Annotated in this window: 32 protein-coding genes, 1 tRNA gene and 1 riboswitch (1 of these 34 running past the window's edge); of the genes, 27 read left to right on the top strand and 6 right to left on the bottom strand. The window is 45.1% G+C overall.

Going from position 1 to position 40,768, the window contains the following annotated elements; all coding sequences use genetic code 11:
* Nucleotides 1-133 precede the first annotated feature (133 nt).
* Nucleotides 134-210, top strand: a tRNA-Asp gene (locus tag VCHENC03_RS02880).
* Nucleotides 211-1,103: 893 nt separating this feature from the next.
* On the opposite strand, the gene VCHENC03_RS02885 is transcribed toward VCHENC03_RS02880, so the two are convergent.
* Nucleotides 1,104-2,429, bottom strand: coding sequence for a cation:proton antiporter (locus VCHENC03_RS02885; RefSeq protein WP_009707674.1), 1,326 nt, complete (start codon nt 2,427-2,429; stop codon nt 1,104-1,106).
* A gap of 189 nt (nt 2,430-2,618) precedes the next feature.
* Here VCHENC03_RS02885 and metH point away from each other — a divergent pair, with 189 nt between their 5' ends.
* Nucleotides 2,619-6,299 (top strand): methionine synthase, encoded by a 3,681-nt coding sequence (gene metH / locus VCHENC03_RS02890; protein ID WP_009707673.1) that lies wholly within the window; start codon nt 2,619-2,621, stop codon nt 6,297-6,299.
* A gap of 69 nt (nt 6,300-6,368) precedes the next feature.
* On the opposite strand, the gene lysC is transcribed toward metH, so the two are convergent.
* A complete protein-coding gene (gene lysC / locus VCHENC03_RS02895) occupies nt 6,369-7,718 on the bottom strand; it encodes a lysine-sensitive aspartokinase 3 (RefSeq protein WP_009707672.1) in 1,350 nt (449 codons plus the stop codon).
* Nucleotides 7,719-7,842: 124 nt separating this feature from the next.
* A riboswitch (Lysine riboswitch) is annotated at nt 7,843-8,021 on the bottom strand.
* 223 nt (nt 8,022-8,244) lie between these two features.
* Between lysC and VCHENC03_RS02900 the strand changes: the two genes are divergently transcribed.
* Nucleotides 8,245-9,366, top strand: coding sequence for a pyridoxal-phosphate-dependent aminotransferase family protein (locus VCHENC03_RS02900; protein WP_009707671.1), 1,122 nt, complete (start codon nt 8,245-8,247; stop codon nt 9,364-9,366).
* 56 nt (nt 9,367-9,422) lie between these two features.
* Here the strand turns inward: VCHENC03_RS02900 and VCHENC03_RS02905 are convergent, their stop codons facing one another.
* The 4 genes from VCHENC03_RS02905 to VCHENC03_RS02920 all read right to left on the bottom strand — a co-directional run bounded on the left by VCHENC03_RS02905 (nt 9,423) and on the right by VCHENC03_RS02920 (nt 15,915).
* Complete coding sequence (locus VCHENC03_RS02905; RefSeq protein ID WP_032803066.1) at nt 9,423-11,207, bottom strand: PglL family O-oligosaccharyltransferase; 1,785 nt, start codon at nt 11,205-11,207, stop codon at nt 9,423-9,425.
* 67 nt (nt 11,208-11,274) lie between these two features.
* Complete coding sequence (uvrA, locus tag VCHENC03_RS02910) at nt 11,275-14,097, bottom strand: excinuclease ABC subunit UvrA (RefSeq protein ID WP_009707669.1); 2,823 nt, start codon at nt 14,095-14,097, stop codon at nt 11,275-11,277.
* A 138-nt stretch (nt 14,098-14,235) separates the two neighbouring features.
* Nucleotides 14,236-15,108, bottom strand: a complete 873-nt coding sequence (gene galU, locus VCHENC03_RS02915; protein ID WP_009707668.1) for a UTP--glucose-1-phosphate uridylyltransferase GalU — start codon at nt 15,106-15,108, stop codon at nt 14,236-14,238.
* A 162-nt stretch (nt 15,109-15,270) separates the two neighbouring features.
* On the bottom strand, nt 15,271-15,915 hold the full coding sequence (locus VCHENC03_RS02920; protein ID WP_009707667.1) for a LuxR C-terminal-related transcriptional regulator: 645 nt from the start codon (nt 15,913-15,915) through the stop codon (nt 15,271-15,273).
* Nucleotides 15,916-16,208: 293 nt separating this feature from the next.
* Between VCHENC03_RS02920 and VCHENC03_RS02925 the strand changes: the two genes are divergently transcribed.
* The 24 genes from VCHENC03_RS02925 to VCHENC03_RS03040 all read left to right on the top strand — a co-directional run.
* Nucleotides 16,209-16,751, top strand: a complete 543-nt coding sequence (locus VCHENC03_RS02925) for a single-stranded DNA-binding protein (RefSeq protein WP_009707666.1) — start codon at nt 16,209-16,211, stop codon at nt 16,749-16,751.
* A gap of 247 nt (nt 16,752-16,998) precedes the next feature.
* Nucleotides 16,999-19,008, top strand: a complete 2,010-nt coding sequence (gene csrD, locus VCHENC03_RS02930) for an RNase E specificity factor CsrD (RefSeq protein ID WP_032803065.1) — start codon at nt 16,999-17,001, stop codon at nt 19,006-19,008.
* 11 nt (nt 19,009-19,019) lie between these two features.
* Nucleotides 19,020-20,468 carry an MSHA biogenesis protein MshI gene (locus tag VCHENC03_RS02935; RefSeq protein WP_009707664.1) on the top strand — a complete coding sequence of 483 codons (1,449 nt, stop codon included), beginning with the start codon at nt 19,020-19,022 and terminating at the stop codon, nt 20,466-20,468.
* The gene (gene gspM, locus VCHENC03_RS02940; protein ID WP_009707663.1) at nt 20,465-21,115 is read left to right on the top strand and encodes a type II secretion system protein GspM; all 651 of its coding nucleotides are present in this window, start codon (nt 20,465-20,467) and stop codon (nt 21,113-21,115) included. The genes VCHENC03_RS02935 and gspM overlap by 4 nt, the downstream gene beginning before the upstream one ends.
* Complete coding sequence (locus VCHENC03_RS02945) at nt 21,108-21,437, top strand: hypothetical protein (protein ID WP_009707662.1); 330 nt, start codon at nt 21,108-21,110, stop codon at nt 21,435-21,437. The genes gspM and VCHENC03_RS02945 overlap by 8 nt, the downstream gene beginning before the upstream one ends.
* 20 nt (nt 21,438-21,457) lie before the next feature.
* Nucleotides 21,458-23,092: a pilus (MSHA type) biogenesis protein MshL gene (gene mshL, locus VCHENC03_RS02950; RefSeq protein ID WP_032803064.1), complete on the top strand. Its 1,635-nt coding sequence runs from the start codon at nt 21,458-21,460 to the stop codon at nt 23,090-23,092.
* Nucleotides 23,093-23,135: 43 nt separating this feature from the next.
* Nucleotides 23,136-23,981 carry an ExeA family protein gene (locus VCHENC03_RS02955; protein WP_032803062.1) on the top strand — a complete coding sequence of 282 codons (846 nt, stop codon included), beginning with the start codon at nt 23,136-23,138 and terminating at the stop codon, nt 23,979-23,981.
* Complete coding sequence (locus VCHENC03_RS02960) at nt 23,966-25,063, top strand: tetratricopeptide repeat protein (protein ID WP_032803060.1); 1,098 nt, start codon at nt 23,966-23,968, stop codon at nt 25,061-25,063. The genes VCHENC03_RS02955 and VCHENC03_RS02960 overlap by 16 nt, the downstream gene beginning before the upstream one ends.
* Nucleotides 25,060-26,784, top strand: coding sequence for a GspE/PulE family protein (locus VCHENC03_RS02965; protein ID WP_009707658.1), 1,725 nt, complete (start codon nt 25,060-25,062; stop codon nt 26,782-26,784). Before VCHENC03_RS02960 ends, VCHENC03_RS02965 begins: the two co-directional genes overlap by 4 nt.
* An 8-nt stretch (nt 26,785-26,792) precedes the next feature.
* Nucleotides 26,793-28,016, top strand: coding sequence for a type II secretion system F family protein (locus tag VCHENC03_RS02970; protein ID WP_009707657.1), 1,224 nt, complete (start codon nt 26,793-26,795; stop codon nt 28,014-28,016).
* 4 nt (nt 28,017-28,020) lie between these two features.
* A complete protein-coding gene (locus tag VCHENC03_RS02975; protein ID WP_009707656.1) occupies nt 28,021-28,482 on the top strand; it encodes a hypothetical protein in 462 nt (153 codons plus the stop codon).
* 289 nt (nt 28,483-28,771) lie between these two features.
* Nucleotides 28,772-29,278 carry a type II secretion system protein gene (locus VCHENC03_RS02980; protein ID WP_009707654.1) on the top strand — a complete coding sequence of 169 codons (507 nt, stop codon included), beginning with the start codon at nt 28,772-28,774 and terminating at the stop codon, nt 29,276-29,278.
* 66 nt (nt 29,279-29,344) lie between these two features.
* A complete protein-coding gene (locus VCHENC03_RS02985; protein ID WP_009707653.1) occupies nt 29,345-29,575 on the top strand; it encodes a pilus assembly FimT family protein in 231 nt (76 codons plus the stop codon).
* 119 nt (nt 29,576-29,694) lie between these two features.
* Nucleotides 29,695-30,180: a type II secretion system protein gene (locus tag VCHENC03_RS02990; RefSeq protein ID WP_032803059.1), complete on the top strand. Its 486-nt coding sequence runs from the start codon at nt 29,695-29,697 to the stop codon at nt 30,178-30,180.
* A complete protein-coding gene (locus tag VCHENC03_RS02995; protein WP_032803069.1) occupies nt 30,177-30,743 on the top strand; it encodes a type IV pilus modification PilV family protein in 567 nt (188 codons plus the stop codon). Before VCHENC03_RS02990 ends, VCHENC03_RS02995 begins: the two co-directional genes overlap by 4 nt.
* On the top strand, nt 30,743-31,456 hold the full coding sequence (locus tag VCHENC03_RS03000) for a PilW family protein (RefSeq protein WP_009707650.1): 714 nt from the start codon (nt 30,743-30,745) through the stop codon (nt 31,454-31,456). Before VCHENC03_RS02995 ends, VCHENC03_RS03000 begins: the two co-directional genes overlap by 1 nt.
* On the top strand, nt 31,446-31,880 hold the full coding sequence (locus tag VCHENC03_RS03005) for a hypothetical protein (protein ID WP_009707649.1): 435 nt from the start codon (nt 31,446-31,448) through the stop codon (nt 31,878-31,880). Before VCHENC03_RS03000 ends, VCHENC03_RS03005 begins: the two co-directional genes overlap by 11 nt.
* Before the next feature lie 6 nt (nt 31,881-31,886).
* Nucleotides 31,887-35,789, top strand: a complete 3,903-nt coding sequence (locus tag VCHENC03_RS03010) for a DUF6701 domain-containing protein (RefSeq protein WP_009707648.1) — start codon at nt 31,887-31,889, stop codon at nt 35,787-35,789.
* 152 nt (nt 35,790-35,941) lie between these two features.
* Nucleotides 35,942-36,985 (top strand): rod shape-determining protein, encoded by a 1,044-nt coding sequence (locus tag VCHENC03_RS03015; protein ID WP_005381144.1) that lies wholly within the window; start codon nt 35,942-35,944, stop codon nt 36,983-36,985.
* A 147-nt stretch (nt 36,986-37,132) separates the two neighbouring features.
* Nucleotides 37,133-38,023, top strand: a complete 891-nt coding sequence (gene mreC / locus VCHENC03_RS03020; protein ID WP_009707647.1) for a rod shape-determining protein MreC — start codon at nt 37,133-37,135, stop codon at nt 38,021-38,023.
* Nucleotides 38,013-38,501 carry a rod shape-determining protein MreD gene (gene mreD, locus VCHENC03_RS03025; protein ID WP_020195896.1) on the top strand — a complete coding sequence of 163 codons (489 nt, stop codon included), beginning with the start codon at nt 38,013-38,015 and terminating at the stop codon, nt 38,499-38,501. Before mreC ends, mreD begins: the two co-directional genes overlap by 11 nt.
* 4 nt (nt 38,502-38,505) lie before the next feature.
* Nucleotides 38,506-39,075: a Maf family protein gene (locus VCHENC03_RS03030; RefSeq protein ID WP_009707646.1), complete on the top strand. Its 570-nt coding sequence runs from the start codon at nt 38,506-38,508 to the stop codon at nt 39,073-39,075.
* 18 nt (nt 39,076-39,093) lie between these two features.
* Nucleotides 39,094-40,563 carry a ribonuclease G gene (gene rng / locus VCHENC03_RS03035; protein ID WP_005438152.1) on the top strand — a complete coding sequence of 490 codons (1,470 nt, stop codon included), beginning with the start codon at nt 39,094-39,096 and terminating at the stop codon, nt 40,561-40,563.
* 11 nt (nt 40,564-40,574) lie between these two features.
* Nucleotides 40,575-40,768: the start of a YhdP family protein gene (locus VCHENC03_RS03040; protein ID WP_009707645.1), read on the top strand. The gene runs 3,685 nt beyond the window's last position; the window shows 194 of its 3,879 coding nt (coding positions 1-194); the start codon lies at nt 40,575-40,577; its stop codon lies beyond the right edge, outside the window.

The raw sequence follows: 40,768 nt of genomic DNA, 5'->3' as shown, positions 1-40,768 counted from the left end.
TGAAACGAATTAGCGTCGATGGTAGTGTGGGGCTTCCCCATGTGAGAGTAGAACATCGCCAGGCTTGTATTTTATTTTCACTTTTTATGAAAAAGTGAAGACAAAAACTTAGACTTAAATGTCTAACCAGTGCGGAGCGGTAGTTCAGTTGGTTAGAATACCGGCCTGTCACGCCGGGGGTCGCGGGTTCGAGTCCCGTCCGCTCCGCCACTTATTTAGAAACCCAGTCTTCGGACTGGGTTTTGTCGTTTAAGAGCAAAGAAATTTTCCCTTTCAGGAAACTAGTCCCATAGCCACAACCTCGAACTAGACGTCCCCGCCGACTCTCCTATTTACTCCAGACCCCAGCAGAAGTGCTGGGGTCTTTCCGTATTTGCGATATTATTCTGGTCTACGAGTAGTGAGTATTAATTGAGTGCAAGTTCAGTCGCTCTGCTACTTATTTAGATTATTTAGAAACCCAGCCTTTGGACTGGCTTTTGTTCTTTCTAGAGTATAATGACATCCCCTTTTAGGAAGCATATCCCCAAAAAACGTTCTCTTAGTCGAGTGCTCCTTCAAGCGTTTCCGATTTAATTTCTCTTATTCAGAAAAACACAAAATAACGAAGTGAAAGAGCGCCTTGGACTTTTCGTATCTATGGGCCTGTTAATTCTCTAATAAAGCTTAGTTAGCATGTAATCTACGTTTCGGACTTATCAACTCATTTAGAATACCCTACCTTAATCTAGTAATGATTTTGATGTTTGAGTCGATAAGCTCCATAGCTCTCGCTAGTCTCGTCTTCACTTATTCCTTAAAGTTGGTCTTAATCAGAAGACCCTATCTTCCATCATTCATTAACGGCTCAGCTTTGGAGTTGTTTTTATAGTATGGTGAGGGGAAACTTCTTCTTTTCAATTTGGCAAGCTACTGTCGACTCTCCTCTTAGTGTTACATCGGTCTGTGTACATGATTATGGATTAAGAAGCGCTGTATGAAGTTACTAGAGGTAGGGAGGAAGGGAAATAGGCTTTATTCATTGTTTTGGCTTTAGATTCCCTAGATTTTAGGCATAAAAAAGGCAGCTAAATGGCTGCCTAGTTTGATAACTGTAGAAGTACTTACTCTTGAGAAGCTTTTGCTTCTTGTGGTTCAACTGAGCCTTCTGCTTCCATTTCTTTCTCGGCTTGTTTCGCTTTCTCGATCATTGGCGTAATGGTGGAGCCTTGAATCAGGATTGAGAACACAACCACCGAGTAGGTCATCACCATTATGATCTCTTTCACATCAATCAATTTCTCTGGAATAACCAAGATACCCGATGGGATTGATAGTGCCATAGCTAGAGCCAGGCCGCCGCGCAAGCCACCCCAAGTTAAGATCTTGATAGACCAAGGATTATATTTTCTATAGCGCTTAAATCCGATGTAAGAAATGAACACGCTTAGATAGCGAGCAGCCAGCACTAGTGGTACTGAAATTGCCATCATGATCCAGTCTTCTTTGTGGAATTCGAACAGCAGCATCGACATACCAATAAGAAGGAATAGCACGCCATTTAAAAACTCATCGACCAATTCCCAAAAGTGGTCTAGATGATCTTCACTCTCTTTAGAGAAGCCAATAAAGCGTGTCCAGTTACCAATCATGATGCCCGATACTACCATTGCAAGCGGACCCGAAACATGAAGGTATTCAGCAAATGCGTAACCAGCGGTTGGCACACCAATAGTAAGCAATAGCTCCATTGAGTGGTCATCAGTAGCGCTGATTAAATAGTGGAAAATAAGACCTAGTACGAAGCCATAAACGATGCCACCAATCGCTTCTTGAACAAATAGGAGTGTCACACTGCCAACGGTAGGAGCTTCAGTACCGAAGGCGATGGTGAATAGTGTTACGAAAATTACCAGACCAAAGCCGTCGTTAAACAGAGATTCACCTTCGATCTGTGTAGAGATTCGTTTTGGTGCATTAAGCTTTTTAACAATGGCGAGTACTGCAATCGGATCGGTTGGGGAGATAAGCGCACCGAAGAGCAGACAGTAGACGAGGTCAAATTGAATGCCGATAACTTGGCAGAAGCCGTAAAGTACAAAACCGATAAAGAAGGTTGAGAAGAGTGTTGCACCTAAAGCGAGTACGGTGATTTCCCATTTTTGATCTTTGAGGTTAGGGAGTTTGATACCCAAACCACCGGCAAAAAGTAGGAATCCGAGGATACCTTTAAGAAGAAAATCCTCGAAGTTAATGCTGGTAACAGTTTCGGTCGCTATCTCGGTGAGATGAAACCAATCATTTTGACCTGCGATTAGAATGAGGAGTGAAAGAATCATCGAACCGGCAGTGATTGCGATGGTGGTTTGCATCTTTCCTATCTTACTGTTTACAAAGGCAATAACCATTGCCGCTGCAGATAGAAAACATAAAGTATGATAGACCGACATAGAGCTCTCTATTTGTAACATTTTATGAATGGAATTCTCGGACGATGTTGACTAAATAGCAAACATTTTTTCGAGATTATTTTGTAACTCGACGGAGACAAAATAATCAGTAATTCGTATTTTAGACGTCTAGACTCCTTTAATTTGTGTGATAGGATGGAGAAATAACTAAAGGAATGAGGCTGTACTGTGGGAAGTAATGTAAGACAACAGATTGAAGCTCAATTAAAGCAACGTATCTTGCTGATCGATGGTGGTATGGGCACCATGATTCAGGGATACAAACTTGAAGAGCAAGACTATCGAGGAGAGCGCTTTGCGGATTGGCATTGTGATCTAAAAGGCAACAACGATTTGTTGGTGCTCACTCAGCCTCAATTGATTAAGGAAATTCACAGCGCTTACTTAGAAGCTGGCGCTGATATTCTTGAAACCAACACCTTTAACGCGACGACGATTGCGATGGCTGACTATGAAATGGAAAGCCTGAGTGAGGAAATCAACTTTGCCGCTGCAAAGCTTGCGCGTGAAGCCGCTGATGAGTGGACGGCAAAAACGCCAGAGCGCCCACGTTATGTCGCGGGTGTGCTTGGTCCAACAAACCGTACTTGTTCTATCTCCCCTGATGTAAACGATCCGGGCTATCGTAACGTCAGCTTCGATGAGCTTGTTGAAGCTTATTCAGAATCAACTCGAGCGCTGATCAAAGGTGGCTCTGACCTTATTCTGATCGAGACTATCTTCGATACACTTAACGCGAAAGCTTGTGCCTTCGCGGTTGATAGCGTCTTCGAAGAACTAGGCATCGAGTTGCCAGTTATGATCTCCGGTACCATTACCGATGCTTCTGGACGTACGCTTTCTGGTCAAACAACGGAAGCCTTCTATAACTCTCTTCGTCATGTTAACCCTATTTCATTTGGTTTGAACTGTGCGCTTGGTCCTGATGAACTGCGCCCGTACGTAGAAGAGCTTTCTCGTATTTCGGAATCTTTTGTTTCTACTCACCCAAATGCGGGTCTACCTAATGCATTTGGTGAATATGACCTTTCGCCAGAAGATATGGCGGAACACGTTAAAGAGTGGGCGGAGAGTGGTTTCCTCAACCTAATTGGTGGTTGTTGTGGTACCACGCCAGAGCATATTCGCCATATGGCAATGGCAGTTGAAGGTGTGAAACCTCGTGATTTGCCTGAGCTTACGGTTGCTTGTCGTTTATCCGGTCTTGAGCCTCTTACTATTGAAAAAGAGACACTGTTTATTAACGTAGGTGAGCGTACTAACGTTACTGGTTCTGCTCGATTTAAACGTCTCATCAAAGAAGAACTCTATGATGAAGCACTAGAGGTTGCCCGACAACAAGTTGAGAACGGCGCTCAGATCATCGACATCAACATGGATGAAGGCATGTTGGATGCAGAAGCTTGTATGGTTCGCTTCCTAAACCTATGCGCATCTGAGCCTGAGATCTCTAAAGTGCCTATCATGGTCGACTCTTCTAAATGGGAGGTTATCGAGGCGGGTCTGAAGTGTATTCAGGGCAAGGGCATCGTAAACTCCATCTCTTTGAAAGAAGGTAAAGAGAAGTTTGTTGAGCAAGCAAAACTGATTCGTCGCTATGGTGCTGCAGTTATCGTTATGGCGTTTGACGAAGTTGGTCAGGCAGAAACACGTGAGCGTAAGTTAGAAATCTGTACTAACGCTTATCGTATCTTGGTTGATGAAGTCGGTTTCCCACCAGAAGATATCATCTTTGATCCGAACATCTTTGCAGTTGCGACGGGTATCGAAGAGCACAACAACTACGCCGTGGATTTCATCGAAGCGGTTGCAGACATCAAGCGCGACTTACCTCACGCGATGATCTCGGGTGGTGTTTCTAACGTTTCCTTCTCATTCCGCGGTAATAACTACGTTCGTGAAGCGATTCATGCGGTGTTCCTATACCACTGTTTTAAAAACGGTATGGACATGGGCATCGTGAACGCGGGTCAATTAGAGATCTACGATAACGTTCCAGACAAACTGCGTGAAGCGGTAGAAGATGTGGTTCTTAACCGTCGTGATGACTCGACCGAGAGGCTACTAGATATTGCAGCAGAATACGCAGGTAAAGGTGTTGGCAAAGAAGAAGATGCTTCTGCACTAGAGTGGCGCACTTGGGCGGTAGAAAAACGTCTGGAGCATGCGCTGGTTAAAGGCATAACTGAGTTCATCGTTGAAGATACCGAAGAAGCTCGCCTTAAGGCCTCTAAGCCACTTGAGGTCATTGAAGGTCCATTGATGGATGGCATGAACGTGGTGGGTGATCTATTTGGTGAAGGTAAGATGTTCCTTCCTCAGGTAGTGAAATCTGCGCGTGTTATGAAGCAGGCAGTAGCGCACTTAGAGCCTTTCATTAATAAAGAGAAGCAAGCGGGCTCTTCCAACGGTAAGATTTTATTGGCTACGGTAAAAGGTGACGTTCACGATATCGGTAAAAACATTGTTGGCGTGGTTCTGCAATGTAACAACTACGAGATCATCGATCTTGGCGTAATGGTGCCATGTGAGAAGATTCTCAAGGTAGCCAAAGAAGAAAACGTCGACATCATTGGTCTTTCTGGTTTGATTACTCCGTCCCTCGATGAAATGGTGCATGTAGCCAAAGAAATGGAGCGTCTTGACTTCGATCTTCCACTTCTGATTGGTGGTGCAACAACATCCAAAGCGCATACGGCGGTTAAGATTGAGCAGAACTACAAACATCCAGTGGTTTACGTCAATAACGCTTCTCGTGCGGTTGGTGTATGTACATCATTACTTTCAGACGAACTTCGTCCTGGCTTTGTTGAGAAGCTGGACGTGGACTATGAACGCGTACGTGATCAGCATAACCGCAAGAAGCCGCGCACCAAGCCTGTTACTTTAGAAGAAGCGAGAGCGAACAAAGTCGCGATTGATTGGGATAAGTATACGCCTCCTGCCCCTGTGAAGCCGGGCATCCACATTTTTGATGACTTTGAAGTGTCTACTTTGCGTAAGTACATCGACTGGACGCCTTTCTTTATGACTTGGTCGTTAGTCGGCAAGTATCCAACAATCTTTGACCATGAAGAAGTGGGTGAAGAGGCTCAACGCCTATACAAAGATGCTAACGAACTACTAGATCGTGTTGAGCGTGAAGGGTTACTCAAAGCGCGTGGCATGTGTGGTCTGTTCCCTGCAGCAAGCGTGGGTGATGATATCGAAGTCTACACCGACGAATCGCGTACAGAAGTGGCGAAAGTCCTGCATAACTTACGCCAGCAGACGGAGAAACCAAAAGGCTTCAACTACTGTCTATCTGATTATGTTGCACCTAAAGAGTCCGGTAAGCGAGATTGGGTTGGTGCTTTTGCGGTAACTGGTGGTATCGGTGAGCGTGAACTTGCTGACGAATACAAAGCACAGGGTGATGATTACAATGCCATCATGATTCAAGCGGTGGCGGACCGTCTGGCGGAAGCATTTGCTGAGTATCTACATGAACGTGTGCGTAAAGAGATTTGGGGTTACGCTGCGGATGAAGCTCTGTCGAATGAAGAACTGATTCGTGAGAAATACCAAGGTATTCGTCCTGCTCCTGGCTACCCAGCATGTCCAGAGCATACTGAGAAAGGACCGCTTTGGGAGCTAATGAATGTTGAAGAAAACATTGGCATGTCACTGACATCGAGCTATGCGATGTACCCAGGAGCATCCGTATCGGGTTGGTACTTCTCGCATCCTGATTCTCGTTACTTTGCGATCGCTCAGATCCAAGAAGATCAGCTGCAAAGCTATGCTGATCGTAAAGGCTGGGATAAGATCGAAGCGGAAAAATGGTTAGGTCCCAACATTAACGGTTAACCAAACCGTCTTGAAACTTAAAGGGCTGCAATTTGCAGCCCTTGTTTATTAGTGATTGAAAATACTTTATTACTCAAACAACTCGGTGTGTAATTTTTGGATTGCTTGTCGAGATACGGATTCGTGAACAAGGAAGCACAGGTTATGCGGGCTTGCTCCGTAACAGATCATACGTAGGTTGAAGTCTTCTAGCGTGCCAAATACTTGCTTCGCGTAGCCTTTGCTTTCACTCATATTGTTACCAATCAGAGCGACGAGACATAGGTCGTGTTCCACCTCTACCTTACACAGCTCTTCAAGCTCTTCACGCGCGGCTTGTGGCAATTGAGGAGCGCCGCCAGACGTGTCTGTTTGATCAAGAGTGAGTGACACACTGATTTCAGATGTGGTGATCAGGTCAACAGAGATTTTGTGCTTCGCTAGGATCTCAAATACTTTCGCTAAGAAGCCGTATGCGTGGAACATGTTAGCACTGCGTAATGTCACCATGGTTTGGTTGCAGCGCAGAGCAAGTGCTCGAAATAAAGGTGAGCTCTCTACTTGGTGGCGGATCCATGTACCACCTTTTTCCGGTTCTTTAGACGAGCCTACAAATACTGGAATGTCATGACGAAGTGCCGGAACCAATGTTGAAGGGTGCAGGATTTTTGCGCCAAAGTTTGCCATCTCTGATGCTTCGCTAAAGCTGATCTCTGGGATTGGCGCTGCTTTTGAGGCGATACGTGGATCAGTGGTGTAGATGCCCGGAACATCGGTCCAAATCTCTAGACCTGCAGCTTTCACGCCTTCTGCAATGAGTGCTGCACTGTAGTCACTGCCGCCACGGCCAAGCGTAGTAGTATTTCCTTCTTCATCTGAACCAATAAAACCTTGGGTGATAACCACGTATTTTTGGCAAAGTGGGACTAACTTTTCTTGTGCTAGTTGTGAAATGGACTCGACACTAGGCTCAGCTCGACCAAAGTTTCCATCGGTTTTTAGTACGTCGCGAATATCAAAACGAACTGCGTTCATACCACGCTCTCGCATTAGTTGAGCAAGAATATGAGTCGACATTAATTCACCACAAGCGACTAAATGATCGGTCAGTTTAGTGCTTGCTTGGATTGAAGCGGCCTCTGCCAAACTGGTGACGGTATCAAGAATCGAATAAACCTCTGCCGCAGCTTTGGTTGCGTCCTCAAGTTGCGATAGAATCGATTCGTGGATGCTTGCTAGTTTCTGAAGTACTTCCGCACGATGTTCTTGGTCTTGAACACCATTTGCCAGTTCAACCAATAGGTTAGTGACACCTGAGCAAGCGCTGCTAACCACAAGGCGAGTATTTGGGTTGTTTTCTATGATAGTGGAGCAACGACTCATTGCCTCAAAGTTGGCAACACTGGTTCCACCGAATTTTGCTACGTTAAATGCGCTCACTGCGTTCTCCCACGACTTCCTGAAAAAATAACAACAAATTAATAGGTTGCCTAATACATCCAATGTTTGGTGAGGAAAGGAACAGAGCAAATAGAGAGGTAGTTAGAATGTAATTTGAAAATTTACCCCCAGAAGCTCTTCATCATACGGCGCTGATGACAGTTGATGGGATTCAACCCAAGTCAACCGACAAGTCAAATCCTGCAACTTTGACTTACCTCGGCACTACTCCCCCTGAGTGATTGGTATTGGAATTGCGGCTCCACAAATCACCTGCCTGGGCAGTGCTCCTCTTCTGCATAAAGCTTAAACATTGAACGGTTTTGCTGTCACATTGTCAACCAATATCTCAACCAGAATGAAAGTTTTTATTAACGAATTTGTGACAGTGGTTTGACCTCTATACTTAGGGCTAATTGCCGATAGAGGAAAAATCTATTAGGGTGAAAACTTCGATACCTGAGCCAACCTTTTGAATAGAACTTTTATAACGCTCAGGATGAATGACTGCAATCAAGGAGCTGACATGCCGATCCAAAGCTTTATTCCCCCACACCGTATTTTGATGGGACCTGGTCCATCTGATATTTCCCCTCAGGTTTTACAAGCGCTTAGCCGTCCAACAGTTGGTCACTTAGACCCGCTTTTCATTGCCATGATGGATGAGCTAAAACAGCTGCTTAAATACGCTTTCCAAACGGAAAATGAATTTACTATCGCAGTTTCTGCACCGGGCAGTGCGGGTATGGAAACGTGCTTCGTTAACCTGATAGAAAAAGGCGACAAGGTCATCGTCTGCCGCAATGGTGTTTTCGGTGAGCGTATGCGTGAAAACGTGGTTCGTGCTGGTGGTGAAGCGGTTGTCGTCGATGATGAATGGGGAACCCCTGTATCGGTCGATAAAGTTGAAGAAGCGTTAAAGCAGCACCCTGATGCTAAGATTCTTGCTTTTGTTCATGCTGAAACATCGACGGGGGCGGTAAGTGATGCTCAAGCTCTGGGTCTACTCGCGAAGCAATACGGTCTGTTATCGATTGTTGATGCTGTGACCTCGCTTGGTGGTGTACCTCTTAAAGTTGACGAGTGGCAGTTAGATGCGGTGTATTCCGGTAGCCAAAAATGTCTTTCGTGTGTTCCAGGTTTATCGCCTGTGACGCTTTCTCCGGCAGCTATTGAGAAGATTCAATCAAGAACGACACCGGTTCAAAGCTGGTTCTTGGATCAAAGTTTAGTATTAGGTTACTGGAGTGGAGAAGGCAAACGCAGCTATCACCACACTGCGCCCGTGAACAGCTTGTATGCGCTGCATGAAGCTCTACTTATTCTTAAGAATGAAGGTTTAGAAAATGCGTGGGCACGTCACCAGTTAATGCACGAGAAGCTCAAAGCAGGTCTGCAAAAACTAGGTTTCGAATTTGTGGTAGAAGAAGAGTATCGACTACCGCAATTGAATGCGATTTATGTCCCTGAAGGAATTGATGAAGCAAAAGTGCGTAATCACTTACTTGAAACCTACAACCTAGAGATTGGTGCAGGTCTTGGTGCACTGGCTGGTAAAGCATGGCGAATTGGTTTGATGGGCTATGGTGCTCGACCTGAAAATGTAGCTTTGTGTTTGCGAGCTTTAGAAGAGTCACTGACTGAATAAATCGATTCGGTAATGAGGTAAAGAAAAGCGAAGATTATTCCTTCGCTTTTTTGTATTTATTGCTCAGCACCTGAAGTCGGTGTTGGTGAAGCAGAGATGGCTTGAGAAGGTGGCTGATAGTTGACGCCACTGAAATCAATTTTAGGGAACAGGAACTGTGCCTCAGCGCGAATTTGCTCTGCCTTGCTTGTGTCATCCAACCCTTGATATGCCAGTATCAAGTTGTTGTAAAACGCCGGGCGTGGCTTGTCTTTAATGATTTCCAATGACCAATCAATGTAAGGCTGAATCAAGGTTGGATCTTGCTTGTATAAGCCAATGTTTAAGAAAGTACTGTACACATCCCAATCTAAACGATCTTTCCAAACAACAGGGTTCGTCACTTGATTCAAAATATCCGGGTTAGTTGGGCGCGTAGTTTCAAACTTGGTTAAGACATAGTTGGTGTGTAATGCGCTAACCATGTAGAAAGTAAACACAGCAGGAATGACTAGGCTACATACTCGCAGTAAGCTCTTGGTCACTTTGCTAAACGGTGCTTGGCGGTAACGAGAAACACGTTGGTCGACCCAATAAAGCAGAATCACAAAGATCAGCCAATGCACCAATGAATGATAGAAGGGATATTCTAATTGTGAGTGCAGCACGATTGGAATAAACAGAGCCAACAGTGCTAATCGAGTACCGCGTTTGGCTTGGTAGATGCGATATAGCACTAGCGCCATTGCCAAAAAGATCCCCAGAATTGGCAACAGTCCGCCTTCTACCGCCCAGTACAACAACTCATTGTGCGGGTGATCCATCGATGGCAAGCCCGCAGGATAGCTTTCATTGAGGGCGTGCTGACGTGCCGTATATAGCATGTATTCTGATTCAAATTTGCCGTAACCATAACCAGTGAATGGCTTCTCAATCACCATGTCCAAGGTTTGAGGGAAGGTATAGGCTCGTGCTGACTCCATGTTCACCTTTTCGCTGGCTAGACCGTCTCCATCGGGAAAAGCGATCTGCATGATCACAATAGATAAGGCTAATCCTGTTGCCATTGCGAGCACCCAACGTACGAATCTTGCTTTGGTTGCGAAGCGGTACATATACGGAATGACTAGTAGAATTGCGATGATAGAAGCGAGCCATCCCGTTCGAGATGCCAAGGCGACAATTAACGGTAGAGTGAGTACTGGCACGGCATAAAGCAGATAGATATCGCTAAGTTTACGCGAGTATTTATAAGGTTGACGGACAAGCAGGTAACTTGCGATAACTAAACCAGTTGCAAGGAAGCTCGCCATGACATTTGGTTGCTGGAAGATGCCATAAGGACGGTTAGCTACCGTGTCGTATCCAAATACGTTTCCTGGTTTAAGGTAAAGATATTGCGTTAAACCGAAAATCGCTTCGATAACGACGGCAAGCACAATAAACCACAATAAGCGCTGACGATGCTTGTTACTGAAATGGAATTGCTGCAGCACGATGAAGAACAACATGCCGCACCACTGGCCAATCAGCTTATTTGCTGCAAGCGCACTATCCGCATTGGGGTAGAAGATAGGCAGCGTCATGATGATACAGCTGATCAACAGACCAATTGTTAATTTGGAATAGCGTAATACACGATTGGTCGCAAGTTGGTAGCAGCCAATACCAAGTGCAAAGCTGAACGCAATCCACGTGGTCGCATTAAAAGATAGTGCTAGTCCAGAGCCACCCGGATTAGGCATGAAGAAGTGCATCGCCAGCAGAAAGAGTGCTGCTAACGCGATGAGAAACTTGCGGTTAAGAGGAACTTGCACTTTACCTGGAGAAAGCTTAGTTCCACTGACGTGTATAGTGGCCATAGTTATTGTGTTGTTTTGAATGAAAAAAGACCAGCAATGGCTGGTCTTTGTACTTTACCTGTTTTTTCTACTTCAACATAGGCTTAAGGAAGCGAGCTGTGTGCGAACCTTCGATCTGAGACACATCTTCAGGCGTTCCTTGTGCGATGATCTCACCGCCGCCTTGCCCACCTTCAGGACCTAAGTCGATAATCCAGTCTGCCGTCTTAATCACATCGAGGTTGTGCTCAATGACGACAACGGTATTTCCGTGGTCTCGCAGACGGTGAAGTACAGTTAGTAGCTGCTGGATATCGTGGAAGTGCAGACCTGTTGTCGGTTCATCCAAAATGTATAAGGTTTTGCCTGTATCACGCTTAGACAGCTCTCTAGCCAGCTTCACACGCTGAGCTTCACCGCCTGACAGCGTAGTTGCTGCTTGACCTAAGCGAATGTAAGACAGGCCTACATCCATCAGAGTTTGCAGCTTACGAGCAATCGCTGGTACTGGATCGAAGAAAGTACGTGCATCTTCTACCGTCATTTCCAGTACTTCATCAATGGTCTTGCCTTTGTAACGTACTTCAAGTGTTTCGCGGTTGTAGCGCTTACCTTTACACACATCACAAGGAACGTAGACATCTGGTAGGAAGTGCATTTCTACTTTGATTACGCCATCACCTTGACAGGCTTCACAGCGACCGCCACGAACGTTAAAGCTAAAGCGCCCCGGTTTGTAGCCGCGAGAGCGCGACTCTTGCGTGCCCGCAAACAGTTCACGAATCGGAGTAAAGATCCCAGTGTAAGTGGCTGGGTTTGAACGTGGTGTACGACCGATAGGGCTTTGGTCAATGTCGATAACTTTATCGAAGTGCTCTAAGCCTTTGATTGCTTTATATGGTGAAGGGTGTGCCGTTGTTGCACCATTCAATTGGGTATGAGCAATCTTAAAGAAGGTATCGTTAATCAGTGTTGATTTACCTGACCCAGATACCCCCGTAATACAGCTGAACAAGCCAACAGGAACGGAAAGATCGACATTCTTTAAGTTATTACCTGTCGCACCAAGTAGTTCAACGGTTTTCTTCGGATCGCGTGGCGTACGCTCTTTTGGTACCGCAATCTCTTTCGCGCCACTGAGGTACTGACCAGTCAGTGAGTTTGGATTGGCGATGATCTCGTCCATCGTACCTTCAGCGACCACGTTACCACCGTGTACACCTGCACCTGGACCGATATCGATCACGTGATCAGCACAACGAATCGCATCTTCATCGTGCTCAACCACTAACACTGTGTTACCCAAATCTCTTAGGTGGGTCAGGGTTTTCAATAGGCGTTCGTTATCACGCTGGTGGAGACCAATCGATGGCTCATCCAGAACGTACATGACACCCACTAAACCAGCACCAATTTGGCTCGCTAAACGAATACGTTGAGCCTCACCGCCTGATAAGGTTTCCGCGCTACGCGATAAGTTGAGGTAGTTCAAACCCACGTTAACCAAGAATTGTAGGCGATCGTTGATTTCCTTCATCACTTTTTCAGCGATTTGGGCGCGTTGACCTTCTAGCTGCAATGAGTGGAAGAATTCCAATGCGTCGGCGATGCTGAGCTCAACGATCTCCGGTAGTGTCGTATCAGCAATAAAAACGTTACGTGCTTCTAGGCGCAGACGTGTACCGCCACAGCTTGAGCAAGACTTGGTCGAGATGTATTTCGCGAGCTCTTCACGTACTGAGTTAGATTCAGTATCGCGGTAACGGCGTTCAAGTGTATTCAGAATCCCTTCAAAAGGATGACGCTTAACACGAATGTCACCACGATCGTTAATGTACTTAAACTCGACTTCAGTACGCCCCGATCCTTTAAGAATGATGTCTTGGGTTTTCTTTGGTAGAGAATTAAATGGTGCGTGAAGATCGAAACCGTAGTGATCCGCCAGTGCAGTCAGCATCTGGAAGTAGTAATAGTTCTTTTGATCCCAGCCGCGAATCGCACCTTGTGCCAAACTCAGCGTTTCATCTTGAATGACTCGGCTTGGATCAAAGTATTGCTGCACGCCTAAACCATCACAAGTGCCACACGCGCCAGCAGGGTTGTTGAACGAGAACAAACGAGGCTCAAGTTCTTGCATGCTGTAGCCACAAATAGGGCAAGCAAAGTTAGCTGAGAAGATCACTTCTTCGCCGTCGCCGTCCATTGGTGCCACAACCGCAATACCACCAGAAAGCTCTAGTGTGGTTTCGAAGGATTCTGCCAAACGTTGCTGCAAATCTGGGCGGACTTTAAAGCGGTCTACAACCACTTCAATAGTGTGTTTCTTGTGTAGCTCTAGTGGTGGTGGATCAGAAAGATCGCAAGTTTCACCATCGATGCGTGCGCGGATGAAACCTTGAGCTGCTAGGTTCTCTAGCGTTTTAACGTGCTCGCCTTTACGCTCTTTCACGATGGGAGCAAGTAGCATCATTTTGCTGCCTTCTGGTAACTCTAAGACCTTGTCAACCATTTGGCTGACGGTTTGAGCGGCAAGCGGCGTATGATGAGTCGGACAGCGAGGTTCACCAACGCGAGCATAAAGCAGACGTAGGTAGTCGTATACTTCAGTAATTGTACCAACGGTAGAACGCGGGTTATGTGATGTTGATTTCTGCTCAATCGAGATCGCAGGAGATAAACCTTCGATGTGGTCAACATCTGGTTTTTCCATTAGAGACAAAAACTGACGTGCGTAAGCTGATAGCGATTCTACGTAACGTCTTTGACCTTCAGCGTACAAAGTATCGAATGCGAGAGAGGACTTACCAGAACCACTCAAACCAGTAATGACAATCAGTTTATCGCGGGGGATAGTGAGGTTGATGTCTTTGAGGTTATGGGTGCGGGCACCACGAACTTCTATTTTATCCATCGTTTTTGCTCTATGTATAACCAAGTGACGCAAGTATTACATAGTGTGAGAAATGTGCAAAGAAAATACTGGACAAAAAAACAGTAAACAAAAAGCCCAGCATTAAGCTGGGCTTTCTCATTAATCAGTTTGAGTTGGTTACGCTTCTTTCTTCGTAGCGTGTTTGCCTAGCTCAGACTTCTTTTCGTCTTTTAGGTATAGGTTTTCAAAGCAGTAGTTTGTTGCTTCGATGTAGCCTTCAACGCTACCACAGTCGAAACGCTGACCTTTGAATTTGTATGCCAATACACAGCCTGCTTTTGCTTGTTTTAGCAGAGCGTCGGTGATTTGGATTTCGCCGCCTTTACCTGGTTCCGTGTTTTCGATCAGCTCAAAAATATCTGGAGTCAGGATGTAACGACCAATGATCGCTAGGTTGCTTGGCGCCGTGCCTTGCTCTGGTTTCTCAACCATGTCGTCTACACGGTAGATGTCATCTTTGATCATCTCACCAGAGATTACGCCGTATTTATGGGTTTCTTCTTCAGGAACTTCTTGAACAGCAACGATTGAACAACGGAACTGTTTGAAGAGCGCTACCATTTGAGCCAGTACGCCTTCTTGCTCATTCACGCAAAGGTCATCAGCCAGTACCACAGCAAATGGTTCGTCACCTACAAGTTCACGACCAGTTAGGATTGCGTGACCTAGACCTTTCATTTCGCGTTGGCGGATGTAGGTGAAGTTTGCAGAGTCAATGATTTCACGGATATCAACCAACAGTTCTTCTTTGTTTGTTCCGCTGATTTGGTGCTCCAATTCGTAGTTTTTATCGAAGTGGTCCATGATTGAGTGCTTACCACGGCCAGTCACGATACACATGCCGTTCATGCCAGCTTGGATCGCCTCTTCTACACCGTATTCAATCAGTGGCTTGTTCACTACAGGCATCATCTCTTTAGGCATAGACTTGGTCGCAGGGAGGAAGCGCGTACCATAACCCGCTGCAGGGAACAGACATTTTTTAATCATCGGGGGAATATCCTTTCTTATTTTTTAATCAAGAATCTGGGTATCACTTTAACACGAGAGATGCAGATGAATCATGAATTAAGTAGGAAAAAATCTGAGAATCAGAGCCTAAAGAAGCATGAGCAACTAATGTCTTTGTGAATTTGTGTCGCGCATCTAGTTTTATGACATCAGATTTTGGTCAGCCCAAGCAATGGCTTGTACGCGATTTTTTACCGAGAGCTTCTTAAAAATTTGATACAGGTGGGACTTGATGGTGAACTCACTAACGAATAACTCTTCCGCCATTTGATTGTTCGATGCCCCCGCTTGAAGGCAGCGTAAGACTTGCAGCTCACGAATGGTCAAATCGACGGTGGCTGGCGCCGTGTGGGTACTGATGACATTACGATAATAATGCAGGAGTTGACTAGTCACATTACGAGGTAACCAGTTCTGACCGTTTACGATCTCTTTTAAACCCTCCCCAATTTGTTCTAAAGAACTATCTTGGTAGAAAATGCCTTTCAATTGCCCAAATGTCAGCAATTCATCCGTAGTCAAACGTTTAGGCACATTGAATACCACGGTTTCAAAATTTTTCCAGATCAACGGCAGATTTTTGATCGATTGAACCAGTTCTTTGTGTTCACTAAAGTCGATCAACAAGATTTTATTGCGGTGTTTCGGGTTGGCTTCCATCAAAGCTTGAGTCGAAATGACAGGGATGTTGATGTCAGTGTATTTTTCCAGAGCTTCGACCTTTTTCGCTGCACCATCTTCCATGCTGATCAGAAAAAGTTTTCTCGCATAAGCCGATTTTTTCACGCGCCTTAATCTCCTTGAGTAAAGTTTCTTGAGTTCGAAAACGCGGATACGTTGGCATCAATTATCACTCAGAGCTATAGGAAGGGAGGAGAAATGCGTTGAGATTCAAAGGTTCGCGAAACGATGTCTGCAAAACGAATCAAAAATGCTACGCCTAGAGGTTGAAGTGAGATTTCGATTCCACCAACTGTTGTCACAGAAGACAATGGGGATTAGGCTTTAATCAAAACATCAAAGCGTGTATTCTTATGCGCTAAAATTTTATATAGATCCAGAGTGAAACGGAGCACATCATGGCCAGCCGTGGAATTAACAAAGTTATTTTGGTGGGGAATCTAGGTAACGACCCTGAAATTCGTTACATGCCTAATGGCGGTGCAGTAGCAAACATCACAATTGCAACTTCTGAGTCATGGCGTGACAAAGGGACTGGCGAACAGCGTGAGAAAACAGAATGGCACCGTGTTGTGTTATTCGGCAAACTTGCTGAAGTAGCAGGTGAGTACCTACGTAAAGGTTCTCAAGTTTACGTTGAAGGCCAGCTTCAAACTCGTAAATGGCAAGACCAAAGTGGTCAAGATCGTTACTCAACAGAAGTTGTTGTTCAAGGCTTCAATGGCGTAATGCAAATGCTTGGTGGTCGTGCTCAAGGTGGCGCACCTATGGGCGGTGGTCAGCCACAACAGCAACAACAACAAGGTGGTTGGGGTCAGCCTCAACAGCCAGCTCAGCAGCAGCAATACAATGCTCCTCAGCAACAACAACAGGCTCCGCAGCAACCACAGCAGCAATACAACGAGCCACCAATGGACTTCGACGACGATATCCCGTTCTAAGTCGATTCAGTATTGAGTTTAAAAGGCCGCGAATTTCGCGGCTTTTTTATTATCTTCGCGCCTATATCGTGGGCTCAATCATTTCAATTTGTAATTAAAAGACAGTAACGCTCAAATATCGAATGATGTTTTGTTTCTTTCCGCCTCAGCTTCTCACATTCACACGAATGCGATTGTTTACTGAACGCTTATCAAGTATAAATATTTCAACAAGGTATATGATGAATAGAAAAGGAATTTGGTATTCATGAGGTATACCCCAACTCTTAAGCTAAGCACGCGGCTGGTGGCCTTTGTCACCATGATCGTTATTTGCGCAATGTTTATCTTGTTTGTCGGTGGCACCCTCTCTTTCAAACGACTAGGACAAGAGTATCTCAACCATTATTTGGAAGGGATCGTAGAAGTTGTTGATAAGGAGATGGAGGATCCTGACGCAGCGTATTCGATGCAACGTTGGATGCCAAAGATGCTGCAAGCAAGCAACATTGTTGAAATGACGCTCTCAACCAACAATGCAGTGGTTTATCGCTTCAAAGATACTTCCCATAAGATGGATAATTCCGTTTTGTTTGAGCACGAGTATCAGCTCAATCATAACCAAGATTACACCATCTATTTCAAAGCCATTCCTCCGTATCTAGGCTACGGCTATTCGATGCAAGCACTTTGGTCGATCACGTTAGCGGTCATTTTGATCATTTTCTGTTTAATGCGCGGTGTTAAATGGCTCAAAGAACAGCTAGCAGGATCGGAAATGCTTGAAGAGCGAGGGCGCATGATCCTCGCTGGTCGAGTCGAACAATACGCCAAAGGTGATGAGCGAGAATGGCCATATACAGCCAGTGAAGCGCTAGATGTATTGATCGAAGAGCTTCAAGATGCGCGCCAAGAGCGTAGCCGCTTTGATACCTTTATTCGTACTCAAACCTTTCTTGATAAGCTCACCGGTACTGCAAATCGTGTGCTGTTTGATAGCAAGCTTGAGTCTGCTTTGTTGGAAAGTGGTGCTCGTGGTTCAGTGATGCTGATTCGTATCCAAGATTGGAAGTCTGTCGAAGAAGAGCAAGATAAACAAACTTGTGATGAGTTTATTGTTGAAGTGGGCAGTTTGCTTTCAAACTTAGTTCAGCGTTATCCCGATGTTGTGTTCTCACGCTACTACAATGCTGATTTTGCCCTGTTCTTACCTCATCAAGCGGCAAAAGATGTCGCAAACTTGGCGTCTCAATGTATTCGTCAATTAGAAAAGCTTCATCCTCCTTATCCTCTCGATTCTGACAACTGGTGTCATATCGGTATCACCATGTACAAAGAGGGCGAACGTCATAGCCAAATCATTGATGAAGCTGAAACCGCATTGCGTAGTGCTCAGTTACAGAATAATAACAACTGGAGTCGTTTTAAGAAGTGGAACCACGACGAAGAAGCTCGCGGTAGTGTGAGATGGCGTACGCTATTTGATTCAGCACTCACATCTGAAAATGTGATACTCTACGCACAATCGGCCTATTCAATAAGTGATGTGGCGCATAAAAAACCATTACATGAAGAGTTAACATGTCGGGTTCGCGATCCGGAAAATGGCATTGTTAAAGCGTCTCGCTTTATTTCTGCTGTTCGACAAGTTGGCTATGAAGCACAAATGGATCGTGCTGTTGTTCATAAATTCTTAAAAGATTTTAAACATAGCTTTGATAGTTCCAAGTGTTATGTCGTTAATCTGCATGTTGTGCCTTTTGGCCATCGAGAATACTTCAAATGGTTCCGTGATGAACTCTTACAGTTGTCACGTGAGCAAAGAAAGTGTCTCATTTTTGAGTTTGTGGAAGCACAATTTGTAAGACACTTAGACTTTATGCGACCAGTCGCTAAAATGCTGGCCGGTTTAGAATGTCACGTCATGATTGGGCAAGCGGGACGCACGATCGTTAGTACCCATTATTTAAAAGAAGTAGACATTCGTTACCTTAAGCTTCATCGCAGCTTGGTAACAAAAATCGATCAGAGACATGAGAACCAGCTGTTTGTTCGCAGTATGTTGGGTGCGGCCGCAAACAGTAAAACAAAAATAATAGCAGTGGGAATTGAGAATAAGCACGAATTGAACACCCTGAATGAATTAGGGGTTCATGGCGGGCAGGGACGTTATTTCTCTCCAGAAGAGCAGTATCTACCTAGATCCAAACCAACGGTCATTTCTCAATCTGAATCTCAAGTAAAATTGGGACGCAGAAATCGCTGGCGAAAAAAATAAAGATAATAATCATGGATTTTAAAGCAGTACTCGATAAGCTCAAGCGGTCATCGGTTGGTGGCCGTACGTGCTTTTTGGTCATTCAGCCAGACGCAGTTTATTTATCATCACCAACGAAAAGCAGTCGACCATCTAAATTTGAGATCACAGAATCAAATTGGGAACGAGCTTGTGAGCAAGCACTCAGTGTTGCTGCCAGTTCTTACGACTCGTTGGCAGTTGTGCTTTCTCACAACTATTACCAGATGTATCAGATCGACAAGCCAGCGATGCCGCGCAATGAGTGGCCGTCGGCGTTGCCGTTTCTGTTAAAAGAACTTATTTCTGAACGTGCTATCGACATTATTGCCGATGCCGCAGAGTTACCTAACTCAAATAAAGTTCAAGCTTATGTGCTTTCGCGCAAAATCCTCGACAAGATAGTACTGCTTGCAAACCGAGTTCAATTAACGCTTGAAGCAATCATTCCCGAGGATGATATCTGGGGGGATACCTCTGGTGAGTTAGGCAACTTCCTACTTCTACAACGCAGTGCGCGCGGTCACTTCCGTATCAGTGCGTTTGTCGAACATACCATTGCTTTCCACCGTTCTATTCGTAGCGTCACGCCACCATTAACAGGTGTACCTTCAAGTGACTTACAAATGGACAGTTTGTCACTGGAACTGCAACGATCGATAGATTATCTCTCTTCTCAATTACGTCATGTTCAATTGCACCAGCTTAAGGTTTGTTGTGATGATGAAGATGAAAAAGAATTGGTAGAGTCGCTTAACTATCGTTTAAGCACCAAAGTTTCGCCATTGCTAGCAGAAGAGCATGAGCTATCAGGTCATGTATTGGCGGATACTGCATTAGCAACATCAAGTGCTCGACGTGTCAATCTCTACCCTGATTTTCTAAAGCCGAAGAAGAACCTGCTGACGTTAAAAAACGTCGCTATCTCTTGGGGTATCGCTGCCGCGCTGATTTTCTTGTCTTACGGTTATGTCACTTGGCAGAGCCAAGGCGTTGAGGATGAAATCGCGATTGTTAAAAGTCGTGGCGATATCATGAAATCAGAGCTGACACGCCAGCAAGCTAAGTTGCGTAAACACCAGCCGGATACCAACAAGTTGGCGGCGAAAGCACGTTTAGAGCGTGAGGTGAAAGCAAAACGTGACTCACTGAAAGCGGTCGGCAAATATGACGATTCCCAACGCACTGGTTACTCGGGCGTGATGCAATCACTTGCCAAACTTGGCAGCAATAACATTTCTTTGTCTGAAATTCGTATCGACAATACGACTTTAGATCTCAAAGGCTTGGCTCGTTCGCCAAGTGCAGTTCCAAATTGGGTGAGTCAGTTTAAGAATGAAATAAGCCTTGTGGGACGTACTTTTGATGATGTGAAGATCGGTCGTAACGAAGACAACATTGTGACCTTTGAATTGAAGACGCGTGGAGACAAAGAGAAATGAACGAATTCTGGTCCTCGTTAGAAGAGCGCTTCGATGAGATGAGCGCACGAGAAAAGGTATTGATTGCCTTGTGTGGTCTTGTCACTGTCGTAATGCTGCTGTTTACCTTGGTGTTAGAGCCGAAACTGAATGAAGTTACCAGCAATGACAAACAGCTACGTAACTTAAAACAGACCAATCAACAGACTGAAATCGAGATCTTACGCATCCAAGCGCAATTAAAGAAAGATCCGAACGCTGAGATTGATCAGGCTATTTCTCAATTGCTGACCGAAAGTCAGCACCTATCGATGCAGCTTTCTGAAATTATTGAACACTTGATTACGCCTTCTCAAATGGCGAGCTTATTAGAAAGTGTATTGGAGCAGCAAAGCGGTATTCATTTATTGTCACTTCAGACATTGCCTGCGGAGCCGATAACGGAAGATAAAGAAGCGTCGCAATACTCAGGTTACTACGTGCACCCAGTTCGTATGGAACTTACCGGTGACTACTTTGCAATTGCTAATTACCTAACAAAACTTGAAAGCTTGCCTGCAAGTTATTACTGGCGAAGCTTCAGCTACAAAGTTGAAGATTATCCAAAAGCAAAACTTGTATTGGAAGTCTACACCCTAGGTTCACGAGAGGAGTTTATTGGTGGTTAAGAAACTCATTATCTCATTGGCGCTTGTTTCTATTGCAGGCAGCTGTTGGGCGAACCAAGATCCAACTGCGCCGCTGGGCTGGACGAAACCAGCTACCGAGCAAGCAAAGCCAAAAGCGAAACAATATCGTCTGCCAACCCTTAATAGCATTGTTTGCAAGCCAAACACGCCCTGTGTAGCGATTTTGAACGACCGTATTGTTGAGCCTGGGGCAAAACTTAATGGCTACCGAGTAGCTAGCATCAACAGTGAATTTGTAACTTTAAAGCGTGGTAACCGTCAGTGGAAACTAGAGCTTTTTGGTTTAAACGTAAAAAAATAATAATCAGAGCCTGATCAGATATGCGCAAATTAGTTGTAGGAATTGTGATTGCTTCCTTAATGGGTTGTTCTATGGGTCACCGCGATCCAGTAGAAGTGAAGCAAGCACTGAATGAATCTATCAATGAAGCAAACAGTCGTGCCCTAGAAGACATTCCTTCTTCAGTGGAAGCCGATCTAATGCCAAACCTAGACGCCAACATGTCGTCTCAACAAGGAACATTGAAGCGTTTTAGAATCCAAGCCAACGCGGTTGAGGCGCGTAGCTTTTTCGCTTCTTTGGTTAAAGGCACCGAATACAGCGTGGCGATCCACCCTGCGGTACAAGGCAATATCACCGTAAACCTTTCTGATGTGACGCTGGATGAAGTGCTGAATGTTGTGCAAAACATGTACGGCTATGACGTCGTGAAGTCGGGTAAGGTAATTCAAATCTACCCAGCTGGTATGCGTACTGTAACAATCCCTGTGGATTACCTTCAGTTCAAACGTTCTGGTCGCTCGCTAACAAGCATCGTAACCGGCTCTGTAACCTCAGCAGGTACATCAAACTCAGGTAGCAGCTCTGACGATTCTGATTCTTCAGATTCAAGTAACAACAATGGTGATAGCTCAACAACCTCAACGGGCGGCACTCGCATTGAAACCCTCACTGAAAGCGACTTTTGGCCAATGCTACAGCAAGCAGTAGCTAACCTAATTGGCTCTGGTAAAGGCCAAAGCGTTGTTGTGACTCCACAAGCTGGCGTGATCACAGTACGTGCTTTCCCTGATGAAATTCGCGAAGTTCGTGAGTTCCTTGGTGTATCGCAAAAGCGTATGCAGCGCCAAGTGATTTTAGAAGCGAAAATCTTGGAAGTGACGTTGAGCGATGGCTATCAACAGGGTATCAATTGGTCAAACATGTCAGCCTCAATTGGTAACTCTGGTAGCGTTGTCGTGGATAGAAACCCAGTAACTCTGCCTTTGGATGCGATTGGTTCATTGTTAGGCGGGCAGACTAACGTGACGTTTTCTGATGGTAACTTTGAAGCCGTGATGAACTTCATGGCTACGCAAGGTGATTTGAACGTACTATCAAGCCCGCGTATTACCGCAGCAAACAACCAGAAGTCCGTGATTAAAGTGGGTACTGATGAGTACTTTGTCACTGAGTTGTCGAGCAATGCAGGTAATGGTGAGAACTCAAATGCCGTTCCTGAAGTTGAGTTGACGCCTTTCTTCTCTGGTATTTCTTTAGACGTTACTCCGCAAATCGACGACAAAGGTAATGTGTTCTTGCACGTTCACCCTGCAGTAATTGAAGTCGAAGAAGAGATTAAGAAGCTAAATCTTGGTGGTGACTTCGATAACGTTCAACTTCCACTAGCTAAAAGCTCAATTCGTGAATCAGACTCTGTGATTCGTGCAAAAGACGGTGATGTCGTTGTGATTGGCGGCTTGATGAAGCAACAAAACCTAGAGCAGGTATCGAAGGTTCCTTTCTTAGGTGATGTACCTGCGCTTGGTAACTTATTCCGTAACATCAATAACGTAACGCAAAAAACTGAACTGGTTATTCTGCTTAAGCCAACCGTTGTTGGCGTGAACACATGGCAGAAAGAGCTAGAGCGTTCACGTGACTTGTTGCAAGAGTGGTTCCCTGACGCTGAGTAATCGGTGTTAGAACTGTCGTTAAACGTGGTTTTGTGATTCGACTATGTACTTGTCGCATTTTGGATTTCGAGTTCAACCTTTCTCACTGACCCCTAATACAGAAATGTTTCTGGGGTTAGTGCCTCACTACGAGGCCATTCAAACCATTATGGCTGCAGTCAAAATGGGGGAAGGAGTGATTAAAGTGACCGGAGAGGTTGGCACGGGCAAAACTATGGTTTGTCGTAAGTTGATCGAGCAAATCGAATCTGAAGTTGAACTTGTTTACTTACCTAACCCTGTTCTAAATGGTGAGCAGTTACAGTTTGCGGTCGCTCGTGAGTTGGGTATTGAAGATAGCGATCCGCTCAAGGTGGTTTCGCTGATCCAAGAGCGTTTAATTCAAATTCATGCGGTAGGTAAAAAGACCGTACTGATTGTCGATGAAGCACAGGCATTGTTATCAGAAGCTCTGGAAACGCTGCGCTTATTCGGCAATTTGGAAACGGAACAAGACAAGCTGATTCAACTGGTCTTGTTTGGTCAGCCTGAATTGGATGAGCGACTTGGCACTCATGAATTAAGACAGTTCCGTCAGCGAATTACGTTTAGTTGCCAGCTTCGTCCTCTCTCGATTGAAGAGGGTGTCGCCTATATCAACAACCGTTTAGACAAAGCAGGAAATGGGGCGCATATCTTCTCTATAGAGCAGAAAAAAGCCATTTGGCGTTCGGCGATGGGTATCCCGAGATTGATCAACCAAATCAGCCATAAAGCCTTGCTGACGGCGTTTAATGACCGTTGCACCTTATTAAAGAATCAACACGTTTACGTTGCAATGCATGACACCTTCGATGCGCGTAAACCTAAGTTTAAAACTCCCAAATTTTGGGGATGGAGTCAGCCTTGAGTGCCATCAATAAAGCATTATCAGAACTTGCTGAAAAAGAATCGCCTTCTGCACTAACGAAAGCAGAGATTCCAAGTATCACACGAAGCAAACCGTGGCTGTGGCTAGTGGGTGGCTTCTCATTGAGCCTTGCTGTCGGAGGCTGGGCAGTCTCTCAAGGTCCGGCACCGATGGAAGACATCACATCTTCATCGAACATTTCAATGAATACCGTCAGCGTTGAGACCTCGCCAATCATGGCAGTGAATCACTCACCGACCAGTAAAGTGACTCCTCAGTTAGATAATGTGGTTTACACGCAAAGAATTGAGAAACCAAAGGTAACGGTTGAGCTGCCTGTGGCGAAGTCCACTCTGCAAGCAGACCAACTCACTGTTAACGCAGCAGTGAACCAATCAGCAGAACAACCTATGTTGTTGGCGAGTGTGAATCAAAATGTGAATACCTCGTCGAATGTGTCACAAGATAGCTCAATGCGTATTGAGCAAGTTGAACTTACGCACCAGCAGTTAGCAGAAAAAGCATTAGCGCGTGCAGATAAAGCCATGGATGCGAATGATATGAAGACGGCTTTGTCTGCATTCGATGAAGCACTTCGCTACCAACCAACGAATTTAGAAGCTCGTCAGAAGTTAGCGGCGCTGTACTTTGGAAAAGGGGATACGCGCAAAGCTTATGAGATCTTACAGTCGGGCATCGCTCTAGACACCAATAACCAAAGCTTGCGCCTTGCGCTATCAAAACTGTTGATGAAAGCGGATCAAGCTGAAGCAGCGTTAAGCCCACTCGTACATTTACCGCCAGCCCCGAGTCGTGAATATTTAGCTATGCGTGCCGCGTTGGCTCAAAAGCAAAAGCAAAATGAAATTGCACTGGAAAGCTACCAGTTATTGACTCAGCGTGAACCTGAGAATGCGCGCTGGTGGCTTGGCTTGGCCATTCAACAAGAGCGAGCATTAGCTTTCACTCCGGCGATCGCTTCTTATAAGCAAGCGCTGGGCAAAGTCGGTATTTCAAATCAATCTCAGGCATTTATTCGTGATCGCTTGAATATCTTAAAACAACTGGAGAGTGCGCAATGAAAATTCAGTTGAGAAAACGCTTAGGCGATCTGTTAATTGAAGAAGGTATTGTTTCTGAAGATCAAGTTCAGCAGGCGCTGAATGCTCAGCACAGTACTGGTCAAAAGTTGGGTGATGCGCTGATTGATCTTGGTTTTATCAGTGAAAAGCAGATGCTTGAGTTCTTGTCCCAACAGTTGAGCTTGCCCTTAATTGATTTGAGCCGTGCTCCTGTTGATGCCGATGCGGTGCAAATTCTTCCAGAAGTACACGCGCGTCGTTTACGTGCAATGGTTGTGGCTCGTAATGGTGACACATTACGCGTTGCGATGAGTGATCCGGCGGACTTGTTTATTCAAGAGTCGTTGATGAACCTTCTTGGTCAATACGACTTAGAGTTCATCATTGCACCAGAACGCCAGTTAGTAGAGAGTTTTGACCGTTATTACCGTAGAACCAAAGAGATCGCTTCGTTTGCAGAGCAGCTTCAAGCAGAGCATCAAGACGTTGAAGGCTTCGATTACGGCATTGATGAAGGTGACAGCGAAGAAGTTACCGTTGTTAAACTGGTTAACTCCATGTTTGAAGATGCGGTGCAAGTCGGCGCGTCGGATATTCATATCGAGCCAGATGATAAAGTGCTGCGTTTGCGTCAACGTGTCGATGGCGTCCTTCATGAGACACTTCTAAACGAGGTGAACATTGCCTCAGCGTTAGTATTGCGTCTGAAGCTGATGGCGCATCTCGATATCTCTGAAAAGCGCTTACCTCAAGATGGTCGATTCAATATCAAAGTTCGTGGTCAATCTATCGATATTCGTATGTCGACGTTGCCAACGCAATACGGTGAATCGGTAGTAATGCGTTTGCTAAACCAATCTTCTGGTTTGCGTAAGCTTGAAGATTCTGGTTTGCCGCCTGAGCTACTTGCTCGTCTTCGTCGTCAGCTTTCTCGCCCACACGGAATGATCTTAGTTACTGGTCCAACAGGCTCAGGTAAAACCACCACACTTTATGGTGCGTTGAGTGAATTAAACGAACCGGGCAAGAAGATCATCACCGCAGAAGATCCGGTGGAATACCGCTTACCGCGTATTACTCAGGTGCAGATCAACAGCAAGATTGATCTAACGTTTTCTCGCGTGCTACGTACCTTCCTACGCCAAGACCCAGACATCATCCTTATTGGTGAGATGCGTGACCAAGAAACGGTTGAAATTGGCCTTCGTGCCGCACTGACTGGTCACTTGGTATTGAGTACTTTGCACACCAACGATGCGGTAGACAGTGCGCTGCGAATGATTGATATGGGCGCTCCTGGTTATTTGGTAGCAAGTGCTGTTCGTGCGGTTGTGGCTCAGCGTCTTGTTCGCCGTGTCTGTCCAGATTGTAAAACCACCGATGTGCTCGATGAGGCTCGTCAGCAGTGGCTTGCTGGGCGCTTCCCTAATCAAGTAGGGCAAACTTTCCATAAAGGTGCTGGTTGCCAAAACTGTAACCTAACAGGTTATCGCGGCCGAGTTGGTGTGTTTGAAATGCTTGAGCTTGAACATGAGATGATGGACAAGCTACGCGCGAATGATGCTGTGGGCTTTGCTCAAGCGGCGCGCCGCTCAGAAAATTACAAGCCGCTATTGGCTTCTGCGATGGAACTTGCGTTGCAAGGTACTGTGAGTTTGGACGAAGTCATGACCCTTGGTGAGGGTGATGCTTCTGGTAAAACCGACCCAATTTTCATGTAGGTAAGTGAATGCCAACTTTTCGTTATCAAGGCCGCACCTTAGACGGCTCATCAACTAGTGGTAAAGTCGATGCGGTGAATTCCGAAGCGGCAGCGGAAGCATTGATGAATAAGGGGATCATTCCTCTAAACCTGCGATTAGAAAAAGAAGCGGTTAAAAGCAAAGTCAGTTTATCCAAGTTACTTGTGCCTGCGATTCCGCTTGAAGTGATTATCTTGTTCTCACGTCAGCTATTTAGTTTGACCAAAGCGGGCGTGCCATTATTGCGCTCCATGCGTGGTCTGCTGCAAAACTGTGAGAACAAACAGCTCAAAGAAGCTTTAGAGGATGTGGTAGCTGAGTTGAGTAACGGTCGCGGCCTTTCCTCCGCGATGCAACCGCATACCAAAGTGTTTAGCCCGTTGTTCGTTTCGATGATCAACGTGGGTGAAAACACGGGTCGCCTAGACCAAGCCTTGCTGCAGCTAGCAAACTACTACGAACAAGAACTGGAAACGCGTAAGCGCATCAAAGCAGCCATGCGCTATCCAACTTTTGTAATCGTGTTTATCACCATCGCGATGTTTATTTTGAATATTCTGGTTATCCCAGAGTTTGCATCCATGTTCACACGCTTTGGTGTCGAGTTACCGCTGCCTACCAGAATTCTGATCGCGACGTCGAACTTCTTTGTGAATTACTGGGGCTTACTGATCGCCGCAATCATTGGTGCGTTTGTTATTTTCAGATCTTGGGTGGCTACCGCAGATGGTCGAGAGAAGTTCGACAAACTGCGTTTAAGACTGCCTATCGTCGGCGATATCGTGAACCGTGCTCAGCTTTCTCGTTTCTCAAGAACGTTTTCGTTGATGTTGAAGTCCGGTGTGCCGCTCAACCAATCATTAGCTTTAGCTGGTGAAGCGTTAGGTAATAAGTTCTTAGAGAACCGAATCCTAGAAATGAAAGCGGCGATTGAAGCGGGCAGTACCATTTCAGTTACGGCAATCAACAGTAAGATATTTACGCCTCTGGTTATTCAGATGATTGCGGTGGGTGAAGAAACTGGTCGTATCGATGAACTGCTATTGGAAGTTTCGGACTTCTATGACCGTGAAGTCGATTACGATTTGAAAACCCTAACCGCACGAATAGAACCGTTACTTTTGGTCATTGTTGCAGGCATGGTTATGGTGTTGGCTCTCGGTATCTTCCTGCCAATGTGGGGGATGCTGGACATCATCAAAGGCGGCTAACGGCGTGGTCGAAAATCAAAGTCGAGCGACACTGATTCTAGCGGGTGTCGTCGGTATTATTGTGCTGGCAGCATTTATGCAAAAGTTGAAACCGATAGAGCAAGAAGCGCAAGAAACAGGAGCGAAACTTGCTAAGGTTTGGATGCAAGACAGCGTGCAAAGGTACCACCAAGCGTGGCTCGTTCATGGAGAGCCTAAGTTGCTGTTAATGGATGGTTTTGAGCTTAATATGACGGAAGGGGGCTTAGTGTCGCCTTTCAGAACGAGCGGTGTGCTTGATTGTGACTATTGGCTGACGGTCCACTACCCGCAACGTAAAATTATGGCGAGCGAGTTGTTAGAAATTCGTGGAGCAATTAAAAGTAATAGTTATACATGTGACTATACTTATGAAAATGGACAGAGAGTTGTTGTTATATCAGACGCTAATTACCTGAAAATAGACGTCGAAATGTCGACGGAGTGAATTTTTTGACACTTAAGTACTATAAATAGGAATGAAAGTCGGTATAATGCAAACATTACCATAAGCAAAAGGTTGTAATAAAAAGTAAACCAAACATGGGATATCTTTTTTGCACGGCTTTAACTTAATAATGGCGAATCGTCATTCTGCTCAAGCGGTAGAAAAAGGGCTCAATGGATAAACCTTGGTTTATTGTTGAGATGCCACACCGTTTTGACATTATCCAAAATGGTCGCATGACCGATAAACTTTGCAGTCACTCTGCATGCTTACATAGAGAGAGTAAACAATGAAAAGACAAGGTGGTTTCACCCTTATCGAATTGGTAGTGGTAATTGTAATCCTAGGTATTCTAGCGGTAACTGCAGCACCACGTTTCCTTAACCTGCAATCAGACGCTCGTGAATCTGCACTCCAAGGTCTAAAAGGTGCGATTGATGGGGCATCTGGTATTGTTTTTGGTAAAGCTGCAATTGAAGGTAAAGAATCTAAGGGCATTGATGCACTAGATAACGGCATCACAACTTCATTTGGTTACCCTCAATCGGAAAAGGCTGGCCTTGTTGATGCTGTTTCAGGTCTAAATGAAGATTGGGCATGGGCGGCAACTGCTGCTACATCAAGTGCTCAAGGTACATTGGTTGCTACGTTCCCTGTAGGAGAACTAGTTGCTGGCGAAAACTCGGGTAAAGCGGCTGACATTGAAGCTACAAAGTGTTTTGTAAAATATACTACAGCGGCTGATAATGATGTTGGTAATGAAGCTTCTACAGTAATTACATCTGACGACTGTTAATACTCAACAAAGGCCAGCTAGTCTGGCCTTTATCTCTTTATTTTGATTAATCTCGGAATAGTACATATGCGTAAATCATCGGGTCTTAGTGCAATAGAGTTTGTGGTTGTGCTGATTATCTTAGGTATTATCGGTTATGTGGTATTACCAAGATTTATCAGCTTCGAGCCAGAAACTTATGAAGCAAAGTGGGAGCAAACCAAGCAAACCGCTGAGCATGTTTCTGAGACGCTAAGCAACAAAGAAACTTACGATCGAATTGAAGAAGAATTGGAGCGCTCAAAAGGGGAGAAATAACCTTTCGTTAGTTATTTGTACACCAGCTCACAGTTCGAATTTAAAACTTATAAACCTATCATTATTCTCATAATTTCATCGTATACTTACTTCGCTTGTCCTAAGCCTAAGGTTGGGTTATGAAAATTCGCAGCTCTACATTAGGGTTTACATTAATGGAGCTGATCCTAGTGATCGTCCTCTTTTCCATTCTTTCTATCTACGCTGCTAGTCGATTTATGGGCAAGGGCAGTGTTTCAGCATTTGCACTTCAAGAGCAGGCTATTTCAGTGATTCGCCAAGTTCAGGTGAATCGCATGCAATCAAACACCTCAACCACGGATAACAATTTCCAATTGCAAGTTTCCTCTAGTTGTATCGGCTCGGTTGCGGCTTGTTCGCTGAGTGGCAATGCGAAAGAGGCTCGTAGTGATTTAGTTGAAGATGACTCTGCAACTTTCAGTTTAACTGGAACAACAAGCCCGATTAGCTTCGATTTGCTGGGGAATCCATTGAATGTCGCTTCCGGTGGCGTGTCTATTCTTATCCGTGATGTAAACGGTCAAAGCCAATGTCGAGTACAGATTAATTCTCAAGGCTATGTCTCTGAGGGTTCATGCTCATGAGAAAGCAACTCGGTATGACCTTAGCTGAAATGATCATTGCTATTGTCCTGATGGGCATTGCGATGGTGGCATTTACCTCCTTCCTTGTGCCTCAAATTCGTGACTCTGCGATGCCACACTATCAAACCCGAGCAACTGCGCTTGGGCAAAGCTTTATGTCGCAAATTTTAGCGCGTGGTTTTGATGAGAATAGCGACTTTGATGGCGGCCTATTGCGCTGTGATGAGAACTCGACTTCCTGCACCCTACCGGCCAATCTTGGTCCTGACTCTGGTGAGTCTATCCCTGAAAACTTCAACGATGTAGATGATTACATCGGTTGTTGGAGTACACCAACTACGGCTGGTCAATGCCAAGGGACGAACCGTGGCAATATCTCAGATATTTTGGGCACAAGTAGTGAAGACAAGTACAGGAACTTCCGAGTTGAAGTTGGCGTGGCATATGACAATCTGACTGCAACACCACCGACAGGAATCACTAACTATAAAAAAGTCACGATTACGATTTTTGCTAGTAACACTCAACCTCTGACACTAACAGCAATAAGAGGTAACTACTGATGAAAATTCGTGGTTTCACCTTAATGGAAATGATCGTCACCATCGTAATTGGTAGCCTCATCATGCTTGGTATTGCGGGTTACGTGCAATTAGGCATGAAGGGGTACGCAGACACGATTGACCGCCAACGAATGCAAACGCAAGCGCAGTTTGTGCTAGAGAAAATGTCGCGAGAAATTCGTCACGCAGTCCCAAACAGCTTTCATGTACCTGCCGGATCAAATAATTGTTTGGAATTTATGCCGATCGAATATTCTGGTTTTTACACGCTGACGAATAACAACTTAGAGTTTCTGTTGGGCAATGACTCTACATTGGATCCTATTCCAGCAAATCGTTGGATGGTGATCAATCCAAGTCGCTATGAAGATTTGCAATCTGCCTCTCCTCAGAGTTTGGCGGTTGGTAATCTAGCGAAAACTGGTGATGTCTTTGTTGTCAGTGATGCAGCCAGTACGATTGGTGGTACTTCCATTTCTAGCCGTCATTACATCTATCAAGATAACTCTGAAGTACGTTACTGCTTCGACAATGGTCAAATCACGCGTAATGACATTACGGTCGCGGACAGTGTAGATACTTCCGTTAGCGATATGCATTACCTTGAGCCAACACTTCAACGTGGCGGTATCGTGCATATCAACTTAGAGTTCACTCAAAACGGGGAGCGTAGTGTTTACCAACAAGACGTGCAGGTGCTCAATGTTCCGTAAAAAAGCTCAGCAAGGTAATGTCCTGATCGTCGTATTGTTCGTCATCATTGTGATGGGCTATCTAGCTGCATCTTTAATGAAGGTGAGTTGGTCAAACCAAAGCACGTTAACCAGAGAATTCTTAGGAACTAAAGCTTGGTTTATTGCGCAATCTGCCAATGAGTGGGCACTAACTCAGCTTTATCCTTTAAACGACACTACTCCAGATGTGGCCGATTTTTGTGCCAATACGGTAAGTGGTGCTACACCAAATGTTACACAAGGCACTGGTTGCCAATTAAGTGCTATGACATGTTCAAACATTGGTACCTTTAATGCGGGTACCTCTGAAGCTGAATCTCTATTTAGGGTGCAAGCCACAGCAATTTGTGGTTCCGGGGTTGCACAAGTACAGCGACAACAAGAGATTTGGGTTAGGGAGTAAATAATAATGAGAAAAATAATAACGTTAATACTTGCTAAAGTACTTTTGCTTTCTTCTTTTGCGAGTTTTGCTGCTGTCAATAACAACCCTCAGTTTGAATTCGGCACAATCCCTGCTGAAGACTGTCAGGTATTAAACAATGAGCGAGGTGTCACTTGTGATATCAAGTTCCAAAATACTTACGACGAAGAACCGTTAGTCTTTGTGATGTCGACGATTGACGCCTCAATGTCGAACTTTTCTCAAAAGAAAACAGAATACCCGTCAGATTTACGAGTGTGGTCAAAGTCAAAAACTCAGGCCACAGTGAAGCAGTTGTTTCCACCTCATAGCGCCGCCTGTAAACGTTTGAGATATAACTCAAGCAAGAAAAAGTGGCAATGTACAAACAATAACAACCAAGGTGAAAGAGTTACTTTTGTTGACGCGCCAATGGAAGACATTGATTACCTAGTTATTGAACCTGGCGTGATTAAGTTTGACGGCGATGCAATGATCGTAGCAGGTAAGGTAAGCTCTAACCTTACTTATTCGAATATCGGTGGTTCAACGTATCGAAGCAAAGACGTTAAATTTCGCAATTATGGTCTTAACACGCAGTTTGCTTCCGCTCCTGGAGTTTTGGTTCAACTCCAAACCAAAAATAACTACAAAGATAATCAACCTCTTTGGTTAAGTTCTATTGCTTTGAATCCGACCACACAAGGCTTTTCACTAATCCTTGACCGTTCAGAAGTAACAAAGAACGCTGAGTTAAAACACTCGGAAGAAGTTGGTTTTGTTGCGGGTTTAGGGCAGGGTTTCGTAAATGGCCGTAAATTTTGGTTAGGTGATGGTTCAACAAGAAACACTCTAGGGGACTTGGATGATAACGTCATCAAACCAATCACAGAAGGGTGTTTGCAGGTTAGTGACTTTCCTGTTTCTGGATTTAAGTCGGCACCTGTGTTGCTTGCGTCTAAAAGAACTCGTAATGGTAACAATGGTGGTTGGTTACGTCGTTGTTCTGTAACGAAAACAGGCGTCGCACTGATCAATGAAGAAGATATGCAAAAAGACTCGGAACGTGGTCACGTTGTCGAGCCATTCTCCTATTTCCTTTTTGATAAACCTCCAGTTGATGGGGTTTGTGAACTTTTCCCTTCGCCAGCTCAAACATGGGATTCAAATAATAATGCCAAGCTTGAGATGAGTAATACTGCTAAAATTTCTGGCGCGCAATTAAGTAACGGTAAGCGTTACGTTGGTTTCCGCCCAGCAGATATTACGATGCATAACCAAGCTAACTGTGATGGTCAAAGCTGTCTGGGTGACTCAGGTTTGAGAGTGAAAAAACAGGAGCTTGAAAGTTTTCGGTCTCCTGATGACCCGAACTTGACTAATGTGAATATATGGCAAGATGAGCGTGAGTTTAGCAATAATGAGGTGATTGGCACCCTAACTGTAGGTAAAGGCAAGGTAACTTTTAAAACAGGTACTTATTGGGTGGGGAGTATCAACTTAAACAATTCAGGAGTCATTGAAATACCTGATGGAGAGAAAGTTACTATCCATACAAAAAGCCTATCGATAAGTAATAACGATAGCCACTTTGGTGAAGTGGGAGACGCTGAGTTAGTTGTGCTTGTACATGGTTCAAGTGATGGGCAGGTTGTACTTAGTCAAAACGCAGTTTTTACAGGTCTACTGTATAGTGAAAAAGATGTTTACCTGAGCAACTCAACGATTGTAAATGGTGCGATCACTGCAAGACGAATTCAGATGAACAACAGCTCACAAATTATAGCGACCGATAACCACTGTTTTACGCCTTCTGACAACTATGAAGTAACGCTATCACCAGCAACACAATATGCGCTGATGTGCGGGACAGAGCAACCTAGCTTTGAAATAGAAACCAAGAATGATGGCTATGCGGAAAGTACAGGGGTTACTGTGCAGGTTTATCCTGATGCCGATAAGTTCTCTGTAGAGGTTGCTGATAGCACAGGTACTGGTACTTACCCAAGCTTTACTACAAGCAATGTGTCTTCGAAGCTTGGTAAGTTGAAGCTACAAGTTACCGTTACAGATCAAAATGGTATTGAGCTTAATGACGAATATACGTTAAAGGTTACGGTGGACAATGATCCATCAAAAACGCAGACGTCTACCTTCAAATTTGTACCATTCAAGTTTGACGTAGATGACCAAACAATCGTAGCTGGTAAAAATTATCAAATAGAAACAAGAGTATTAGCTTGTAGCGATGGCCAGCAAACGGTAGTGAAAAGTTACACGGGCTCACCAAGTGTTCAGTTGGAAATCGAAACACCAGCTGACGGGCGCAGTGACGAGAGCTTATTAACCTATGAGCCTAAATTTATTGACTCAGAGCAAGGCAAGACATCAGATACCTTTAAGCTAATGGAGTCGGGCTTGTACACAATCAAACTCGAAGATGCGAATTTCACGTGTGATCCTCAGTACTCAGATGGGTGTCCAATCGCTCCGGATGAAGAGAAAGGTGAGCAAGAATCAGTGGTTCTCAATGGCTCATTCAGCGTTAAGTCTCGACCATGGAAAATTGCCGCATGTAATATTGTGGCGAAAAATGGTGGAAAAGCTAACCCTGCGACACAAGCTACTGGTGATGGCTTTATTGCCTCTGCTGAAAGCTTTAATGTGACCTATAAACCAGTCGTTCATAGCGACTCACGTGGTAATGCTACCAATGTTTGTGAATACCCACTGACACAAAACTATTTCTCTGATTCAAATACGGCTGCACCACTTGATGCTGAGTTTTCTGTCTTGTATCCATCGGGTGGTGATATCGCCAACTTAGACCCAAGTAAAGGTTCAAGCTTAGACTTTAGTTCGGAAGAAGCTAAAACGGGTAAAACAGTTGAATACGTTTGGGATGAAGTTGGCGCTTTAAACCTTAAAACTAAAGCAACGTATTTGGGAGAGAAACTAGATGAATATGACGTCACCGTTGGTCGTTTCTATCCTAAATATTTTAAGGTTGTGGACAGTTCTTGGACTTACCCTGATGAGCTAAGTTTTGTTTACATGAACCAGCCTTTTGATGGGGTCGAGTTCAGCGTAGAAGCTTTGAATGCTAACAAAGCTGCGATTAAGAACTATGCAGACTTTGTTACAAAAGCGGAATTCAACCTCGATGATATTGACGATTATTCCGCTCGCTTTGATGCGCCCGATTTTGGCGCTGGTGACTGGAGCAACGAATCTGATAAAAGTATCGGAGACTTTTCAATTGGTAATAGTGGTCAGTGTATCGGAAGTGCATGCTGGAACAAAGATATTGGCGGCAATTACCCTGATGGGCCATTTAACTCAAAAATTGGTACTGCAATCTCAGAGATTGGCTTGGTGTACACCAATAATGCAGACCCCGTTGAGTACATTATTGATACTGAAAAAGGCACTAACTCACGCTTAGTCGAACAACCAGATATCCGTTTTGGTCGTGTCGACCTAGATGATGTTGGCGGTAACCAAGGTACGACATTGCGAGTACCACTTCGAGTTGAATACTGGAATGGCAGCCGTTTTATCGCCAACTCTGATGATAGTCAAACTAGTGTACTTGGGGAAACTGAAGATGGCTCTCAGGTACATATTTGGCCTACAGATAATACTGCTAAGGTTGTTTCTCTAGGGGCTGGTGGTCGAGTTAGTTCAGGTTATTCTCGTTCAGTTACTGCAATGGAGGCGGAGTCTTACCGTCAACAAACTCGTGTGTGGCTTCAGCTTGATGGTGTTCTAAATGCAATCCCATGGCTCAAATACGATTGGGACAACGATAATGCCGAAGAAAACCCATCATCGGTCGTCACGTTTGGTATTCACCGTGGTAATGACCGCGTGATTTATCGGGGTGAACCGGGGTTGACCGGACAATAACAAACTTCGGTTTCTTGCGTTAAGTAAGGAAACTGCAAGAAATTGAGGCTTTCTGCTCATGTTTGTGTACCAATGCCTTGCTGTGACAGCGAGGCATTGGTACATTTAGGACAATTTTTGTCTTCTAAATTTTTGCAGGATGAGCGAAGAATATGTTTAAAAAACTTCGTGGCATGTTTTCTAACGACCTATCTATCGATTTAGGTACTGCCAACACTCTAATTTACGTAAAAGGACAGGGCATCGTCCTTGATGAACCTTCTGTAGTTGCTATTCGCCAAGATCGTGTAGGTTCTGCAAAAAGCGTTGCTGCTGTAGGCCATGCGGCAAAACAGATGCTTGGTCGTACTCCAGGCAACATCTCAGCTATCCGTCCAATGAAAGACGGCGTTATCGCTGACTTCTACGTAACAGAAAAAATGCTTCAGCACTTCATTAAGCAAGTGCATGACAACAGCATCCTTAAACCAAGCCCACGTGTATTGGTTTGTGTTCCTTGTGGTTCTACTCAAGTTGAGCGTCGTGCGATTCGAGAATCTGCACTAGGTGCTGGTGCGCGTGAAGTTTACCTAATTGATGAGCCAATGGCGGCGGCAATCGGTGCAGGCCTTCGTGTATCTGAGCCAACAGGTTCAATGGTGGTCGATATCGGTGGTGGTACAACGGAAGTTGCGGTTATCTCACTAAACGGTGTAGTTTACTCTTCTTCTGTACGTATCGGTGGTGACCGCTTTGATGAAGCTGTGATCAACTACGTACGTCGTAACTACGGTAGCTTGATCGGTGAAGCAACGGCTGAAAAGATCAAACACGAAATCGGTTCTGCATACCCTGGTGATGAAGTTCAAGAGATCGAAGTTCGCGGGCGTAACCTTGCAGAAGGTGTACCACGCAGCTTTAGCCTGAACTCAAACGAAATCCTAGAAGCACTGCAAGAGCCACTTTCAGGCATCGTATCTGCAGTGATGGTTGCTCTTGAGCAATGTCCACCAGAGCTAGCGTCTGATATCTCTGAAAACGGTATGGTACTAACAGGTGGTGGTGCACTACTTAAAGACCTAGACCGTCTACTAATGGAAGAAACTGGTATTCCAGTCGTTATCGCTGAAGACCCACTAACGTGTGTGGCTCGTGGCGGCGGTAAAGCTCTAGAAATGATCGACATGCACGGTGGCGATCTATTCTCTGAAGAATAAAATGCAGGGTGGAGTCCACATGGGCTTCACCTTCATTTCCGCTCTATGTAATTTCAATCTGCTCCATACCTAGAATCTCTTCATGTCAGATTCTCTGGTTGCCAAGTAAGGCTCAATAATCATGGTAGCAATCAGGTTAAAAACAAGATGAAACCGATTTTTGGCAGAGGCCCATCTCTGCAATTACGTCTGTTTTTTGCTGTCATCGTGTCGGCGAGCTTGATGCTGGCTGATAACCGTCTAGATACGTTTTCCAACGTCCGATACCTATTGAACAGTATGGTTGCGCCAATTCAATACGCAGCTAATTTGCCTCGTAGCATGTTCGATGGAATGTTCGAGAGTTTAAACACTCGTCAGGCACTGATTGAAGGCAATCGCAGTTTGAAGCGAGAAGTGCTTCGCCTGAAGAGCGAGCTGATCTTGCTCGACCAATATAAAGAAGAAAATCAACGCCTGCGTAAACTGCTCGGCTCTTCATTCGTCCGTGACGAAAAGAAAGTGGTCACAGAAGTGATGGCTGTAGATACCTCGCCGTATCGCCACCAAGTGGTGATTGATAAAGGTCGTATTGATGGTGTTTACGTTGGTCAGCCTGTTATTAACGAGAAAGGTATCGTTGGTCAGGTAACGTTTGTTGCAGCGCACAACGCACGCGTATTGTTGCTAACAGACGCGAAAAACGCGATTCCAGTTCAAGTGATTCGTAACGATATTCGTGTGATCGCTTCCGGTAACGGTGAAGTGGATGAAATCCAACTGGAACACATCCCAACCAGTACAGATATTCAAGTGGGCGACTTGCTAGTGACGTCGGGGCTCGGTGGTATTTACCCTGAAGGCTACCCAGTCGCAACCGTCACGAATGTCGATCATGACACTCGCCAAGAGTTTGCATCGATCAAAGCTGAACCTGTGGTTGAGTTTGATCGCCTGCGCTACTTGCTGTTGATTTGGCCGAATGAAGATCGTCAACACAAAGTACTGCAATCCAATGTCGAAGAAGGTTCAGAGCAAGAGGTAACCGATGGCCAATAGTGTATTTAGAAGCCGAATGGTCATCGGCGTTAGCTTCTTTGTTGCGCTAGTCTTACAAACTATTCCATGGCCGGGCGTGCTCGATTTGCTGCGTCCGTCGTGGCTGTTTCTAGTGGCCTGTTACTGGGTGTTGGCATTGCCTCACCGTGTTAACGTCGGTACCGCTTTGATCTTAGGTTTGTTGTGGGACATATTGATTGGCTCGACGCTCGGGATCCGAGGGATGATGATGTCGATCATTATCTATTTGGTGGCCTTGAATTTCTTGGTGATCCGTAACATGGCGCTTTGGCAACAATCTATCTTGATTGCCTTTTTTACTGTGCTACTGGAACTTCTCATATTCTGTGGGGAATATTTGAACCAAGACGTAGTATTTAATCCATTATCTCTGTGGACAGCGGCAATAAACTGTATACTTTGGCCATGGATGTTTTTACTTATGCGACGCGTCCGTCGCGCATGGCACGTAAGGTAGCGTTGTGAAAAAGGGCTTATCCCTCGTTCTCGCATCGGGTTCTCCGAGAAGAAAAGAGTTGCTTGCTCAATTAGGTTATGACTTTGATATTGTGCTTCCTGATATAGAGGAAGCCAAACAAGATCATGAGCAAGCAAAAGACTATGTTTTGCGTCTCTCTCTGGAAAAAGCTCAAGCAGGCTTAGCGATGGCTAAGCCTGATTCCGTTGTATTGGGCTCAGATACCGTGGTGGTATGCGATAACCACGTGTTAGAAAAACCTAAAAATTTCGAAGATTCAAAACGCATGCTCAGCAATTTGTCCGGTCGTCAGCATCAGGTGATGACTGCGGTGAGCGTCGTATCAAAAGAACAACAACATTCAGTGGTCGTGATCACTGACGTGTGGTTCAAAACACTGACTGAAGAAGAAATAGAACGATACTGGCAGTCAGGCGAACCATGCGATAAAGCTGGAAGTTATGGTATTCAAGGACTCGGTGGGCGTTTCGTCACCCGAATCGAAGGCAGTTATCACGCCGTAGTAGGCTTACCTTTGTTCGAAACCGATCAGCTAATTCAAGAATTTTTATAATTGTTTTGAGGTGTGCACATGAGTGCAGAATTGCTGCTAAACGTGACCCCGAGTGAAACTCGTGTGGCCATGATTGAAGGTGGAGTACTACAAGAAGTTCATATAGAACGTGAATCACGCCGTGGCATTGTTGGCAATATCTACAAAGGCAAAGTGAGCCGAGTATTGCCAGGCATGCAAGCGGCGTTTGTTGATATTGGTCTTGATAAAGCGGCGTTCTTACACGCGTCAGATATCGTTCCGCACACCGAATGTGTGGCAGAAAACGAAAAGCAACAATTCCAAGTCCGTGATATTTCTGAATTGGTTCGCCAAGGTCAGGACATCGTTGTGCAAGTGGTGAAAGATCCTCTGGGCACTAAAGGCGCACGTCTGACAACCGATATCACCTTGCCATCACGTTATCTTGTCTTTATGCCGGGTGCTAGTCACGTCGGTGTCTCTCAGCGTATTGAAAGTGAAACTGAGCGCGAGCGTTTAAAGAAAGTTGTCAATCACTACTGTGATGAGCATGGCGGCTTCATCATTCGCACTGCCGCAGAAGGTGCAGACGAAAAAGAGCTTTCTCAAGATGCGGCATTTTTGAAGCGCTTATGGCTGAAAGTCATGGAGCGTCGCTCGAAATACAAAACCCGTTCTACCTTGTACGGTGAGCTAGGTTTAGCGCAGCGCATTCTACGTGATTTTGTTGGCACTGAGCTTGACAAAATCATGGTCGACTCTCGCCTTGAATACGAGAATCTGAAAGAGTTTACCTCTGAATATGTGCCTGAGCTGACAGAGAAGCTTGAGTTGTACGAAGGCGATAAGCCTATCTTCGATATGTACGACACAGAGAACGAAATCCAACGCTCTCTTGAACGTAAAGTCGAGCTTAAGTCCGGCGGCTACCTGATCATCGATCAAACGGAAGCCATGACTACGGTCGACATCAATACCGGCGCGTTTGTTGGTCGTCGCAATCTAGAAGAAACCATCTTCAATACCAACGTTGAAGCGACGCAAGCAATCGCACGTCAACTTCGTCTGCGTAATCTTGGTGGCATCATCATTATCGACTTTATCGATATGGCATCGGATGAACACCGTAAGCGCGTTCTAAGTTCTCTTGAAGCTGCACTATCAAAAGACCGAGTGAAAACCAACATTAATGGCTTTACTCAACTAGGCTTAGTGGAGATGACTCGTAAGCGCACGCGCGAAAGTATTGAACATATCCTGTGTTCAAGCTGTCCTACTTGTGAAGGTCGCGGCAGCGTGAAGACTGTCGAAACTGTGTGTTACGAGATCTTGCGTGAAATTACCCGTGTTAACCGTGCTTACGATGCAGACAACTTTGTTGTGTACGCGTCACCGTACGTTGCGGAGACACTACTGGGTGATGAATCACACGCACTGGCTGAACTCGAAGTATTTATTGGTAAGCAAGTTCGTATTCAAGCTGAACCCCTGTACATTCAGGAGCAGTTTGACGTCGTCATGATGTAATTGGAAAATTTGTGAATTCTGGTTTTAACCGTTTCGGGCGTTTCTGCGCGTGGACTTTAGTTACTCTGTTGGTGCTTCTGGCCATCTTAGTAACCACACTGCGCGTAGCATTGCCACAACTTAACCACTTCCAAGATGAGATCAAAACCTGGGTCAAGCAAGGCACAGGTTTTGACTTTTCTATTACCAGCGTTGCTGGTTCTTG

Source organism: Vibrio sp. HENC-03 (genome assembly GCF_000305755.2).
Lineage (GTDB): Bacteria > Pseudomonadota > Gammaproteobacteria > Enterobacterales > Vibrionaceae > Vibrio > Vibrio owensii.
This window is presented reverse-complemented; position numbering and strand designations above follow the sequence as displayed.

Excerpts from the sequence above, each read along its gene's own strand:
- VCHENC03_RS02885 (WP_009707674.1), bottom strand. The coding sequence starts at position 2,429 with ATGTCGGTCTATCATACTTTATGTTTTCTATCTGCAGCGGCAATGGTT.
- VCHENC03_RS02900 (WP_009707671.1), top strand. The coding sequence starts at position 8,245 with ATGCCGATCCAAAGCTTTATTCCCCCACACCGTATTTTGATGGGACCT.
- VCHENC03_RS02905 (WP_032803066.1), bottom strand. The coding sequence starts at position 11,207 with ATGGCCACTATACACGTCAGTGGAACTAAGCTTTCTCCAGGTAAAGTG.
- uvrA (WP_009707669.1), bottom strand. The coding sequence starts at position 14,097 with ATGGATAAAATAGAAGTTCGTGGTGCCCGCACCCATAACCTCAAAGAC.
- galU (WP_009707668.1), bottom strand. The coding sequence starts at position 15,108 with ATGATTAAAAAATGTCTGTTCCCTGCAGCGGGTTATGGTACGCGCTTC.
- VCHENC03_RS02925 (WP_009707666.1), top strand. The coding sequence starts at position 16,209 with ATGGCCAGCCGTGGAATTAACAAAGTTATTTTGGTGGGGAATCTAGGT.
- csrD (WP_032803065.1), top strand. The coding sequence starts at position 16,999 with ATGAGGTATACCCCAACTCTTAAGCTAAGCACGCGGCTGGTGGCCTTT.
- VCHENC03_RS02935 (WP_009707664.1), top strand. The coding sequence starts at position 19,020 with ATGGATTTTAAAGCAGTACTCGATAAGCTCAAGCGGTCATCGGTTGGT.
- gspM (WP_009707663.1), top strand. The coding sequence starts at position 20,465 with ATGAACGAATTCTGGTCCTCGTTAGAAGAGCGCTTCGATGAGATGAGC.
- mshL (WP_032803064.1), top strand. The coding sequence starts at position 21,458 with ATGCGCAAATTAGTTGTAGGAATTGTGATTGCTTCCTTAATGGGTTGT.
- VCHENC03_RS02955 (WP_032803062.1), top strand. The coding sequence starts at position 23,136 with ATGTACTTGTCGCATTTTGGATTTCGAGTTCAACCTTTCTCACTGACC.
- VCHENC03_RS02960 (WP_032803060.1), top strand. The coding sequence starts at position 23,966 with ATGGAGTCAGCCTTGAGTGCCATCAATAAAGCATTATCAGAACTTGCT.
- VCHENC03_RS02965 (WP_009707658.1), top strand. The coding sequence starts at position 25,060 with ATGAAAATTCAGTTGAGAAAACGCTTAGGCGATCTGTTAATTGAAGAA.
- VCHENC03_RS02970 (WP_009707657.1), top strand. The coding sequence starts at position 26,793 with ATGCCAACTTTTCGTTATCAAGGCCGCACCTTAGACGGCTCATCAACT.
- VCHENC03_RS02980 (WP_009707654.1), top strand. The coding sequence starts at position 28,772 with ATGAAAAGACAAGGTGGTTTCACCCTTATCGAATTGGTAGTGGTAATT.
- VCHENC03_RS02985 (WP_009707653.1), top strand. The coding sequence starts at position 29,345 with ATGCGTAAATCATCGGGTCTTAGTGCAATAGAGTTTGTGGTTGTGCTG.
- VCHENC03_RS02990 (WP_032803059.1), top strand. The coding sequence starts at position 29,695 with ATGAAAATTCGCAGCTCTACATTAGGGTTTACATTAATGGAGCTGATC.
- VCHENC03_RS02995 (WP_032803069.1), top strand. The coding sequence starts at position 30,177 with ATGAGAAAGCAACTCGGTATGACCTTAGCTGAAATGATCATTGCTATT.
- VCHENC03_RS03000 (WP_009707650.1), top strand. The coding sequence starts at position 30,743 with ATGAAAATTCGTGGTTTCACCTTAATGGAAATGATCGTCACCATCGTA.
- VCHENC03_RS03005 (WP_009707649.1), top strand. The coding sequence starts at position 31,446 with ATGTTCCGTAAAAAAGCTCAGCAAGGTAATGTCCTGATCGTCGTATTG.
- VCHENC03_RS03010 (WP_009707648.1), top strand. The coding sequence starts at position 31,887 with ATGAGAAAAATAATAACGTTAATACTTGCTAAAGTACTTTTGCTTTCT.
- VCHENC03_RS03015 (WP_005381144.1), top strand. The coding sequence starts at position 35,942 with ATGTTTAAAAAACTTCGTGGCATGTTTTCTAACGACCTATCTATCGAT.
- mreC (WP_009707647.1), top strand. The coding sequence starts at position 37,133 with ATGAAACCGATTTTTGGCAGAGGCCCATCTCTGCAATTACGTCTGTTT.
- mreD (WP_020195896.1), top strand. The coding sequence starts at position 38,013 with ATGGCCAATAGTGTATTTAGAAGCCGAATGGTCATCGGCGTTAGCTTC.
- rng (WP_005438152.1), top strand. The coding sequence starts at position 39,094 with ATGAGTGCAGAATTGCTGCTAAACGTGACCCCGAGTGAAACTCGTGTG.